A 57,671-nucleotide genomic window follows, 5' to 3' on the forward strand; every position below is an offset into this window, starting at 1 on the left:
CGGTATACCTCATCGGCGTGGACGCCGGTGGCGGGGAGACCACCGGTGAGAAAGGCGTAGCGCACACTCGAGCTCGCCTGAGAGAGGTACGCAGTGATGCAGAAGCCGCCGAAGGACTGCCCGAGCAGGTCCCACTGCTCAACGCCCAGGTGACGGCGCAGGGCCTCCGCGTCGGCGACGATGTCGCTAGCGCGCAGGTGCTTGAGGTGCTCCGCGGTCACCGGTTCGCCGAATCGATCGATCCTGCCTGATCTGCCAGTTCCGCGCTGGTCAAGGAGGACAACCCGATGTGTCTGCAGTGCCTTGTTCAACCAGCCGTCGATGCTGACCGGGCGCGGGCTGGGAAAGCCGGGACCGCCCTGCAGGTAGAGCAGGAAGGGTAGCGAGTCATCCCGGGAGAGTTCGCGGGCGAAGATTTCCAGGGTTCCCAGCTGTGGGTTGTCCCGGTCCCAGTCGACAGTGATGCGGTGTTCGCGCGTAGTGATCCCAGTCATAAATCTCATGCTGCCAGTATCCTGAGCGTATGGACAACCACGGCTTGAAGTTCACCGACCACGGCGCCCACGTTCTCTCCGCAGAAACCAGCAAGGGGGACCTGTTCTACCTCTCTAGCGCGGCACGACTGGGCTCGGCATCTCCGATTCGCGGCGGCGTTCCCATCATCGCCCCCTGGTTCGGCCCGTTCCTCAAGGGAGACCCCAAGCACGGCTGGGCGCGCACCTCGCAATGGAATACCACGCTTACCGACGCCGGGTTTGCCGCCGAACTCGAGCAGGACGGCCTGGTACTCGGCTACCAGGCCTCCCTCGAGGACGACGTGCTCACTCTGCGATTGACCATGCAAAACACCACCGACGAGTCCCGCATGGTGCAGTTTGCCTTGCACCCCTACTTCGCTGTCAGCGACGTCCGCGACATCAAGGTCAGCGGCTGCGCCGGCGAATCCGTCCTCGACCGTGTCGACGGTAAGCGAGAGACTGCTGGGGAAGCTTTTACTTTTGACGGCGAGCTGCTGGACTCGATCGTCGAAGAAGGGGTAGCCGAGGTGACCATCGAGGACGCCGAGCGCACCCTCAGCTTGCGGATGCGTGGACACGACTCGATCGTGGTGTGGAACCCCGGTGAGCGCGAGGCAGACAAGCTTGAGGATGTCGGGCCAAAGGAATGGTCCGCCTTCGTGTGTGTGGAGCCAGCAGTTCTGGGTGCCGAGCAGCAAGGCACCCAGCTTTCTCCGGGAGAGATCAACGAGCTCACCCTGGAGGTATCCGTGCAGTAAGCGCTTGGGCTGTGGGCGCAGGGGCGTACAGTATCGAATCGTCATATGAAAGGAGCCCCCTCGCCCATGTCCGAAGCCTTGCCCACTCGCCCCAACGCCTGGCAGCTACTCGTCGCGTTCAACTCGAGCGCGCCACGCTGGCCGGGAGCGCTCAGGGCAGCGCTGGCGATATTCCTTCCCGGAGCAATCGCGCTAGCGCTCGGACACACCACGGAGATGTTTTTGATCGCCGCCGGCGGATGCGCGGTCATCTACGGCGAGGGACACCCGTACCGCTCCCGCTGGCGCATCATGAGCATCGCCGGTGTGCTCATCGCGCTCGGCGCAACCATCGGCGCGTTCGTCGGCTCCATCGTTTTTGCCAACATCAACGCAGGTGGAAGCCACTATTGGTTCCTGCTCACCGTCATCTTCTGCACGGTCATGGCCGCCCTGGGCGCATTCATCCAAAACGCCCTGCGTCTGCGCGCCCCGGGCTCCTTCTTCGTCGTCATGGTTGCTGGTGGTTCGACGATGACCGCCCGCCTGGGACTCGATCCGCTCGAGGTCGGGTTCTGGGCTCTGGTCGGAGCCGCCTCTGGCGTCGTGCTCGGTGTACTGCCTGCGCTTCTCGACGCCCATGGCCCCGAGCGGCGCAGCGTCGACGCGTTGGAACACGCTCTCCGCGCCTTCGAGGAATCCGACGATCCCACCCTCGGTCAGCGCCACGACTGCCAAACGGCGTTGGCGGCCGCGTGGGCCGCGCTCGGTGATGCCCGCGTGGTGCATGCCGGAGCGATCGTCAAGCCCAGCCAAGCAGATCTGGTTCGCCGCGTGCAGGACTGCCAGCAGCGCCTCGTGCGCCGCTCGCGCCTGCTAGGGCTGAATCTCACAGATGCCGAAGTAGTCAGCGACACCAGCCAGCTGTCCGATCCAACGCGAGCCGCCATCCCGCACACCCGCCCCACAAACGCCTATCGCATCTACCGCTCGCTGGACCTCAACTCGCACGCCAGCGTGACGGCGCAGAAGGTCGCGCTCGCGTCTCTCGGTGCGGGAATCAGCGGCATTGCCCTCGGGTTCGACCGTCCTGACTGGGCCATCGTCTCTGCTCTGCTCATGTTGCAGTGGGGACCAGACCGCACCAACGGCCAGATCCGCGGTCTGCACCGCCTGATCGGCTCGCTCATCGGCCTCGGCCTGTTCGTCGCTTTCCATGCCGTGGAACTGCGCGGATGGGGTCTGCTTATCGCCCTGGCACTGTGCCAATTCGGCGCAGAGATCTTTGTGGTGAAGAACTACGCCTTCTGCGTCATCTTCACTACCCCGCTCGCGCTCCTGCTTGGCAATGCAGTCACTGACCCGCTGGGCGAGGTCGTCTTTGCCCGCACCGTAGAGATTTTCCTGTCGATCCTCTTCGGCTCCCTAGCCTTGTGGTTCTGGGCACCTGGCGCACCTGCGCGCGAACACATGCGCATTAGCTCTCGAGCCAAGGAGCTCACCGGAACCGTCCTGGGAGCTTTTGCCCTTTCCGGGCGTGCTGGTGGCCTGCCCCAACGCCGCGATTTGCAGTACGAGCTGCTCAGCGAGCGCCGCGCGATCGTGTTCCTGGCAGAGTCCCGGCCCGAGCTGGCACGCGCCCGCTGGGACGAGCACCTGGCCATTCAGCGCGCTGGGTATCACTTGCTCGATTTTGCCAACGCTTATCACGGCCAGCCCGTGAGTGATTCGGCCGTAGCCCAGGTGACGGCAACAGTCAGGCAATTGCAACAACAACCCTAAACCGGCCACATTGGCCTTTCACTTTGCACTACGACTCGTGCCAGCCGCTGTGCTTAGCGTTTAGCACCATGGATTCACTCAACCGGTATCTCTTCACCGGCCTCACCGGCTACCTGCTGCTGGTAGTTGGTATTGCGCTCACGCAGGCGTTACCGACTCCCCTCCTCACCGGTGCTGGCGCCACACTGCTGCTGGCCGGCCTGGGGATTCACTCCGCTTCTCGACGTCTGTGTGCCCACCACATCAGCCCAGAGCGCACCCGCGATCTCCAGCTGTGCGGCGTGGTTCTTTTGCTCGTCCTCTCGACGATGCTGGCTGTCTCATCCAAAGCGGGCCTGAGCGTGGGCGCAGCCGCGATGGCCGGAGGTTTGGCCACCGGCATTGTGATGACGCACGCGCGCACCTCCCGCCAGCCAGGCATGGTGATCTTCACGCTGTTGGTCGGCGCAGCCAGCGGGCTGGCCGCGGTACAGGGCCTGGGAATGCATGCCTTATCCCTGGCCACGCTGGTAATCACCATCGTGGCCATCGCCGCCGTGAGCTGGCATGCGGCCAAGGACCCGGAGGTCAGTGTCGCGGCTTAAGCCTCGTCCGTAGACAGGGCGGCGACGAAGGCCTCCTGCGGAACCTCGACAGATCCGATGTTCTTCATGCGCTTCTTACCGGCCTTCTGCTTCTCCAGCAGCTTGCGCTTACGCGAGATGTCGCCGCCGTAGCACTTGGCCAGAACGTCCTTACGCAGGGCGCGAATGTTCTCGCGGGCGATGATCTTTGAGCCGATCGCCGCCTGGACGGGGACCTCGAACTGTTGGCGCGGGATGAGCTCGCGCAGCTTCTTGGTCATCTTGAGGCCGTAGTGGCGGGCGTCGTCGCGGTGCACGATCGCACTGAAGGCGTCCACGGGTTCACCCTGCAACAGGATGTCCACCTTCACCAGGTCGGCCTCCTGTTCCCCGGCTTCCTCGTAGTTCAGCGAGGCGTAGCCTCGGGTGCGCGACTTCAGCATGTCGAAGAAGTCGAAGATGATCTCACCCAGCGGCATGATGTAGCGCAGCTCGACGCGGTCCTCGGACAGGTAGTCCATGTTTTTCATCTGGCCGCGCTTGGACTGGCACAGCTCCATCGTCGGGCCCACGAACTCGCTGGGCACGATGATGGTCATGTTCACGATCGGCTCATAAACCGCATCGTTCTTACCCTCCGGCCACTCAGAGGGGTTGTGCACGACCTTCTCCGTGCCCGACTCATTGATCACGCGGTAGGACACGCTCGGCGCTGTGGAGATGAGGTCTAGTCCGAATTCGCGCTCGAGTCGGTCACGGGTGATCTCCATGTGCAGCAGACCGAGGAATCCGCAGCGGAAACCAAAACCAAGCGCCACGGAAGTCTCCGGCTCGTAGGTGAGCGAGGCGTCGTTCAGCTGCAACTTCTCCAAGGCGTCGCGCAAGTCGGGGAAGTCCGCCTGGGAGATCGGGAAGAGTCCCGAGTACACCATGGGGTTCGGGTCCGCATAGCCCTCTAGCGGCTTGTCCGCACCCTTGGCTGCCCAGGTGATCGTGTCGCCGACCTTGGTTTCGCGCACGTCCTTCACACCGGTGATGACGTAGCCCACTTCACCCGGTCCCAGCCCCTTACAAGGCTTGGCCGTGGGCGAAACCACGCCGATCTCCAGGATCTCGTGGGTGGCGCCGGTGGCCATCATGGAAATCTTCTGGCGCGGGGTGAGCTTGCCGTCCACCATGCGGATGTAGGTGACCACGCCTCGGTAGGTGTCGTACACCGAGTCGAAAACCAGGGCGCGAGCAGGCGCCTCGGCATCAAACTCGGAGGTGGGAGGTGGCACGAGCTCGCTGAGGCGATCCAGGAGCTCGGGCACGCCTTGTCCGGTCTTGCCTGAAACGCGCAAGACATCATCCGGTTCGCAGCCGATGATGTTGGCGATCTCGAGGGCGTACTTCTCCGGGTCGGCGGCGGGAAGGTCGATCTTGTTCAGGACTGGAATGATCTCCAGGTCTTTGTCCATAGCCAGGTAGAGGTTGGCCAGGGTCTGGGCCTCAATGCCCTGAGCAGCGTCGACAAGCAAAATCGCGCCTTCACAGGCCTCGAGCGCGCGCGAGACCTCGTACGTGAAGTCGACGTGACCGGGGGTGTCGATCATCTGCAGCACAAGCTGCTCACCCTCGTGCTCACCCGAGCGCGGAACCCATGGCAACCGCACATTCTGAGCCTTGATGGTGATACCGCGCTCGCGCTCGATATCCATGTTGTCGAGGTACTGATCGCGCATGTCGCGCTCTGCGACGACGGCAGAGAGCTGCAGGATGCGATCGGCAAGCGTCGACTTGCCGTGGTCGATGTGCGCAATGATGCAGAAGTTACGGATCTTGGCCGGATCCGTGAATGTCTGCTCGGCGAAATTGTTGCTCATAACCCTCCGTGTTCAATCTCCCCATACTCTACTGTGCTCTCGGCGCACGCCAGAACCGCGGTAACACCCAAAAGTGATGGGGCGATAATCACACAAAGAACGTGACGCAGCGTACAGTCGTAGGAAAGTTTTCCCCATGGACAAGCAAAGCGGGATTGGTTCCATGTTTTTTAGGTCCTTGCGCCCCAAGCGCCGGCCAGCTCAGCCCGAGGACGGGCTGCGCACTCTGCGCGGGCGCCTCGGCTTGGCGGAATGCGAGGATACGCCTGCGGCCCATCACCCTCCAGCCCCTCTCCGCGTCCATGAAACCACCAATTGCGCCCGCACGATCGTCTACGCTCCCGACATTGACGGTCACGCAGAAGCCGGCGAAGTGGTGTGGCTGTGGGCCCCGGTCAATGGACCGTCGAAGCCTCCGAGTGAGCGCCCCATGCTGGTCGTAGGTCGGACCCGCTTCCAGCAGCTGCTGGGCCTGCTGATCTCCGCAGATCCGCAACACGATGAGGACCCGACCTGGATGGGAATAGGGACAGGCCTGTGGGAGACCTCCGGAACACCGTGCTGGATGCGCATGGACAAGGTCATCGAGGTCCCCGAATACGCCGTGCGCCGCGAGGGAGCCCTCTTCCCCGAGCGCAGATTCGAGCGCATCGCACACACGCTACGCACGCGTTTCGGCTGGGTGTAGTCGCATCTGCTAAAGTTTTCCAGGTTGTTCATCGCACACGATCATGAGCCGCGGCGGGCAGGACCTTGGGTTCGCCAGAATGCTCATGCAGCGTCTCGTCACTGCGGTGAGTTGCACAAGACACTGTCAACATAAACGTCAAGAGGTATTGCATCATGGCAAACATCAAGTCGCAGAAGAAGCGCGTTATCACCAACGAGAAGCGCCGTCAGCGCAACCAGGCCATCCGCTCGGCCGTGCGCACCGACATCCGCAAGTTCCGCGAGGCTGTCGAGGCTGGCTCCAAGGAGAACGCTGGCGAGCTGCTGCGCGTCGCTTCCCGCTCCCTGGACAAGGCTGTGACCAAGGGCGTCTTCCACCGCAACAACGCGGCTAACAAGAAGTCCCGCATGGCTGCTGCCTTCAACAAGATGAGCTAAGCAGTTTTACTGCCACTAATCCCCCTCCCCGGATCCCAGATCACGGGAGGGGGATTTTGCGTATCAGCCGAGTCCGCCGTGGATGATGAGGACCAGGCCGGCGATGACAAAGAAGGTGCCTGCCAGGACGTCGATAAGCCAACTCGAACGCAGCAGAGCCTGCCGCACACGCCTGGTAGAGACGAGCGTGCTCATCGTGAGAAATAACAGGAGCGAGCTGAACACAAGGCTGGCGATGACGAGCAGTGCGGTGCCAACGCTGGGCTCGGGAGGCAGCGCTGGGGCGACGAGTGCGGCCAGGAAGATGACGATCTTGGGGTTCGACAGGTTGGTGGCCAGCCCTCGCCTAAAACTGCGCCACGGACTCCCCAGCTGCGCCTCGAGTTCGGCAAGATCCTTCGGGGGATATTTGCGGGTCATCAGCCCGCCGCGCACCGTCGATTGGCCCATGATCATCAGCCACGCGCCGCCGACCACCTGAATGATGCCCAGCGCTTGTGGAAAGGTCGTCAGGATGGCAGCGGCGCCAAAAACGGTCAGCGAGACCCAGACCGTTGCGCCCACGTGTGTGCCGATGGAGGTGGCGATGGCATGGCGTCGCGAACGAGTCGCCATCCGCGTCACCAGCACCACGTCCGGCCCCGGAGAAGCTGCTCCGACGAGGTTGAGCATCACGATGGCAAAGAGGCTGGCCAGACTCATGCCAACGCCTCGAGATCAACTCCGAACATCTCTGCGGTGGCATTTGCCGAGGGGTGCCCGGCGTCCGCGTCCGCACCTGCAGCTAGCAGCGCGCGGATGACGGCAGGCTCCTTCTTAAACACCGCTCCGGCGAGCGGGGATTGTCCGCGGTTATTGAGCTTATCGACGTCCGCGCCTACCGCAGCCAACTGCGACACCAACTCTGCATGGCCGTTATAGGCGGCCAGCATGATAAACGTGTTGCCGTCCTCGTTCATCAGGTTGGGATCAACCCCGGCGCGGATGTAATCAACGAGTGCCAGCTGCCCCTGGCGGGCCATGGAGAAAAGACGAATGACCAGGTCTTGTACGTCGCTGTCAAGGGGCTGAGATGTCATTTCCATGAGTCTAACCGGCCAACTGACTAATGCGGCGCACGGCGTCCTCAAGCGCGAACTCGGGGTCGCCACCAGCTCCTTTCACGCGGGCATCGAGATCCGCTACGAGGATGACCGCCTGGCTTACCGATTGCGACGACCACCGCCGCGCAATGGGCATCGTCTTCTCGATGACAAAGGGGTGCATGCCTAGCTGGCCAGCTAGTTGGCGCGCATTTCCCCCGCGCGTGGTGTACAGACGAGCAATTGCCCCGACCTTGTTACCCAAGGCCGCGGTCAAAGCCACGGGGCTTTCTCCGAGTTGGAGTGCCCGTCGCACCGACGCCACAGCGCGGGCGGTCTGGCCGCTCACAGCCAGGTCGGCGATGTCGAATCCGGAGACCTCGGCGACGCCGACGTAGTAGGCCCTAACATCACGCTCGGTGACTTCCCCATCCGTGTCAGCAACCAACTGGGAAACCGCGGACGCCAGCTCGCGCAGATCGGAGCCAACGCCTTCCAGGAGCGAATGCACCACGTCCGGGGTGGGGCGGACCTCGTGACGTCGAAATTCCGCGGTCACCCAAGACTGCAGCTCATTCTTTTTCACCTTGTCCACCCGGTGAACGGTGGCGACCTTCTCGAACTTCTTCACCATCGCCTTGTTGCGGCCACCGCCGGTGTGATGGATAACCAGCGTGATACCCGGCGCTGGATCCACGGCAGCCTGCAGCAAGACATCCAGGGGGTCTTTGCCGGCGACCTCGGCGTGAGTGATCACGATGAGTCGATCATCCCCGAACAGCGACGGGCTGGTCAGTTCAATGATCTCCGAAGTGGTCAGCTCGCTGGCGCGCACCAGGCTCAGCTCCGCCTGTGGTGAGGCTTGCGCAATGATCTTCTTTCTCGCCCGCTCGGCCAGGAATTCTTCCTCGCCCACGATGAGGTGCACGCTCGACATGGCAACCACCTTAACCCGCACTCAAGCCCACGGACGCACAACCAGGCACCAGCCCACAATCACGACCACGCCGGTGGCGCGAGGCCAGCGCATAAGCCCCGCAAAGATCCAGCCGTAGATCAGGGCCACATGATGGGCCGGCGCCATGATCGTGACCAGCGAACGCTGTCCCGCCCAGAACGCGACGGAGTGGATCCACCAGGCCAACGGATTAATCACCAATACGGCAGGCTGCGCCAGGAGCGGATGAACGGCGGCCACAAGCGTGGCCACCACGCCCACGACAGTGATCGGTCCAGCCGCCGGGGCGACCAGCAAATTGGCGAAGGCAGAAACTAATGAAGCCTGCCCAGACATGGCAGCCACCACCGGCAGAGTCGCGGCATCCGCAGCTAGTGCCACTGCAATGGCGCGTGCCACCACATCGGGCATTCCCCGCTTGATCAAGGGCCGTGCCAGCACGGGGCTCACCGCCACGATCCCAACGGTGGCCACGACTGAGAGCAGGAATCCTAGGTCCACCGCCATCGACGGATAGATCGCCATTACCGAAATCACCGCGAGCCCTAGCGCGTGCAGTGGCTGCATGCGCGAGGATGCAACCACTGCGATTAGACCCACCACCCCGGTGATGCCGGCGCGGATGACAGAAGGTTCGGGCCCCACGATCACCACGAACCCCACCAGCACACTGAGACAGGATGCCGTCTGGATACGCGGTCCCAGCCCCAGCGCCCGGCAGATGAGCACAGCGCAGGTAGTCAAAACGGCTACGTTTGCCCCGGAAACTGCCGAAAGATGTGCCAGTCCGGTGAGGCGATACAGCTCCTGGGCCTGCTGGGTCTGCAGCGAGGTGTCTCCCAGCACCATTCCGGGGATCAGTCCTTTGTGCTCCCCGGCAATCGCCTGATCGACTGCGAGGTGGAGGTTATTGCGCAGGTGCTCTGACCACGCTGCCGTCCCCTGGGGCGGCCGGATCACTGCCAGATCGCCGCGGGCAATATGCCCGCCCAAGCTGGGGCGGTCTGACTCCACGAGTTTGCCCTCCACCGCCACCAGCGCCCCGGGAGCCCAACCAGCAGGCTCACCCTGCGCAAAGACTGCCAGTGGTTCGGGGTATCCCCGCACGTGCATGGTCACCAAGGTATTCCCCGTGTTTGTGGGGCGTGGAAGGGCGGCGATGCGCCCCGTCCACGCTCGCGCCGCATTCAGCCGCTCAGCTGCTCTATGCGCCAGACTCATACGCACCGAACTAGTAATCAGCGTGGTGCTAGCAATACCAGCCACCAACACGCACTGGCCCCACCAAGCTTTCAGGGCAATGATCGCAGCACTCATGGCGATGAACCCGGCGGCCCACCATACTGAGCCGGCCAAGATGAGTACGACGAGTCCGCCCCAGGTGACCACGGCCGCGGGGATGAGTCGGAGTTCCGCCATGGTTAGAGCGTGACTTCGTCTTTGATGGCCGCAAATTTCGCGGGGCCGATCCCCTTGACGTCGAGTAGCTGGTCAATCGATGTGAAGCCGCCGTGTTCCTCCCGGTAGGCAATGATCGCCGCTGCCGTAGCCTGCCCGACTCCGTCGAGTTCTTCGAGAGCCGCCGCATCTGCCGTGTTCAGTGAGGTGCCTGCGCCCGCATTTCCGCTAACACTCCCACCCGTACTGGTGCTGCTGGCAGCACCCACGGGAGGTGCGCCGGGAAGAGGGACGACGATTTGTTGCCCGTCTACCAGCAGCTGCGCCTGGTTCAATGCAGCCGGGTCGGCCTCCGGAAGTTGTCCCCCGGCGGCAGCGATGGCGTCTGCCACACGGTCCCCGGTGTTGAGCCTCACCAACCCGGGCTTGTGCACCGCGCCGACAACGGAGACCACAATCTCTGCGTCAGGCGCGGCCGAGGTGGTATTGCCGGCGATCGCGGGAGGAACCACTGGTGGAGGGGTGCGCACGTACCCAATGACAATGGCCACCACCGCGGCCACGGCAACCGCTGCGCAGGCCATGAGCGCGGTGCGTGGAGGCACCGTGAAGCGGGGCGATTCGGTGGGAAAATCTACCGAGAGTGAGGATTCTTCCCCGGTAGGTCGGGTCAGTTCGCTCAAGCGGGAAACCGTGGAGGGGCTCATGGCCCATGACCCTAAGCGCGCACTGCGCGGCGCTTAGAGGCCCGCTGTGGAAAACGGGCGACTAGTTGACGCGCCCAACAAAGTTATCCCCAGGAGCACTAAACACGGCCGATACGCCGACCGCGCCTGGGCCAGTATGGACAGAGAGCGCCTCAGTGAGCTCGACGGTAAGGAAACTGGATCCTTCTGCCAGCAGATCCTCAAGTAGCTCCCGGAGGTCCTCGGCGGCCTCGGGGGCCTGGTTGTGCTGGATGGCTACGAATGCCGGTTCTCCTTGAGCACGCTCAGCTACCAGCTCCACCAACTTGGTAAAGGCCTTGGTTTGTGTGCGCGTCTTGCCTGCCAGCTCAAGCTTGCCGCCGGTGACTTGCATGATGGGCCGGGTAGCCAGAAGTGCCGCCGAGAGCATAGCTGTGCCTGCGCTCAACCGGCCGGAGCGACGAATGTCATCGATCTTGTGCAGATATACCCAGGTGGCGGAACGCGCCAGAGTGTCACGGGCACTCTGCGCACACTCTTCTAGCGAGGCCCCGCGCTGCGCGCGCGTGGCTGCTGCCATCGCTGCCGCGCCGAGCGCCATACCCACGGTCTGCGAGTCAATCACTTCCACCGCCGAGTCAAAGACCGCCCCGGCGGCCACGGCCGCGGAGTAGGTGGAGGACAACTCACGCGAGAGATGAATGGCGACCACTCCCTCATCTCCGCCACGCTCAAGTTGGCGAGCGTAGGCGGCCACCAGCTCCAGGGTGGACAGTCCTGCCGTGGTGACGTCGGCCCCGGAGGAGTCGTGGACGTGCATGGGCACCACGGTGATGCCCAACTGCTCCACGATGTCGTCTGGCAGACCCGCAGATGAGTCGGTAACTACACGCACTGGCATTAGAGCTTCGGACCTCCCACATTCCAGCCCTCCAGATACCACTGCGCGGCTTCCGTGCCATGGAATCGGGCCTGCTCTGGCTCCTGCGCTGCATCGTCCATCGCGTCAAGCGAACCAGGCGTGAACTCTGGGCGTGCTTTGAGCACGGCGCAGTGAGTGTTCTTCAGGGTAACCAGCGTGGGGAACATGCTCTGGCGAAAGCCCAGCAGAGATCCAGTCAACGCGGAGATGGTTCCCCCGTGGGCCACGACCAAAACGCTCTTGCCTTCCCAGTCGGAAAAGTCGGCCATGAGCTCGTCGATAACCGGGCGGGCTCGACGCGCCACGTCCAACCGAGATTCCCCGCCGGGCGGGGTGTAAGCGGGGTCGTGGCGCCAGGCAGCGCGCGCCCCAGGGTGCTGCTCGTCGACTTCTGCTGAGCTCATCCCCTGCCACTGACCCAAGTGAGTTTCCCGCAGGCGAGAATCTAGCTCGACGGGGACGTCGATAAGCGCCCCCACGCAGGCGGCGGTATCGGCGGCACGTCGCAGATCCGAGCTGATGATGCGCGCGATGTTGTCGCTAGCCAGGAACTGAGCGATGTTGCGAGCCCCCTCCAAGCCCGCGGGCGCTAGATCAGTGTCCAGCTGCCCCTGCATACGCCGGGTTGCGTTGTAGTGGGTCTGCCCATGGCGGAGCAGGATCAGTCGACGTGACACTGGTGGAAGCTTCTAAACTTCGTCCTCGTCGAGCGGGGCCTCGCCCGCCAGCGGGATGTCGTCGATGCTTTCCACCGTGCGGGTGTTCACCTCATCGGCGTAATCGCCGGGGCGGTTGAAGGCCTCGATACCCTCGACCTCCAGCAGCGGGCAGTCGGCGTAGAGGCGATCGAGTCCGTAGAACTCGCGCTCCTGCGTGCGCTGGACGTGCACCACGAATTGTCCGTAGTCGAGCAGGACCCACCGGAACTCGCGGTTGCCTTCGCGGCGCAGCGGTTCCTGCCCCTCGGCGGTCAGCGCGTCCTCGATCTCGTCAACGATTGCGTGCACCTGGCGCTCAGAGGAGCCGGTGACCACCACGAAGATGTCAGAGATGGCCATGACGTCGGACACGTCGTACACGGCAATCTCGGTGCCCAGCTTCTCGTCTGCCGCGCGGGCAGCGATGCGGGCATAGCGGGCGGAGGTCTCAGAGGCAGTCAATGAGGTGCAGTCCTTTGCAAGTGAGGAAACGATGAATAAACGTTAATAAGTGTGTCACGAGTACACACGCCGTGGCTACTTTTTAGCCGCGTGCGTTACCGGTGTACAAGGCATTCTTGGCAATGTACTGCACAACGCCATCCGGTACCAGATACCACACGGGGCGCCCGTCGCGAGCGCGTTCGCGACAGTCCGTCGAAGAGATCGCCATGGCGGGAACGTCGATGAGCTCGACGCGTTGTTGCTTCTCCTCCGGCAACATGTCCTCACTCAGGACATAGCCTGGGCGAGTAACCCCGATGAAGGTTGCCTCGTCAAACATGGCTTCCCAGTTGTGCCACGACAAAATTGAGCCCAAGGCGTCCGCACCGGTGATGAAGAAGAGCTCGGCGTCCGGGTACTGCGCACGGATATCGCGCAGGGTATCGATGGTGTAGGTGGGCCCCTCACGGTCAATATCCACGCGGGAAACCTGAAAACGCGGGTTGGCAGCGGTGGCGATCACCGTCATCAGGTAGCGGTGCTCCGCCTCGGTGACCTGGGTATCCGCCTTCTGCCAGGGCTGGCCGGTGGGCACGAAGATCACCATATCCAGCTCGAACTGGTCAGTTACCTCACTGGCCGCGACGAGGTGGCCGTGGTGAACCGGATCGAAGGTGCCACCCATGATCCCGATGCGCGAAGGCGAAGTCATAGTTGAGTCATCCTACTGGGCAGGGTTAGTCGCGTGTGTGCCCGGTTCCTTCCAGGATCCACTTGGTCGAGGTCAGCTCCGGAAGCGCCATGGGGCCGCGCGCGTGCAACTTCTGGGTGGAAATTCCGATCTCGGCTCCCATTCCGTAGACCTCGCCGTCCGTGAACGCCGTGGACGCGTTGATCATCACGGTGGCAGAATCGACGCGGTCCGCAAACGTGCGGCATGTATAGGCGTTCAGCGAGGCGATGCCCTCGGTGTGCCCGGTGCTATATCGAGCGATGTGTTCGATTGCCCCCTCGACGCCGTCTACCAGCGCGATTGCGATGTCGAAGGAGAGGTACTCATCGGTCCAGTCCTCCTCCGTGGCCTCAACGATTCCCTCGACACCCAGGTGCGCGAGCTGCGCAGTATCACCGTGCAGGGTGACTCCCGCTTCCTGTAGGGCACGCGCGATGCGGGTTTGGGATTCGGTGGGCAGAGCGGCGTCGATAAGCACCGTCTCCGTCGCGTTGCACACCGAGCAGCGGCGAGTCTTGCCGTTGAGCAGCATGGCAATCGCGGACTCAAGCTCGGCGTCGCGGTCGATAAAGAAATGGCAATTGCCCGTTCCCGTCTCGATCGCCGGCACCGTAGCCCCCGTGACCACGGCCTCGATCAAACGCGCACCGCCTCGGGGAATGATCACGTCCACCAGGCCGCGCGCGGTGATCAGCTCGGTGACGGAGTCATGGGTCTCGCACGGCAGCAACTGCACGGTTTCGCGGGGTAGATCGAAGCGCGTGACGACGTCCTGCAGCACCGCCACCAAGGTGGCATTCGAGTTTTTCGCCGACTTCGATCCACGCAGCAGCGGCACATTGCCAGACTTTAAAGCGAGGCCGAAGGCATCCACCGTGACATTCGGGCGCGCCTCGTAGACCATGCCCATCACACCCAACGGCACGCGCACCTGCTTCATGGTCATGCCGTTGCCCATGTCGCGACCGGTTAGCACCTCACCCACCGGATCCGCCAGCGCGGCGACCTGGCGCAGGCCACCCGCAATACCGGCAATGCGTTCTGCATCCAAGCGCAGACGATCAACCAGGGAATCACTCATGCCCGCGGCCTTGCCGGCCTCGATGTCGAGTGCATTGGCGGCCAGGATCTCGTCGGTGCGGGCAACAAGTTCGGCGGCAGCAGCCTGGAGGATCTCGTTCTTGGTGCTCGTCGGTAAGATCGCCAGCTGGGGTGCTACGGCCTTGGCCGCCTTTGCCATGTCGCGAACGGATGCAGTCGGAGTCTCAGGTGCAATCATGCTGCCCGAGTTTAGTGATTAATACCCAGCTTGAGCGTCCACCTCGGTAGGCATGCGCTCTCCGCGTGCGCAGGCGTCAGCGTTGCTCACGATGACCGGGCCGATGAGCTCCTTGGCAATGTTCGCTGGCGCCGCGATGTGCGGACTGATGAGCACATTGTCCATGGCCCACAGGGGATGGCCCTGCGGCAAAGGCTCCGGGTCTGTCACATCCATGGCGGCACCGCCAATGCTGCCGGAGTTTAACGCCTGGACCAGGGCGTCGGTGTCCACCAGCGGGCCGCGCCCCACATTGACCAGCAGGCTGTCTTCCGGCATGAGCTCGAGTTCCTGGGTAGAGATCATGTGCCGCGTCTGCTCCGTCAGCGGCGTCGTCAGCACGACAACGTCTGCCTTGGGCAGCTCATCGTGCAGGTGCTCGATCGTGCGTACCTGGCCGGCGCCCTCGACTGGGTTTCCGGAGCGGTTGAGCACCGTGGTGGTGACGTCGAAGGGCTTCAGGAGCGTGATGAGCTCGCGCGCGATTCCGCCGCCACCGATTAGCAGCACGCGCTTGCCATTGAAGAGCCAGTTTTGGCGATGCGAAATTTCCCGGCGCGCAAAGTCGTCGTTACGCGCGGGAATCTTAAACAGGTGCATCTGCCCGATGATCAGACCGAGGGCGACCTCGGCGACCGGCTTGCCGTACACTCCGCCGGCGTTGGTCCAGCGAACAGAGTCATCCAGGACTCCGGCCTCGATCAGGTGCTCAACTCCTGCGAAGGTGTACTGGACGAACTCGATACCTTCAGGAAGGGTGCTTGGGAATTCATCCGGTCCACCGCTAAATACGAGGAATTCGGCGTCCTCGAGCGATTCTGTGTAGGAGTGTCCGCCGGCTTCCACTTCGGCGATGACCTTGGGCCAGGGCTTGGGCAGCATAGTGAACTTCATGCCTGCCCAGACTACCCACCTCGGCTACAGCCGGGAGGCCCAATTGGACAGGTAATCGGCGTGAATAACCGGTCGGCGCAGGTCCTCTGGCAGGTCGTCGGAACGCTTGCCCAGCATGGAGCGCAGGACGCGGGAGTCGTATCCCACCTCGCCGCGGCCAATGGACTCCCCATTGGGGCCGATGATCTCCACGATGTCGCCAGCATGGAATTCACCATCGACGTCCGTCACACCCACCGGCAGCAAGGACGACCCGCCGGAGGTCACCGCTGTCATCGCACCGAGGTCGATGCGCAACACGCCCTCGGCATCTGCGGCATAGAGGGCCCAAAACTTCCAGGCGCTTAAGCGCTTGTCCGGGCGCGGGTGGAAAACAGTTCCCACCGAGGCATCCTCTAGGGCACGTTCCACATTCTCTGAGGAGGTCAGCAGCACCGGCACTCCCCCGCGGGCTGCCAGGCGAGCGGCCGAGACCTTAGCGGCCATGCCACCCGTGCCCAGCGCTCCGCCTCCACCAGCGACCACGCCGTCGAGGTCATGGCCGGTGCGGACCTCGGAGATAAAACGTGCCGTGGGATCGGACGGATTGCGGTCGTAGAGCCCGTCCACGTCGGAGAGCAGGATGAGCGCATCCGCTGCGATGAGGTGCGCGACGATGGCGGCCAGGCGGTCGTTATCGCCGAAGCGCATCTCGCTGGTGGCCACCGTGTCATTCTCATTCACGATGGGCACAGCCTGCATGGAACGCAGACGCTCGATGGTGCGCTGAGCGTTGCGCGTGCGCTCGCGCGAACCAGCGTCCGAGGCGGTCAGCAGCAGCTGAGCGGTCGTGCGATCGAAGCGCCCAAAGGACTCGGCCCACTGCGCGGCCAGTTGTACCTGCCCCACCGCTGCCGAGGCCTGCTTGGCGGCCAACTCCTGTGGGCGTTGCCGAAACCCCAGGGATCCAAAGCCGGTGGCCACTGCTCCGGAAGAGACCACCGTGACGTCGCCTCCCCTGGCCATGCGCTTTTCCAGGGCCTCGACGTAGTGGTCGATGCGCACGCGGTCCACTCCCCCAGCAGGCTTGCTGACGGCTGAGGAACCGAACTTGACCACGATGCGCTTGGCATGGCGAATCTGCTTGCGCAGCTGGTCGTCGGAAAGAAAATCTTCCATCGCTTCCGGCTATCCCTGCCAGCGCTCCCGATCGGCCTGCTGGCCGTCGCCGTAGTCGTACTCGTCGATAAGTCCGCGGCGAGCCTGGGAGGCGCGCTTGCGCTCCGCGGCAGAGGCACGCGAGGTGCCACCCAGGCGGGCATCCTGACCGCGGCCGGCCAGCGTGGGGTCGCCGCCACCGCTCATTGGCTCCCACTCGAAGGAGATCTCGCCGATGGTCACGGTCGCGCCCTCGACGGCGCCGGCCTTGAACAGCTCGTCCTCCACGCCGAGGCGGTTAAGACGGTCTGCCAAAAAGCCCACGGCCTCATCGTTTTCAAAGTCGGTCTGCTTGATCCAGCGCTCCACCTTGCGGCCCTGCACAAGGAAGCCACCGGGGACCTCAAGGTCTGGCTGGACGGTGAAGTCGGGCTCCTTAGCGGCCTTCTTGGCTCCCACCGCTGCGGGTCGAATGACCTGGTGCTCCTGGTCCGCCTTCACCTTGGGAATCCGCTTGCGCGCCTGGGCCACCTTCTCCAGCAGCGCGTACTTAAGCGAATCTAGCCCCTGACGCGCCACGGTGGAGACGATGAAGACCGGCCAGCCGAAGGCCTCCTCCAGGTCAGCCTTCACAAACTCAGCAAGCTCGGCAGCCTCGGGCACATCCGCCTTGTTCAGGACGATGACGCGCGGGCGCTCCCGCAGGTCCCCCAGGCCGGTGTCACTCTCCAGGGCATCCTGGTAGGCAGCCAGCTCAGTCTCGAGGGCTTCAATGTCGCTCTGGGGATCGCGCCCCGGCTCGATGGTGGCCGTATCCACGATGTGTGCCAGCACCGCGGTGCGCTCGATGTGGCGCAGGAAGTCCAGGCCCAGACCCTTGCCCTGCGAGGCACCGGGGATGAGGCCCGGCACGTCAGCGATGGTGAAGGAGGTCTCACCCATATCCACCACACCCAGGTTGGGCTGCAGCGTGGTGAAGGGGTAGTCGGCGATCTTGGGTTTTGCTGCAGACAGCACCGAGATCAAGGACGACTTACCTGCGGAGGGAAAACCCAGCAGGCCAACGTCAGCCATGGATTTCAGCTCCAGGATGAGGTCGTGCGCCTGGCCTTCCTCGCCCTTGAGCGCGAAGCCGGGTGCCTTGCGCTTGGCAGAGGCCAGTGCAGCATTGCCCAGGCCGCCGAAGCCACCCTCGGCAGCCAGAAAGCGGGTGCCGGGGACGGTCAGGTCTGCCAGGGTTTCGCCCTTGGCATTGCGCACGACGGTGCCGACGGGCACCTCAAGCACCAGGTCCTCACCACGCGCACCGTGGCGGTTGTTGCCCTCGCCATTTCCACCTCGGCCCGCCTTCATGTGCGGCCGGTAGTGGAAGTCCAGCAGGGTGTGCACCTGGGGTGAGACCTCGAACAGGATGTCTCCACCGTGGCCACCGTTGCCGCCGTCGGGCCCACCGAGGGGCTTGAACTTTTCGCGGTGCACCGAGGCACAACCGTGCCCGCCGTCGCCTGCTTGCAGGTGCAGTACCGTGCGGTCAACGAATTGTGCCATGGCTACTCCCCCAAAATTGAGTTGGATTCTTACGTAGTCGAAAGACTATCAGCAGCCTTGGCCGCAGCCGCTTTCCTGCGTGCCCGACGCCGCCACTCCATCACCAGGATGACCAGTAGTGCCAGCACCAGCACGATAAGAATGCCCTTCATCCACCAGCTCAACGTAATTCCGCCGGCCATGTCGGTGTTCTCTGACGCAGTGGGCTCGACGCGCTCCAGGGTGACCAAAAGGCGATCGGTATTGATGCCATAGGGCGTACACGTCACCAGCGTCATCTTGTCTTTGCCCGGCTCGTAGGTAACCGACTCATAGTCGAACGGCCCCACGACCACCTTGCTGGTCATCTTGTACGTCAAGCGCTGACCCATCACGTCCACGATCGCGATGTCGCCGTTTTTCAGCTTGGGCAGCTCGTCGAACATCGAGGCATTCACCATGCCGGTGTGCGCGGAGATCACGGTATTAGTTCCCGGGCCTCCCACCGGCAGCGAGGAACCAAACATGTGGCCGGCGCCCTCATATAGGACCTCGGACCGGGTGGTGTGAAAGACCGGCAGGTCAACGTTGATCGCGGGGATGCTGATGCGCGCCATCACGCCTTTGGTCTCCGGGGCGTCGAGGGTCTTCATGTACTCCTCAAAGCCCGGTGTCGAAGGCTCCGGAGGGGCCGCGTGATGCCCGGTCTTTTGCAGCTGGTCGTTGTAGGCCCGCGCCTCCGCCAGGTACTGCTCTCGCAGGCCAGGCGGATCGATCGTGGCGACGGATTCCGCGTAGTACCGCGCCTGCTTCTCCAACTGGTGGTCGTTATAGATCGTGGCGACGATCGGGTACAGCAGCAGCAACGTGCCCGCCAGGATCAGCAGCCAGGGCTTCTTCTTGCGCCGCGGCGCCCGGCGTGGCGTTGCTACTGCATGACTCACTCGGATCTACTCCTCCTCTTGGATGTCCTCGTCAGTGTCCTCATCTCGACCACGGAGGTAGGACCACAAGCCCAGGCCCAAAGCGATCAGACCCAGCAGGATAACCCACACCAGTGTCTGCACGCCGGTGTCTGGCAGCATCCAGCCCAGGATTCCCGTGGGGCGGATAGCACCATACGTGTCCTCGGCCGTCAGCTGCGAGGTACCCGCAACCGCGGTGACACCCACCGTGCCCTTGTAGGAGTAGTGCTGGTCAGCCGGGACGTCGATAGGCACCGTGAACGTGCACTCGTGCGTTTCCTTCGGCTCGAGCTCCGGCACCTGGCACACCTTCGACGGGATCGTGCCCTGCGCATCCACGACAAACTCTTGTCCATTGGCCCGGATGGTCTTGCCCGCCAGCTCCTTCTCCGTGATGGCGACGTCCTTGGCAGACATCGCACCGGTGTTCTTGATGCGGTAGGTGAACTGCATCTCGGTGGCGTCGTCCGGCAACACGGCGGTGTCGGCGACGGCTCCGGTGATCGCGCTGATCGGCGCGCCCTTGATGTGCTTATCGACGCTGATACCCGGGTAGGAGTTCAGCAAGGTCACAGCCCACTTCGGGCCTTCGGTGGAGTTATCTGAGGCCTGCGCCACCGGCTTGACCGCCAGGTCGACGCTTTGCTCGGTAGAACCCGTCTGCTGATTCTTGACCGTGACATCCTGCAGAAGTTCACCGGTCTCAGCGACCGTCAACACTGGGTCTGCCTTATCGATTCCATCGGAGGTTTCGACGATGTTGCAATCCTGGTCGACAGGTATGCCGTCCATCTTGGCCGAGGTTCCCGCGCGCAGGGTCACTCCCTCCGGGGAGGCGAAGCACTCCGACGTGAAGTGGAACTCTCCGCCCTTGCCGGCTTCACCTGCTACTCGCTTGCCCAGGGTCAGCGTCACGGTGTCACGCAGGTGCGTGGCCTCAGAGCCGACCATGTATGCGGGTGCGATCTCTGCCGAGACCACGTCCACCGGCACGTTGAACGTGAACGTGTTGTTCTTCATGCCCGGGGTGACTTCGTTCGGGGCGTAGTCGGTGCCAGCTCGCTTCGGATTGCCTTCCACAGCGGTGCCTTCTCGCCACACACCAAATTGGACGAACGGAGAGCGGCTGCCACTGGTCCACTCGAGGACGGTGCGGGGGTCAAGCGCAGAACCGCTCAGCGTAACTTCACAGTCCACGCCGACGGGCAGCATGACTGTGCCTGCTCGGGTAGGTGCCGACTTGCTGGTGATATCCGAGGTCGTTGTACCGGCTGCTGCACTTACCGTCAGTTCGGCCTTGGTCTGGGCGCCGTCCTTACAGGTGAAGTTGTAAGTGTAATCACCGGTCAGCCCCTTGAGATAGCCATCTTGCATCGGGGCTACTGCTACCGCCACTTTGCGGTGATCGTAGACGTTGCGGAACTCCCACACATCCACGGCAGGACGCGGCTGCACCTTCTTGGTGACCTGCTTCTCAGGCTCAACCCGCCACGTCAGCTGCTTGGGCACCTGCGGTTCTTGTTCCGTGAACGTGCACTCGGTTCCCACAGGCATGTCCGCCAGCGGAGACTCGAAGCGGTACCGCTGCTTTCCGTCCTGCGTAGTGCCCTCCTTCTTGAACTGCGCCCACTGAAGGGTCTCGGGCAGGTAGGTCGGCTGCTTCGTCGTGTCGTTGGTGTAACCGACCTGCGCAGTCTGGAAGCCCACTGCACGGCAGGTGTAACCAAACTTGAATTGGTAGTCGTCTCCGAGGAGCTTGCTGTCCTTTTCGTCGATCACCACTTCCTTGGCCAACTGCACCGGAGCCAGGTCGTACTGGTAGTGGTTGGTCAGAGTCAGCGTGGTGGTCGGTTTTCCGTCACGCGAGGGCGTGGTCTGGAAAGTCTGCGACGTCGTCGAGCCGTCGGCAAGATCAGTGTCTTTAAACGTTGTGCCGTCGTTTCGAGTGACAACCCAGTCGATGTACTCAGGCCGAACCGTTGCTTCGACCCCACCATTGTTGAGGCTGAGCTTGAGCTCGCCGAATTTATCGCCGGTGATCTGGCAATCGGCGCCCACCGGAATCTTGGTGAAGGTTCCCTTGCCTGGGCCCGTGATCGTCGTGTTAAACGTTCCGATCTCTGAGCCCGGGGTGTTCGCATCCGTTTGCGGATCGCGGCACACCATGGAGAAGTTGTGCGTGTAGTACGGAATCTTCTGACCAGCGGCGGCGTAATCACCCTGAACGTTTGCCGGCAGAGACGCGACCTTGTCCACCACCACGTCCGTGAGCACGCGGGAGTAGGTGTTGGTGAAGGTCACCTTGGTGTTCTCGCCAGTGATAGTGAAGTCTTGCTTGCCGACGCTGGCAGCCTGATCGTTAACACCTACCTCTTGCTTGAGGGAGATTCCATCGTCGGTAGCGACGATGTCCTCGGAAGCAGTACAGCGAGCGCCAAGGCGAATGCTGTCACGCAAAACGATATGGCCGTCGTGCTTGACCACACCGGTTGCGGTGATCGGGGTGGACTCTCCCGGTGGTGTACAGATCAGCTTGACCGAGAAATCACGGCTCCGCTTGGCATCCTTACGGGCCTGCGAAATGTATTGCGCGGTCTCCGGGTCGAAGGCGACCTGCTTGGTTGCGGTGACCTTGCCGTAGACATAGTCGTAATTCGGCGAGATTGTGACCTGAGAGTTGTCTGAAATAGTGAATTTACTGGTCACCTTGTCGGACCCGTTGAACTCAGCGGCAGGACTCGAGCCATTATCCACTGTGACCTGGCGCTTAATGGGGAAACGTGTTCCCCCAGCCTCGCGGGTGAGCGGATCGGTGCTCGTCTCTGTCAATGTGCAGGAACTTCCCTTAGGCAGATCACTCGCAGGGATTTGGGTCGACTCACCCGGGGCAAGAGTGATCGTCTTGGTGTAGTTCATACCCGCCAGTTGGGCAGCCTGGTACGCCACGGGCTGCGCAGTATCGGTCGGCTGGTTGGTCTCGGTTGGCGTAGGAGTTGGCGATGGCTGTGTGCCACCGGTAGTTCCATCTGCAGCGCGCGGCGCGGTCTGCGGCATAGGGGCAGCAGGGGCAGGGGCCGTTGGGAGCGTGCACACTAGCGAATAAGTCATCGGCTGCGCGAGCGTAGGCATGTTCGTTGGGCGGTGATTAATGGTCAGCCCCTGCCCCAGCGGAACAAAGGTGTTAGTGATCGTCACCGGGGTGTTAGCCGCCGCGATTTTCAGCGACTTCGAACCGGCATCAGTAGACCACTGCACGCCCGCGGGAACATCCTTTGGCGTCGGTTCGCTGAACGTACAGGTGTTGCCATAGGGCACTCCCATGGCGCCGTTTTGGTCGTTAATCTGGTTGGCGTTGACCCCGGAGGGGGCGTTGGGGTCAGAGTAGGTCAGACGAATGGTCTGCCCGGTGGTGATCTGGGCAGTTCCTTTAAGCTGAACGGGAGTCACGACTCCGTTGACAACCACAGATCGTTGGCCACAGGTGAAGTTGACCGTAAAGGTTGAGGGAACGTTTTGAGCGGTTCCCGCAACGACCTTTGTCAGCGAGACTGTTCCCAGCTGAGTGGAATAGGAGTTACGGACAACTACGCGGTTCTGCCCCGGCAACGTGGCGTTGGAGACGGTCAGGACGGGTTTTGTCTTGGCGTCATTGTTTGGCAGAGCCGTCGTCGCACCAGTGCCGTTGGTGGCTGCCACGACGGTAGCGTCCAGCTTGAGCCCGGCGATGTCAGGTGCACTCTGCTCCCAAACTTTGCACTGAGCTCCCACCGGAACTGCCGGGATTTTTGCAATTTGCTTGCCCGAGGCTAGCGTGCTGATGTCCACCGTTCCGGTCTTGGGCGCGACTGCGGAATTGTTAGGAACCGCGCACTCGTACTGAGCACGGAACGTGGCATCGGACAGCAGTGGAGATCCAGCCGCTGGTCCAGCTAACTCCTTGACGACCTCCACGTCGCGAGCCTGGTAAGAGTAGGAGGCTTCAATGTTAATTGTGGCCTGGGTTGTCCGGTCCGCGATGGAGAACTTGTACGTGTTAACGGGGCTTGCCTGCTCCGCAATTGGCGCGCCCTGCAAGGTGACTTTGCGGCCATCGAAGGTGTACTTATCGGATTCTGCGTTGCTCAGACCAGTCTTGGGCGTCAACACACAGTCCGTAGCCACGGGGACGCCCTTGAGCACGTTGCTGCCCGAGGCTGTCGTGGTGCCATTGAGTGTGAGAGTCACCTCGCGCACGTAGTTCGCTCCCGTGCAACGGACTTCGAACACATAGTCTCGAGGCTTGGTCATCGCGGCCACGGGTGGACCAAGAATGGTTTTATTAATCGTCAGATCGGCCGTTCGTTGGTCGTACTTGTTGGTAGCTCCGACGACGTTTGAGCCATTGTTGAGGCGCAACGTCGTCGAGCGCACGCCGTTTTGATCTGGCTGAGACATGGTTCCGGAGCTCCACTGGACGTCGAGCGCATTGCCGGGCTGCGCAGGCGGGACCTGCTTGCCGGTGTTATCGGTAAAGCCCTCAGTCACGGTGCACTCGGCGCCGGCCGGGAGATTATTGATCGTTTGCGTTCCGCCAGCAGCCAGGCGAGCAGTTCCAGAGAGCTTGACCTGTGGGTACGCAGCGGCAAAGGTGCTGGGGTCCTTGCACACATAGTTCAGATCGAACTGACGGAGACGAAGCTCCTGCGAGTTCTGTGCCGAGCCGGTGACCTGCTTGTTCAGGGTTAGTGAGGCAGGGGTGAACTTCGCTCGCCAGCTAACGTCACAATCGGCGATCAGGTTATCCGGATTGGTTACACCGAGCACCGATTCACCACTGGTGGTGTGGTCTGACAGAGTGAAGCCAGCCGGGACATTTCCGGGCTCGATGGTGGTAGTGGTGCTGCCGATCGTGCACTGCCAGCGGGGCTGGTAGCGCCCGCCGATAACCTGCGGAGACAGAGAGCCGTTGGAGGCCTTAGACCTGAACAGCTGCGTATCTGTCGCCTTCATATCACGATTGACCTGGCGAACCACGGGAGTGTAGTTGTTGTTCTGATACGGCAGGTTGGTCACCGCATCGCCAGACTTCAGGGCCATGGAAAAGTTGAACTGTGTAGCACTGCCGGTCACATTGCGCTCGAACGTGGTGTCGGGCTGGGTAACGCTTCCGGTCATGCGGCCCATGGGGATGCCGATGGCGAAGGCCTGGCGGCCCTTGGAAGACCAGGTGGTGGTCTGGAAGCGCGTCGGCGACGGGCTGGATACTAGGTACGTACCAACGTTTCCCGACGTACGTCCGCCGCCAGAGACTTGGTCCGGAGTATTTTTCCCGTATACCCAACAAATGAAGTCTTTCGCAGCTGGTGGCTGAGGTGAATACGATCCCCACTGCTCTTGTCCTGGACCCATTCCGCGCTCACACGTGCGGTAACCGCTCGGAATGACTGGGGTGTCGATGTCAACATTGCCAGGTGAGGCGTCGAACTGCAGGCGCTCACCGTAGTCCTCGTAGCCATCGGTGCTCTCGGCATCGGCTCCAGCAATGCGGTAGTCAGTGACCGGGTTGCCATTAGGGTCGGTGATCTTGATGTCCGTCATGGTGAACTCGTAGCCACGACGATCCAGATTGGAGTGGTCGGTTTCCACGACGGTCTGCATGGAGCTAGCAGCGTTCTTGACCCACACATCCATGCCATTGGCAATGCGACCGAAGACACCCGCGCTGGCGTTGGTTGCCGCGTTGGCGCCGACGACCAGGCCGCCAGTGTTGTTGCGGCCACCATAAGTATTGAGCTTCAATGTGTACGTCAACGTGTAGGGCCCCAGGCGGTGGGTGCGCGTGCGCAGCGAGTAATCCAGCGACGTTGTGCCGAGGAACCCGGAAGTGGTGGGCACGAAATCTTCCATCGACAACCAGCAGATCTGACCCATATCTCCAGGAGCCTGGCGGAATTCACATCCAGTGTTGTTCCAGTCGTTGCCCATGAGGAAGCTTCCGTTAGAAGCTTGCGCTTGCGCGGTGGGAGCAGTCTGCCAAGGAACAGCCACCGGCATGAGATGGGCAACGATGACCACCAGCATGGTCAGAGCAATGGCGAGAGCCCGGCGCGCCATGGTCCGTGGGTGAAGCTGGTGAGTCATTGCTATTCCTTTTCGGGGGTACTGCTTGGAAAGACGGTGGAGCTTATTCACTGGTCATCCTCCGAGGATCTTTTGGAGCGAAGGAGAATGAGCCCCAGAACTATGGCTAGGAATCCGATGCCGAGAATCCAGAGCACGCTGGCGCCGGTGGAAGCCAACGTTCCAGGAGGCATTGGGAACCAGGACGAGCCCTGGGGGCTCTGGCTTGCGGGGTTGCCTTCGCTTCCGTTGGCGCCCGGACCCGCTCCGCCACCGGCGGGTGGGGTGCCAGAGGACTCATCGGTGATCCAGATAGAGGTGGGTGCCTTCAATGACTCGTTTGCGCGGCCGTCGATAAGCACCTGGGCCGTGTTGTCGATCTTCTTTCCCACTGCTCCCCCGGTGACCTCGGTGACCAGGGTCAGGCGGACCCGAGCGTTGGGGTGGGTCTGGCGGTGCTGTGCGAGTGTGGAAAGACCATGGTCGGTGAAGGTGAGTGCGACGCGGGAAGGAGTGGTCTCCAAGGTGTAGTCGCGTGCGGCATCCAACGCGCCGTCGGGCGAGAGGGTTGGTTGCTGCGCCTCCACCAGTTTCAAGCGTGGGTCGAGGTCATCGGAGATGACAAACCGGTGCAGTCGACCTAGAGAATCTGGGTGAGGAATGCCAGCGTCGATGGTGTAGGTAACACGCTGACCTATCCGTGCCGAAGAGACGTCAGCGGACTTGGTCACGGTGACTGGCTCTGCCTTCAGGCTCATCCGCACAGTATCGCCACCGCGCAGTAACACGAGCACGGGCGAGGCGATCTCTGCAAGGATGTCGCCCTGCCACTGCGGCACCTCACGTACCAGGTACACGCCCTCGGACAAACCGCTAAACAGCGCAGTCGAGCTGCTACCGGTAGACATCGTGGAACTTGCGCCGTGATCCGGGTGGGCGGAAAGAGTCAACAGCGCGGGATTCTGCTGTGCCTGATCTGCAAGCTCCTGCTGGCTGCTTGCTTTGATCTCGGGCAGCGCAGTGACCTCGATGAGAGAGTTCTCTCGTCCCTCGTCGCTGGAAGAGCTCAGGGGTGTCACCTGCAGGCTCGCCAACCCCTGGGCATGCACAACTGGGCTCAGCAGAGTGAGCAGCAAGGACGCCACGCAGGCCACGATCAGTCTTGTCATTGTGTTACTTCATTCTCTTGAACTACCTGCTGCGCTTTTCGACGTTGCATAAGCCACCACAACAGGTAGAGCAGCGCCAGCACCGAGATCACCACAGCGGCGATCATCCAGGGCTGCCACGGAGAGGTATAGGTGCGATCGATGTGCCCCTGCGGAACCGGAACGCGCTGCCCGCGCACAAGCAGGCGGTGCGAGTTAATTCCGTACGGCGTGCAGGTGATCAGGGTCAGGTAGTCCTTGCCCTCCTCCGGGCGGATGTTCTCCACCTCGGTGGGAAGGACTGTGGTGATCTGATCGACTTGGTACGCCAGGGTCTCCCCCATGACCTCGACGGTGAACACGTCACCGGTCTTGATGTGCGTGAGGTTGTCGAACATCGTCATCGACGCCAAACCCGTGTGCCCGGTCAAGACCGCATGAGTGCCGGGCCCGCCTATGGGCAGGGCCGTCCCGTAGAGATGCCCGATTCCGTGGGCGAGAGTGGCGTTGCTCGTGCCGTGGTAGACCGGGAGATCGATTCCCACGCTGGGAACCCGTAGGCGCGCCAAGGTGGAATCCACCGCTAACTGCTTTTGGTAATCCGCGTACGCCGGCGAGGAGGTGTCCGCGCCGTGGACCCACGGGTCCACCGCACCGAATTCTGGCAAGCGGGTGTTGTACTCCCGCGCGGCGTTGAGCGCTTCATCGCGCTGCCCCTGAGGGATCTTGGCTACCGACGCCGAGTACTGCTCGGCGATACGGTGCTGCTCGACGTTTTTGTAGTGCGTCAACACCACCGGGGAGAGAAACACCAGGATCGCCAGGACGATGTAGATGACCGACCTGGGGTTCTTCTTACGCGCAGACAAAGAGGAGGTCCGTCCAGGCTTTACTTGTTTAGCCATAGGGACGTCCTCCTCTCCCCTTCAGTTGTGCGACGGACGACGCGCCGCCCGATCGTGCTTAGGCGCTAGCGCGGGAATCGCGGTAGCTGGTGTAGATGCCGCGAGCCAGCAGAGCTGCACCGATAAGGAAGACGATCAGGATGCCGAAGGCACCAGTTGCCGGCAGCTGGTTGATCAGCGAGTTGCGCTGGTTCTGGACCTCGACTGTGAACTGGCCAGCGGCTCCCTCTGCCTGCGCGAAGTTCACCGGCTGCGGCTCCGGGTTACGGATGTAGCCCTCAGGTGCCTTGATCTCCAGGACGCAGTAGTCATAGGTCTGGGTACCGGTTGCTGCAGCGAAGGAAGTACGCGGCAGGGAGTAAGCCCTGGCGGTCGACTGAGTGTTGTCGCCACCGCCGGTGATGATCTTGTCCTTCGGGTCACCGTTCTCGGTGGTGGCAACTGTCAGCTTTTCACCGAGCAAGTTGTACTTGTTTTTGTTCTGCTCGTCGGGAGCACACCGGTACACCTCAAATTCGGCTCCATTGAGCTCTGGACGATCTGCATCCTGGTTCGGAGTCTTCTTGGTGACCGTCAGCGGAGCAAAGGTGGCGCTGGTGGGATCCGGTATCTTGTCGCCATCAACGTCCGGTGCATCGGTGTTGATCTTTGCGCCGTTCGGCAGCTCGATCGTCGCGGTGTTGGTGAGCTGGCCGTTGGGCAGAGGCTTGGTGATTTTCGCGTCGAAGTCAACGGTCACGGTCAGAGACGCGTCGTTCTTACGCAGGTCGTTGAGCTTCTTCAACCCTGCTGGAGTGAACTCGACGCGAAGAACATTGTTGTCCGGGGTGAGGTTGTAGTCCGCACCCGCAGCCAAAGCGACATCGTTGCCGGACTTCCCATCAGCGGAAACGGCCTTAACCACCGGAGCCGGATCGGTAACTAGGGAAAGCCCGTCGATCAGCTTATCCTCGATGTTGAAACGCGGGGATGCACCAGCGATCGGCTGGTCTTTGGCGTCGAGCTGTGCCACGTTGGCCGGCACCGGCGCATTGATGACGAAACCAACGTTGGAACCGATCGTCGCGTTTGTCACATCGATCTGCTTGGAAGCAGTCAAGTTCTGGTTCTTCGGGAAAACCGTCTGCGAGTAATTCCACTGACCATTGTCGGTCGTACCAGGCAGGGTGATGTAGAACGGCGGAGCCACCGAGTAGCCACCGAACTGCTGCTCGGTGACGCGGTAGAGACCGACCTTGAAGTTTTGGTTTGTGCCGGTTGAGATCGTCGCAACACCCTGAGCGTCGGTCTCAATGGTGCCAAAATCCTCGAGAACAGTCGGCTGCTGCTTTCCAGCAGCGACGGCAGAAACAGTATCCCAGCCAGCGGCGGTCGTCAGATCAACACCGTCAACACGCTGGATTTTAAACTGCGCGCCTTGCAGGGGCTTAAGGCCCGCAGCCTCCGGAGTCGTCCCTGCAGCAACCGGATCACCCAGGTACTTCTTGATGATCAGCTCGACAGTGTGATTCGGGTCAATCTGATCGGCCTTCTCTGAGGCAGCCGGAGCAGCCGGCGCGCCAACAGCCGGCTGGTTCACATCCTGCGCCAGCGCAGCCGGACCGGACAGGGTGGTCAGTGCGAGTCCGCCAGAGAAAAGGGCCGCAGCGATACGGGTGGTCAAGTGGTTAGTCATTTAGGGGCAATCCTTAAAGCTTGTGAGCACCAAACGCTCCCACCACCGATCCACAGGCCCACCACAATTGGTGGAGCAAAACTCGCGGGAGGAGACTTCAACGGTGTTGACACTATTGCAGCCCACAGTGAGTGTCAATCAATCACTTAACAAATCCCCAGTTTTCTGCTACTAGGCGTCATCCAGAAAAATCCCAGAGCATAGGCGTTACGGCTGGCTAAGAGACGTCGCTAAGCAACTGCCCACAGACCACCGGCGACCACCAGACACAGCAGAACATTCAGCCCGAATCCAGATAGCACCCGCCGGATCCCGTACTGCACCACGTCGTTGACAAAAATCGCCGGCAACACCATGAACACGAGGTTTTCCGAGCCATTTAAGGATTGACCCGTCGCGAGATAAAGCATGTGCTGCAGACACGCGAACGTCACCACGGAGGAGAGAATCATCAGCACAAAGCGGTCTTTGCCAAAGAGCGGGACTCGTTTGAGAAAGTTGCCCACTACCAGCCAAAGAATAAAAGCGGTCAGAATGGGCAGGACAAGGTAGCGCCAATCATCCAAGGCCGAGACAAAAATGCCCGCGGTCACATATCCGCCGGTGCGCAGCTGGAGGCGAGACAGCGGCCCATCCAGGATGAGAATCGCACCCACGACAGAAACCGCACCCAGCACAAAGAGCTGCCACGCGTCTGCCTCACCGGGAGCAAACATTTCCTGCCCCGTCGCACCCTCAAACTTGTTGCCCACCCAGGTCAACGCCAATGAGATGACCGCGGTCAGCGGGACCATCCATGCAATGGGCAGCAAGGTCTTCATCACTCCCTGCTTGTTCAGGGAATTGCAGATCATGCCCGGGATCACGATGCCCACCAGGCTCAATCCAGCAAAGAGGTCAGTCCGGTTGTTCAGCCACACGTGCTGCACAATGAGCCAGATCAGCCCCATGGACACACCGGTCATGAGGCCGATGGAGAAGATCATGCGCGGCCGAGGCAGCCAGATCTTCAGAATGACGAAGCGAATGAGGCAGAACGCCACTGCCGAAATCGCCAGGGTGGCCACCACGTTAAGCGGATAGAACATGGCCGCCGCCAGGTATCCCACCGCCAGGCTTCCTCCGGCAGAAACGTGGGTGCGCCGGAAGTAGACGAAGCTCACCAGCAAACCCAGCACAAAGGCAACGTGGGTGTAGTCGAGGAAGAAGTCGTAGCCTTCCACAGTGTTGAGGTCATAACCCGAGAGCGTCATCTATCTCTTCCTTTTTGTAGCTCTGAGAAAACTCAAGCCGCACGTCTAGCTCGCCACCGACTGAAGTTCCCGGTGCAGCTCAGTGTTTTCCAAAGCATCGGGGCACCGGCTCTCAGCCAACGAGTCCACGTGGCTGCGCATCGAGGTCACAGCTTCGGTGTGAATGTTGGCCAGGCCGAAAATGGCAACGCTCTGCTGATCCGCCGGCAGCCCCTCTACGGCGGCGGACAGCAACTGGGCGCCATCCGTCTGATCCATCTCGTCCGTGGCAACGACCACGGACTCCTCCACGCCCTTTTCCACCAGCGCCTTGCGCACTGCAGCCTGCAGGTCGCCGTACAGGGCGACGCGGTCGCAATCACCGATGAGGTCTTGCGCGATGAGGTCGTTGTACATGGTCGCGCGATCAGTACGATCAGCACGGTTGTTTACCGCCAACACCTTCGCGCACTCAGGCGGCAGCTTCTTTGCGGAAAGCTCGCGGAAAACGTTGACCGTGGACTCCCAGTCGTTGACGGCAAACATCGGCACCCAGTAAATGGTGCGCCCGGACGGGTGCGCAATCGTGGTGATCTTGGTGGTGCCCGGATCTGGCTCCGCCGCCAACAGCCCCTTGATGGCCTGGTTCATGTTCAGCCCCAGGTGCTCGGCAACCGCCAGACACACGGCCACGTTTTCCTCGAACTGAATGTAGGAAAACTGCTCGGGCAGAGACTCAGACAGCGTCGTCTTCTCCGCAACGATCAGGCGCGCATCGCGAGCAGCAGTCTCCCGCTCTAGCACCTCGAGCACATCCGGATTGCGCTCAGCCGTAATCAGCGTGCCGCCTTGAGGCACGGTGTTACACAGGCTGGCAGCGATCTCCTCCAGTGTGTCCCCCATCTCCTCTTGGTGGTCCAGGCGCACGTTGGTCAGCACGGTGACAGGCGAACGCAAAATGGTGTGCTGGCAGATGTTCTGGTACTTCGGGCGCACGACCATGCACTCCACCACCAGCCCATTGACCTCCGGGGTCAGCCACTGCGCGAGGAACTTGTACTGCTCATTAATGTTGGCTGGTCCCTTGCGCTGGATGGGGTGTTCCCCCGCCTCGGTGTCGATCACGCAGGCATACGTTCCGGTGGTCTTGGAAATCGTCTGCACACCACACTCGCGCAGCATCTGCCCCAGCATGCGGGTAACGGTCGACTTTCCGCGAATGCCGTTGACGTGGATGTTGTAGTCCAATGAGGACATCCGTCCCCGGTGCTTCTGTTCCTTCTTCCAGAACAGCGCGGCGCCGGTTCCCGAGGCGGCTAGTGAGAGTCCAAGTGCGGCGAACATGAGTGTCTCCTTAGTTGATGTGAATGTAGTTAGAACGCGAATTGTTGAGCGGTTGGTGAGGTGAGAACCAGGCCGTGCCTGCGAGGATCAGCCGCGGCTTGCTCACCAGAAATCACACCGAGGCCGGAATTGAATGTGCCCCTGTCGATGTGGTGTCCCCAGCCCTGGAGCAGATCGTCAGCTTTGGACAGTTCCTTTTCGGTTTCCGGGAAAGCGTCGTAAAGCGGCCCCTCCTCCAGGAACATCCCGTCTTTGTTGGTGGCACCCACGTTGGGCATCAAGACGGCTTGGCTGGGACTTAACCTCCAGTCGATGAGTGCGACCAGCGTTTTGAGCACATACGCAGGGATGAAGCTGCCTCCGGGAGACCCCAGCGCAGCGGTGACCTCGCCCTCGGGGTTCTTCACAATCACCGGGGCCATGGTTGTGCGGGGGTGTGCACCGGGGACCCGGGCATTGAAGTCTCCCTTGTGCTCTGAAGAGGAAAAATTGTTCAGCGAATCGTTGAGGAAGAACCCGTGAGCCACTACCCCGGAACCGAAGTGATGCCCCAATGTGGTGGTCATGCTGGCGGTGTTGCCATAACGATCCCGCACCGTGATCTGTGAGGTTCCCTCTTCTACCCGTGGGTCGTAGGCGGAGCTGTGACCTTTGAGCTTGTGCGGTTCAAGATCTTTTTCCACCTTCTTGTCCTCGATCTCGCGCGCGGAATCCGCGAGCAGTTTCTCGTTGGTGACAATCTGGTCCACATATGCCCGCGCTCCGTCTGGGTGGGTGGCGGGGTCCGTGCGATAAGCATGAGCGTCGGCAAAAGACTGCTTCTGCGCCTCAGCCAGCCGGTGCGCAGCAGTTGCCCGCATGACGGGGGCAGGAGACTCCGGCGCATACGGTTCGAGAGACCCCAGATCCAGGTGTCGAGCAATACCCAGCGTCTCCGCCACGACCATCATCCCGTTGGCGGTATTGGGCGAACCGCACACCTCATGCTCGTGATAGTCCACGCACAGAGGCTCCACCGGCTTGATGCTCTGGGATTGCGTCTCCTGCCACCCGGCAAGAACAGCGTCCAACTGAGTCTGGGAGGACACTTGCTGCTGCAGGCTCCGGGCCTCGTTTCCCTCTGCAACGTCCCAGGTCTTGCGCTTATCGACGCCCTTGGCAACCGATTCGACGTAATCAGCGTAGGCGGGGTTACGCAACGTATCCCCTACTGTGGCCAACTTGCCTTCTTCGGTGGTTACCAGCTGCGTGGCTGCGGCGGTGGGGCTCTGAAAGAGCGCCGAGTATTGCTCGATGCTTTCGGCCAAGCGGGGGGTAACTTCAAACCCATCCCGAGCAAGCCGAGCAGCCGGGGCAACGAGGTCCTGATAGTTAAGAGAACCTGAACCGTGCTCGGCCTTCAGATCGCGGAGCAGCACATCGGTCTGCGGAACCCCTACGCTGCGAATGATGGAGGGGTCCTTGCGAGCTCCGTCGTCACCGAGCGGGGCATACGCAGTTGCGTCCCAGCTCTCGACCTTTCCGGTGCGGTCGGCGTACATGACCAAAGCCCCTCCCCCTGGGCCGGAGGCATAGGGTTCGACGAGCCCCAAGGCATATTGGCTGGCTACCAGCGCATCGGCGGCGGTTCCGCCTTCATTGAGCACCTCGCATCCCACGGCCGAAGCCACTGGATTGGGAGTACTGATTGCAGCACCGGTGTCAGATGCAGAAATGAGAGAGAAATAGTTTTGCGGGTCATCAGCAAAAACTTTCTCGTTGTAAGACGGGTCATATCCGCAATTCAACTCGTCATAAATGGCCCCTAGTGACTTCACCAGGACAGCGCTCACCAAAACCACGGCCACCACCAGTGGAATGACCAGGTAGCCAAGCTTTCGCGTCCAGGCTGGGGAGAAACGCAACATATTGAGACACCGTCAGTGAGATTCTTCGATTTACAACAGGCGAAAATTGCCTGCATAAACTATGAATCACTGTCCAGGAGCCAACAACGTACTTTCGTCTCCCCTTGCAGCGTGTTTGCCTGGAATCAACCTGGACTTTTTGTCCAAGCCGGGAACGAAAGTAGCCAATTGAATGATGCTTTGACCACAGTGCTAACACTTTGGGATGCCGGTCATATATACATCGTTCTCGCGAGGAAATCCGCGCACGCAAAAACTCCGCCTCCCCTTTAAGTAGGGAAGGCGGAGTTCTCTGTTTTTAGTTCTTCAGCAGAACTAGGCGGTCGCAGCCTCGGCCTGCTCAGCAGCCGGCACGATGCTGACGATGCGGCGCTTGCGCTTGATGCCGAACTCGACGGAGCCAGCCTCGAGAGCGAAGAGCGTGTCGTCGCCACCGCGGCCGACGTTCTCGCCCGGGTGGAACTTGGTGCCGCGCTGACGGATCAGGATCTCGCCAGCCTTGACCTTCTGGCCACCGAAACGCTTAACGCCGAGACGCTTGGACTCGGAATCGCGGCCGTTGTTGGAGCTCGATGCACCCTTCTTGTGTGCCATGTCGTAGTCCCTCCTTCTCTAAAGGTTCTTACTTGATGCCGTTGATCTTCAGAACCGTCAGAGGCTGGCGGTGGCCCTGGCGCTTCTTGTAACCGGTCTTGTTCTTGTACTTCAGGATGTTGATCTTCGGGCCCTTGGTGTGCTCGACGATCTCAGCGTCGACGCTCACGGAGGCGAGATCAGATGCGGACTTCACATCAGCACCGTCAACGAGCAGAACGGGGGTGAGAGCCACGGACGAACCCGGCTCACCCTCGATCTTCTCGACCTTGACGAGGTCACCTTCGGCAACCTTGTACTGCTTTCCGCCGGTCTTGACGATCGCGTACATAGGAGGGTTACCCCTTTTTCTATACTCGGCCCAGCCCCCTGTGTAGCTATGACAGTCACGTCAACCGGGGCCCGAAGCCTGAATGGACAGTTACTTCATTTCCGCTTTAAGGCTGTAGCGCCTGCTTCCGTTCGGCCAGCGAGAGCAGCCGGACAGGCGGCGCGATAGCGCTCAAAACAGTGACTGACAAAGACTACCCCGCTACCCGCCCGGATTCCAAACCGCTTTGCTAGCGACGGGGAGAGCGCCGGGTAGCCCGACGGCGACGTCCCCCGCTAGCACTTGCCGATGGCTTCTCCGCAGACTCCCTAGCCTTGCTGGACTGCGCATGCTGCTTAACCGCCTTGTTCTTGGAAGTGGCAGCACGACGCACAGCTCGGCGACGCCCGCGGGTACGCGAGCTGGACCGAGCCTCGTCCTTTGCAGAGTCTTCCGCAACCTCCTCTACCGCAGGCTCGGCGGCCTGAGGCTGCATCACAAAGTCTTCGCGGCGGGGCCTGCGATCCGACACCGAGTTACCCCGCGTGCGGCGCTTGCGGCGAGGGGATGCCTCGAACTCAGCGACTGCAGCCTGGAAGGCTTGCTCGTCACCCACGTAGTCCGCATCCGAAGGCTCCTCGGGGTCAAGGCGCGTCGCGGTATCCACTGCGGCCGCGGCGATCTGCTCTACCTCGCTGAGCGTGTCAGCGCCCTCGGCATGCTCCTCGTGCTGAGCATCCCGACGATTCCGAGCGCCCCGCCCACGGTTGCCACCACGACGTCCCCGGCGGCGACTCGAACGTCGAGAAGCGTTCTCCTCCTCGGAGTCCTCCTCTGCGTCTACCGACAGGACCGAGTCGGCCAGGCGCTCCAGATCCTCGTTCGAGGATGCGCGCTTGCGCGGCGCCTCGTGCTCGCGCGGCGCATGGTGGGCGGCACGCTCGTTGTCGTGCTCGCGTTCACCGGCGTGTGGGTCCACTGGCTCGTCGTGGACGATGAGGCCGCGACCAACGCAGTTCTCGCAGGTGCTGGCGAAGGTCTCCAAGAGGCCGGTTCCCAGTCGCTTGCGGGTCATCTGCACCAAGCCGAGCGAAGTCACCTCACTGACCTGGTGGCGGGTGCGGTCCCGGCCAAGGGCCTCCTTCAGGCGGCGCAGCACCAGGTCCTGGTTCTCGGGCAGGACCATATCGATGAAGTCGACCACGATCATTCCGCCAAGATCACGCAGGCGCATCTGACGCACGATCTCCTCGGCCGCCTCGAGGTTATTGCGGGTGACAGTCTCTTCCAGGTTGCCTCCGGAGCCGGTGAAGCGGCCGGTGTTGACGTCAATGACCACCATCGCCTCGGTGTGGTCGATGACCAGATGGCCACCAGAGGGCAGCCAGACCTTACGCGCCAGGGCCTTTTGCAGCTGTTCGTCGACGCGGTACTCCTCAAAAGAGGAACGGTCGCCGTGCTGCTCAGCGTGGTAGCGCTCCAGGCGCCCCTTGAGGTCGGGTGCGACGGAACCGACGTAGGAGCTGACCTTGTTCCATACACGATCGCCTTCCACGATCAGAGCAGAGAAGTCCTCGTTGAACACGTCCCGGATGACCTTGATCAGGGTCTCCGGCTCCTCGTACAGGGTGGCCGGCTTGGCGCCCTTCTTGGCCTTGAGCTTCTCAGCGCGCTCGGTGATGTTCTCCCACGCCGTGTGCAGACGCTTCACATCGGTGGCGATGGCCTCCTCGGAGGTGTTCTCCGCAGCCGTCCGGATGATCGCTCCCCCCTTACCGGGGATGACACGACCCAGGATCTCCTTGAGGCGCTTGCGCTCCGGTGCCGGCAGCTTGCGCGAGATTCCCGCGCTGCGCCCGCCGGGCACGTACACCAGGAAGCGGCCGGCCAAAGATACCTGGGTAGTCAGCCGCGGACCCTTATGCCCCAAAGGATCCTTGGACACCTGAACCAGAATCTGATCCCCAGACTTTAGGGCCTGCTCAATGGAGCGGGTGCGCTGGCCGAGCGCCTTGAAGTCGATGTCCGAGGCATAAAGCACGCCATTGCGCCCAGTTCCGATGTCAATGAAGGCAGCCTCCATTGAAGGCAACACGTTCTGCACACGCCCCAGGTAGATGTTGCCGATCATGGAGGTTTGCTCATCGGAGGTGACAAAGTGCTCGACGAGCATGCCGTCTTCCAGCACTCCGATCTGGGTCAGTGCCCCAGCCCGATCGGTGCGCTCACGCTCGCGCACCACCATCGTGCGGTTCACCGATTCCCGGCGCGCCAGGAATTCCGCCTGCGAGACGATGTGTTTGCGCGACTTACCAGCCTCGCGCATCTCAGAGCGGCGACGGCGCTGAGCCTCCAGACGGGTAGAACCCTTGATCGCCACCGGCTCGGTGGTCGCGGGCTCCTCCGTCTCAGTCTCCTCGGTTTCAGGTTCCTCGACGTGCACCTGCTCCTTAGCCTTGCGCTGGGAGGCGGGCTTCCGACGCGCGGAGCGACGCCGTCCCCGGCGCCCCTTGCCAGACTCGCTTTCTTCCTCAGCGCCGTCCTTCTCATCGCTGGGTGCAGCGCCGTCAGCGGGCGCGACAAAAACCGGCGCGAACTCGTCGGCTTCTGAGTCGTCGTCCTGCGGTGCCGGGGTGATCTCGGGCGCTACCTCCTCCAGATCCGACTCGCTGGCGTTAAGCAGCTCTGCGGCCACCTTTTCCTCGATCTGGTGGATCTCATTCTCGACGTTCTTGCGGACCCGCTCGCGCAGCTTCTCCTCGTCGACCTGCTCTTCCTTGGCCGGGGCGTCCTCCTGCTTCTTGGCGGGGGACGCCTTCTTGGCGGGCTTTTTGGTGGTGCGCTTGGTGGACCGTTTGGTGGTCTTCTTGGCAGTCTTCTCGGTCGACTCTTCGGCCTGAGGCTCCTCGTCCTGGGGCTCTTCAGCCTTCTTGGTGGACTTTGTGGTCGTCTTCTTCGTCGCCTTGGAGGCGGACTTGGTAGAGCGCTTACGTGCCGGCTTCTTCTTAGCCGGGGCCGCGTCCTCGCCGGCCTCGCCCGACACTTCCTTCTTCTCAGTTGCGCCCACGCGCTGGGTCGCGGTAGCAAACAAAGCGTCCACCACGTCCATGCTCAACGAGCTCTGGGCGACCTTGCGCTCCCCGTTTTCCGCCAGCGCGTTGGTCAGCTGGCGCGATGAGACTCCCAACTTCTTGGCCAGGACGTACACACGGATGGACGAGCCCAGCTCCGCGCGATCAATGGTGTTTGCTGCATGAGCGATCTGTTCCCACGCCTGGTGGGTATTTGAGTTATCTGCCACGGTACTTCTCCTTTTGAGGAACGTAACCGGCATGCCTCTCTAACCCGGGCGCTGGTCCACTACGTGTAACGAGGACCGCCGCCGCGCGGGCAGAAAAGATGCAGTTTCCTGATGAAAGAAATCGATGCGCCGAACGCTTACTTTGGTGGCGCTGCGACTATTGTCGCACACCCTGACATCCTTAGACGGGGTGACATACCTGCGCTAGCCTTGGCCCACATGTCGGCCATCGAGCGTTATCGCAAGGATTTGCACCCTCATCCGGCTGCAGTGTGGCCAACAGCGATCTCGTTCGGCGCGATCTTTGCCGGTTTGTCGCTGGAAAACCCCCTGATTTGCATCCCAGCGATCGTCATCCTCATCGCCTCCGGAATCTGGGCCTGGCGCTCGACCAAGGTGAACCCCCAGCTAGAGGTTGTGGAGTATCGCTCGGGTGACTATCCAACCCTCCTTTTGGTCGCCAAGCCCTTCATTCCCCTGATCGCCTCTTTTCCCGCCTCGTGGCTCGCCATCGATTCGCTGCAATCACCGCTGGCTGGTGCCCTCGCCGCCGGTACGGCCCACGCGCTCGGCTTAAGCGTGGTGTTGCGTTCTGGCTACCAGGTTCAACGCGTTGGCAACCGTCGGCTCAAGCGGCTGCTTCAAACTTCCTCGCTGGAAGGGGTAACCACCTCCGGTGTTAACGCCGCCGAAGCCCACGGTGATTTCCTGGCTGCGATGGTGGCGTGCGGCGCCGTCGACGGAGTCTTCGTCCGGGATGTCACTCTCAGTGCGCTTCTCGACGCCCCCGAAGCCGAGATTCGAGAAGACATGGACCTGCTGGATAAGGCGGAGTTAGTAAAGACCCGCTGGCAGTACGACTCCCACGGCAAGCGCCGCCCCGAGGCGAGCCTGACTCCCCTAGCCGTGAAAACGATATCAGCAGCCCGCTCTCGCTAGCGCGCTACCGCGTTAGCTCGACACCGGTTCGGTGCGCCGCGCAACCCCCATGGACAAAAGGTCCACCAAGGTGTCGTGGGTGTCTTGGTAGGTAGCTTGGGCATCCACACCCACTGCCCGGACGACGCACCCGTCCACCACGAGCACCACGATTGCGGGGTCGATATCCCTCTGGGCGGCCTGTAATGCTTGCCCAATATCTTCCAGCTGTTCGTTACGGATGGTAGACATGCATTCGCGCAGCGTCGCCGACTCACGCGTGCAGTCCATGGACACTCCCACCCAGCCGGTAAGCCAGAACTGCGGGTCGGGAATGATCAAATCCAGGATTGCGCTGGCGACGTGTTCATTGCTCGCACCGGCCAGGTACGCAAGGTCGTCGTTAAGCTCCGCCACATGCGCGGCACGGCGCTGCCCCATCGCGGTGACCGCGTGCACAAGCAGCTCATCTCGAGTGTGGAAGTAGTAACCGATCGACCCCACCGGGACAGCAGCGCGCGTGGCTACCTGCCGATGGGTCACCCCCTGCAAACCGAACTCAAACATGAGGTCGATGGCGGCATCGAGGATTGCCTGCTTTTTCAATTGCGAGCGGCGTTGCTGCACGCGTCCACCCATGGCTGTGAATGTCTCCTATCGACGGATGCGGTCAGCTCGGATTGATATGAGAGTACCCGATTCAGCCCACCAGACATAAGCGGATCTTATGGGTAGTGATTTCGCTTTTGCATAACCGGCGCAAACAACAAAAACGCCGTTCCAGCGAGGGAACGGCGGTTAGTTTCTCTGAACCTTAGAGGTTCGGGAACCAGATGTTGATCTCGCGCTCGGCGGACTCCGGAGAGTCGGAGCCGTGAACAACGTTCTCACCCACGGTCAGGGCGAAGTCGCCACGGATGGTGCCCGGGGTGGCCTTGGACACCGGGTCAGTTCCACCGGCCAGCTGACGCCATGCTTCGATGGCGCGCTCGCCCTCGACGATGCCGGCGACCAGCGGAGCGGAGGTGATAAAGTCCACCAGCTCGCCGAAGAACGGCTTATCCTTGTGCTCCGCGTAGTGCTTCTCGGCGGTCTCGCGGTCGGTCACGCGCAGATCCAGCGCAGCGAGCTTGAGGCCCTTGCGCTCGATGCGAGCGATGATCTCTCCAACATGGCCGTTGGCCACACCGTCCGGCTTGATCAGAATCAGCGTACGTTCAGTCATGACCCACAGCCTACCGGCCAACCTCCTGCCCGTGCTGTCCAACTCCCGTTAAGCAGTTAGACCTTTTGTTGAAGAGTCAACATTATTAGTATGGCACTATGACTGCCGTTGAAATCCTTAGCTCACGCGACGTCCCGTTAGGCGGGCCGCGGGCCATGACCGTCCGCAGAACGTTGCCCCAAAAGCAACGCTCTCTCATCGGCGCCTGGTGCTTTATCGACCACTACGGGCCCGACAATGTGTCTAAAAGCGGCGGCATGGACGTCGCACCCCATCCACACACCGGATTACAAACGGTGAGCTGGCTGTTTAGCGGAAACGTCATGCACCATGACTCCGGCGATCACCACGCCGTCGTCGTCCCGGGGGAGGTCAACCTCATGACCGCCGGGGCAGGCATCTGCCACTCGGAGGTCTCCACGCAGTCCACCACCGTGCTGCACGGAGTACAGCTGTGGACCGCCCTGCCCGATTCCGCTCGCCACGGCCAGCGTCGCTTCGATCACTTCCGCCCGCCGCGCACGCTTCTCGACGGCGGCCATGCCCTGGTATTCATCGGTGAATTGGCCGGGGCCCGCTCTCCTATTCCCACGTTTACTCCTCTGGTGGGCGCCGAGATCACCGTCGAGCCCCACAGCGAGGTGGTTCTCGGGCTCAATCCCGACTTCGAACACGGAGTGCTGGTCGATTCTGGAGACATCACTGTCGGCTCCACCCACGTCGAGGTCAGCGCGTTGGCCTATACAGGGGTCGGAGAGACGTCGATAAGCATTGCGAATGCCTCCGACCACCCGGCGCGCCTCATCCTGATCGGAGGCGAGCCGTTTCGCGAGCAGATCGTGATGTGGTGGAACTTCCTCGGTCGCAGTCACGAGGAGATCGAGCAGTTCCGCCAACAGTGGGAACACCACGACGAGCGCTTCGGGCACACGCGTGGATATATTTCCCATGACCGTGAAGGCGTAGACCGATTGCCCGCGCCGCCGCTACCGAACACCCGGTTAAGACCGCGAGTTAATCCAGCCCCGGTAGCTCGTACCTAACCCTTGAGAGGAACCAATGACTCCTAACCACGGGCCTTACCTGGACAAGATTTTCCCCGACCTGTATTCCGCGCTGGGCAAGGTCAACGGGCAGGTAAAGAGGTTGATAAAGGAGGTTGACCTCGACCCGGCCCTGGTAGAGCTTGCCCTCGTGCGAGCCAGCCAAATCAATGGTTGCGCAGCATGCCTGTCTATTCATGTGCCGCGGGCGCGTCGTCTGGGAGTTGCCGAGACCAAGCTCGACATCCTGCCTTCCTGGCGGGAAACCGACGTCTTTAACCTCGAGGAGCGAACGGCCCTCGAGCTAGCTGAGCACATCACACTCATGCCCGCAGGCGTGCGCAAGGCCGACGCTGCGGTCGACGCGCTACAGGTTTTCGCGGAGGAGCAGGTCGCCGTCTTGGAGTGGGCGATCGTGATGATCAACAGCTACAACCGGCTGTCCATCATGTCGGGGCATCCTCCGCTCAGCGGCGACTAGCGTCGCTCTTCCCCTGTGCCCAGGTGTTGTGTGGTCAGCAGGCCACGCTTCATGCGCTCGATCAGGTTGGCTCTGAGGAAGAGCATGTACCACCACACCAGGCCAAAGATCACCATGATGGCGGTTACTGACCAGTGGACCAGGATGCCGCCAATGATTCCTACGAATTGCAGGGCAATAGCAGCCTTCATGCCCCAGGAGAATCGCTGCAGGAACGCTAGGACGACGTGCGCGAAGCCCAGCGCCACGATGAAGGCGATGTTGAACGGCGTCCACAGCGCACCCGAATCCACCTTGAGCACCACGGTCAGCGCCAGGAAGATCGTAATGGCCTCGAGGATGAGCATGCCGGAGACCACCCCGCGCAGACCCTTGAGGGGATCCTTGATGGGGACGCTTCCTGGACCCAGCGGGCCGACCTCAACACGCTGGTCACGGGAACGAGCACTCATTTACTGTGGGTCCTTTCCAAACATGGCGCGGGCCTGACCAGCAGTGACCACGGAGCCGGTAATGACGATGCCCGATCCTGACTGAATGTCCGCGTCCTCGGCGAGCTCGACGGCAAGCGCGTACGCGCCGGCGAGGTTGTCCATGACGTGGACGCGCTCCTCCCCGAATACGTCCCGGGCGGTCTCTGCAAGCTCGTAGGCATCCGTGGCGCGAGGCGAGATCGGCTGGGTAATGACGACCTCGCTAAGGCAGCTCTCCAGCTCGGTGAGGATGCCGCGGGCATCCTTTTCGCCCAGGATTCCGACGACGCCGATAAGCCGGGAGAAGTCGAAATCGCGCTCGATGGCCTGCGCCAGGGCACGCGCACCATGGGGGTTGTGAGCGGCGTCGATAAGCGTCGCCGGAGTGGAGCGCACCCGCTCCAAGCGCCCCGGAGAGACGCACTGCGCGAATCCCTTGCGGACGGTGTCGATGTCTAGCGGACGCCCGGTTCCCGCGCCGAAGAAAGCCTCTACTGCTGCCAGGGCAATCGCCGCGTTGCGGGCCTGGTGCTCTCCCGCCAGGGGCAGGAAGATCTCGGTGTAGTCCCCACCGAGACCGCGCAGGGTGAGCATCTGGCCGCCCACCGCGAGCGTGGATTCCACCACTCCGAACTCACTTCCGGCGCGAGCGACCGAGGCATCCACCGAGATAGCGCGTTCCAAAACGACCTTTAGTGCTTCTGGTTCTTGCTCGGCGACGATCGCCACGTTGTCGGGAGGGGTGAGCAGGTCGTCCTTATCCCAGCGGGACTTGATGATCCCCGCCTTCTCCCCCGCGATCTCCTCCAAGGTCTCGCCAAGGTAATCCGTGTGATCGAGGCCAATGGGCATGACCACGGCGACGTCCGAGCTGATCACGTTGGTGGCATCCCAAGTGCCACCCAGTCCCACCTCGACCACGGCCACATCAACCGGGGCGTCGGCGAAGGCACTGTAGGCGATGGCGATGAGCACCTCGAACATGCTCATCGGATGCTCGCTGCGCTCGTCGACCATGCGCACGAACGGCAGGATCTCCTCGTAGATGCGCACGAAGTCCGCCGGGTGGATCGGCTCGCCGTCGATGCCTATGCGCTCGGTGATGGACTGCAGGTGCGGACTCGTAGTCCGGCCCGTGCGCCGGTGGAAGGCGCGCAGCAAAGACTCCACCATGCGCGCGGTCGAGGACTTGCCGTTGGTGCCCGCAATGTGGATCGAGGCAAAGGTCTTCTCGGGCGAACCCAGGAAGTCCATAAGCAGGCGGATGCGATCCAACGAAGGGTCGATCTTGGTTTCGGGCCATCGCGCCAGGAGCTCCTGCTCGACCTCCGCCAGGCGCACGCGATCAGCCTCGGTGATTTCGCGGGAGACCACCTCGGGGTTTTCCTGATGAGACTCCCCCAAGTTCAGGCTCAGCCCGTGATCCTCCACGCTGATGCGCCCGAACTCGGTGTCCAGAACGTCGTGCTCCTCCTCTGGGGACTCAGCGTGGGCCTGCTCCAGGGCCTGACGCAGCTGCTCCAGGTCGGGCCCGGTAGAGGGCTCGTCGTGTGCTCCCACTACTTCAGCCCCTCTAGACGAGCGGTAATGCGCTCGACCTCTTCCTGCGCCAGGGCCTGGCGAGCGCGGATCTTGTCCACCACCTCAGCCGGGGCCTTGGCCAGGAAGTTCTCGTTGCCGAGCTTCTTGCCCGTGGTCTCCAACTCCTTGGTGGCCGCAGCCAGGTCCTTGTTCAGGCGTGCTCGCTCGGCTTCCTTGTCCACCGCGGAGGAGGTGTCCAGGCCCACGTTCACCGTGGAGGAGCTCAGGCGCACCTCTAGGCTGGCGGACTCGGAGAACTGATCACCCGGTGCGTCGACACGAGCGACAGAACGAATGAGCTCTTCCTGCTCAGCAAGGTCCACGGAAGCGAAGTCGATGAGTGCGGGAACGCGCTGGGAAGGCTTAACGCCTTGGTCTGCACGGAAGCGGCGCAGCTCGGTAATCAGAGCAATGGCGTCGCTCATGCGTGTGGCCGCGCGCTCATCCGGCTCCACACCACCGTTGGTGTCCTCGGCCGTGGGCCAAGTAGCAACCACCACAGAATTCTGCCCAGTCAGCGTGGTCCAGAGCTTCTCCGTCACAAACGGCATGGTCGGGTGCAGCAGGCGCAGGATGACGTCGAGCACACGTCCTAGGACAATCTGCGTGTTTCGCCCCTGCTCGCTGGTGCCCTCGCGGGGGATCTGGGTCTTGGCGATCTCCACGTACCAGTCGCAGAACTCGTTCCAGGTGAACTGGTAGAGCTCCTCGTTGGCCTTAGCAAACTGGTAGCGATCCAAGTAGTCGTCGACCTTGGCGCGGGTCTGCTCCAGGCGATCCAGGATCCAGCGGTCGGCATCGGTTAGCGCCGCGCGCTCGGGCAGGGCATCTACTGCCGCGCCGTTCATGAGGGCGAACTTGGTGGCGTTGTAGATCTTGGTGGCAAAGTTGCGAGAGCTCTGCGCGTGATCATCGCCCACCGGCAGATCCACGCCCGGGTTAGCACCGCGCGCCAGGGTGAAGCGCAGCGCGTCCGCGCCGAATCGCTCGACCCAGTCCATCGGGTCGATGCCGTTGCCCAGCGACTTGGACATCTTGCGTCCCTGCTCGTCGCGGACCAGGCCGTGCAGGTAGACGTCCGTGAACGGAACCTGCGGGCGACCGGACTCACCAGCCGGAATCACGTCCGGGGTGACCTTTGAGGCGAAGGTGGCAAACATCATCATGCGCGCCACCCAGAAGAAGATGATGTCGTACCCAGTGACCAACACCGAGGTGGGATAGAAGCGCGACAGGTCCTCGGTCTTGTCGGGCCAGCCCAACGTGGAGAAGGGCCACAGGCCAGAGGAGAACCAGGTGTCCAGCACGTCCGGATCCTGCTCGTAACCGGCGGGGGCCTCCTCATCCGGCCCGACGCATACGACGTCCCCGTCGGGGCCGTAGAAGATCGGGATGCGGTGGCCCCACCACAGCTGTCGGGAGATGCACCAGTCGTGCATGTCATCGACCCAGTCGAAGTAGCGAGCTTCCAGCGACTGCGGGTGGATGGTCGTATCGCCCTCGCGCACGGCGTCACCGGCCATCTTGGCCAGCTCCTTGACCTTGACAAACCACTGCAGGCTCAGGCGCGGCTCGATGGCTTCGCCGGAACGCTCGGAGTGGCCAACAGAGTGCACGTAGGGGCGGATCTCCTTAACGATGCGCCCCTGCTCACGCAGCGCCTCGTTGAGCTGGACGCGGGCCTCTTCGCGGCTCAGGCCGTCAAAGCGCGTGCCGGTATTGGCAATGTGCCCGGTGGTGTCCATGATCGTGGGCATGTCCAGGTTGTGGCGCACGCCCATGGCGTAGTCGTTCGGGTCGTGGGCCGGGGTGATCTTCACCGCGCCCGTGCCGAACTCGGGGTCGACATAGTCGTCGGCGATGACCTTCAGGGTGAGGTCGTCGCGGAAGGGGTGAGCGAGCTCCTGGCCCACCAGGTGGGTGTAGCGCTCGTCGTCCGGGTGGACCGCGATGGCGACGTCGCCCAGCATCGTCTCAATGCGGGTTGTGGCCACGACCAGGTGCGGCTCGTCGTCGTTAAGCGAACCGTAACGGAAGGACACGAGCTCACCCTCGACGTCCTTGTACACCACTTCCTGATCGCTGACGGCCGTCTCCAGGATCGGCGACCAGTTGACCAGGCGGTTAGCGCGGTAGATGAGGTCGCGGTCGTACAGCTCCTTGAAGATGGTCTGCACGGCGCGCGCCAGGTTCTCATCCAGGGTAAATCGCTCGCGGGACCAGTCGACGGAATCGCCGATGGCGCGCATCTGGCCGGCGATGGTGCCGCCGTACTTGTTCTTCCAGTCCCAGACCTTGGCTACGAACTCGTCGCGCTCGTAATCCCAGCGACGCTTGCCCTCGGTCTCCTTGAGCGAGGCCTCGACCTTGGACTGGGTAGCGATGCCGGCGTGGTCCATGCCAGGCAGCCACAGGACCTCATAGCCCTGCATGCGCTTGCGACGCGCCAGGCAGTCCATAAGCGTGTGGTCGAGCGCGTGGCCCATGTGCAGCTGGCCGGTGACGTTCGGCGGCGGCAGGACAATAGAGAACGGAGGCTTAGAACTGGAGGCATCCGCGGTGAAGAATCCGCTGGATACCCAGTGCTCGTACAACCCTGCTTCGTGTTCGCTGGGCTCCCACGATTTGGGCAGGCTGTCGGCGCGGTTGGTGCCTAGGATCTCATTTCGCTCAGTCACGCGCTCCATCATATCGGGAGTGCAAAATTTGCCCTGCACCCCAGCCGTCTGCGCGCTACTTCAACAGGTGAGACACGGCCTCGCGCTCGGCGCGCAGTTCCTTCACAGAAGCCTCGATGCGCTCGCGCTGGAAGTCGCTGAGCTCCAGGTCCGGAACGATCGAATAGGCACCGTCCTTGGCAACGGTTGGGAATCCCGAAATCAGCCCCTCATCCACTCCGTAGGAGCCGTCCGAAATCACCGCGGCGGTGACCCACCCTGCGGAGCCGTGCACCCAGTCCCGCATGTGATCCGCGGCAGCTGAGGCAGCGGAAGCCGCCGAGGAGCTTCCACGCACGTCAATGATCTCTGCGCCACGCTTGGCCACGCGCGGAATGAACTCGTCGGTGTACCAGGCCTGGTCGACCTCCACGGGCTTGCCCCCAGACAGCGCGTAGGTCAGGTCGGGGAACTGCGTGGCAGAGTGGTTGCCCCACACTGCGACCTTTTCCAGGTCAGTCGTGGATACCTCCAGGCGTTGAGCGAGCTGGCTCAGCGCACGGTTGTGGTCCAAGCGCATGAGGGCGTGGAAGCGATCAGCTGGCACATCCTGTGCATTGCGCTGGGTGATCAGCGCGTTGGTGTTCGCCGGGTTTCCCACCACCAGCACGCGCACATCGTCGGCGGCGTGATCGTTGATCGCGGCCCCCTGAACGGTAAAGATCTCACCGTTGGCCGTAAGCAGGTCCGAGCGCTCCATGCCCTTGGTGCGCGGGCGAGCGCCCACCAGGAAGCAGGCGTTTGCCCCGTCGAAGGCCACCGCGGGATCGTCGGTGACGGTGATGTCGCTGACCAAGGGGAAAGCGGAATCCGCCAGCTCCATCTGCACCCCTTCCGCGGCTCGTGCGGCCTGCGGAATCTCGAGCAGCCGGAGATCCACCGGAGTGTTAGGCCCGAAGACATCGCCAGAGGCAATGCGCCACAAGAGGGAGTAGGCAATGTTTCCTGCTGCACCGGTGACGGTGACTCGAATCGGGGTGGCGTTCATGTTCGCTCCTTGTCGCAGAATCGTACGTCCTGCACCCCCATAATTGGTGTCTGCCGACCGCAATCGCGGAATCTCCAGACACGACCGGGGTACAGTTTCGATCGTAGCGAGCTCGGGTTGACGAGTTGGCTACTTTTCATAGTGACATCGATGACCACACGCCGAGAGGTGAAGAGAGCATGGACAACGCAACTGATGAGGCCACCACAACGTCGGTAAGCCCTGACCATGTTCTCTCCGTTGCCGTGACCATGTTCTCCGAGAGCGGGTACAAAAACACCAAGCTCGAGGCGATCGCCAAGGCATCGGGAATGACCAAGCGCATGATTCACTACCACTTCGGCGACAAGCGTGGGCTCTATGCGCGCGCGGTGACGGCAGCGATTGAACGCCTCCACGTCCCGGAGCAGGACTTGGACTTTGAGTCAACGGTTCCGGTGGATGGGGTTCGTTCGCTTATCGACGCCCTGTTCAACACCTTTGAAGCGCACCCCGAGTCGGTGCGCCTGCTGCTGTGGGAAAGCCTGGCTGGCCCGACTCGCGCCACGGAGCAACTACCGTTCAGCGACGAGTCCAACATGACCCTGTACCTGGACCGCCTGCTCCTGCTCGGGCAGGAGGCTGGAGCCTTCCGGCCCGGTATCTCCGCGCTCGACGTGTACAGCATTTTCACGTCGCTGATGTTCTACCGCATCTCCAACAGCAAGCTCATCGTCAACCTGTATGGCATTGACCTGCAGGATGAGGCGAACACGGTGGGAATGCGTCGCCTGATTACCGACGCCGTGCTGTCCTTCCTGACGTCGAACATGGCCAATACGGGAGAGACGAGCTACATCACCCGCCCGGCAGGCAATAGCGAATCCGCCGACGCCAGCGATTCTCTCTACGGCGACGGCGGATCGAACTTGAGCGATTCCGTCATTTTTATTGACGAATAAGGCTTAGAGCCTTTGCGGCCCTAGGCCGTTTTCTCGTCGACGTCCTCATCCATCACCAAGCGCGGTGACTGCTCTCCACGCACGGCCTCCTTGGTGACCACGACCTCGCGCAGGTTCTCCTGATCCGGCACATCGAACATGACGGGGACCAAAATGTCTTCCATGATTGCGCGCAGTCCGCGCGCACCTGTCCCCCGGTCAAGGGCCTTCTCCGCGATGGCCTCGAGCGCGTCGGGCTCAAAGCGCAGATGCGCGTCATCCATGGCAAACAGCCGCTCGTACTGCTTGACCAGGGAATTCTTTGGCTCGGTGAGCACGCGAACCAGCGAGTCCTTGTCCAGATCTTCCACCGTCGCCACGACGGGGAGTCGCCCGATGAACTCGGGGATGAGACCAAACTTCACCAGGTCCTCAGGCATGACCTTGCTGAAGAGATCGTGCTCCTGGCGATCAGCCGCTGCGTCCAGCTCCGCGCCGAACCCCAGGCCCTTCTTGCCCACACGCTCCCCGACGACCTTTTCCAATCCAGCGAAAGCCCCGGCCACGATAAAGAGCACGTTGGAGGTATCCAGCTGGATGAATTCCTGGTTTGGGTGCTTGCGCCCGCCCTGCGGAGGGATGGAGGCAACAGTGCCCTCCAAGATCTTCAGCAGTGCCTGCTGCACGCCCTCGCCCGAGACATCGCGCGTGATGGAGGGGTTGTCGGCTTTCCGGGAAATCTTATCGACCTCATCCACGTAGATGATGCCGCGCTGCGCCCGCTCGACGTCGAAGTCAGCCGCCTGCAGCAGCTTGAGCAGGATGTTCTCCACATCCTCGCCCACGTACCCCGCCTCGGTCAGGCTGGTGGCATCCGCGATGGCGAAGGGCACGTCGAGCATGCGCGCCAGAGTTTGCGCCAAGTAGGTCTTGCCAGAACCGGTCGGGCCCAGCATCAGGATGTTCGACTTGGCAATCTCCACGTCCTCGTCGGACTTCTTGCGCCTGCCTGCAACGGACTCCGCCCGCACGCGCTTGTAGTGGTTGTACACCGCCACCGAGAGCGTGCGCTTGGCGGCCGTCTGCCCAATGACGTACTGGTCGAGGAAGGCGGAGATCTCGGAGGGGCGGGGCAGCTTCTTTTCCCCACCTGCGGATTCGGTGGTGGGCTGGCCGAGCTCCTCTTCGATGATCTCGTTACACAGCTCGATGCACTCGTCGCAGATGTACACGCCGCCACCGGCGATCAACTTCTTCACCTGCTTCTGGCTCTTTCCACAGAAGGAGCACTTCAACAGCTCGGCGCTTTCTTGCATGTGTGCCATGTGGAGGTGTGTTACTCGCTTCCCAATTGGTGGCCTCTAGGAGTAGATCGCCCCCACTTTAGTACTTGCGCAGGCTCAGGTTAAGGGCGGCTCGCTCATGCCCCTTTGCCCTGCTCGAAACGCCAGGCCCTAGGCGGGAAGCTCAACCGCGAAAGGGGCCTGCGTCACCTTGCGCACCGACTCCTCAGTCTCTCCTTCGGCCAGATCAATCAAGGTCAACCCCTGCGTGGGATCGACCCGGAAGACGGCGTGATCGGTCACGATGAGATCCACGCACTTTGCTCCGGTCAGCGGCAACGTGCAGGCCTCCAAGACCTTCGAGTCACCATTCTTGGTGGTGTGGCTCATCATGAGGATGATCTGCTTGGCTCCGTGCACCAGGTCCATGGCTCCGCCCATGCCCTTGACCATTTTTCCGGGGATCATCCAGTTGGCCAGGTCGCCGTATTGCGAGACCTCCATGGCCCCCAGAACCGCAACGTCGACAGCACGGGAGCGGATCATGCCAAAGGATGCGGAAGAGGAGAAAAACGAGGCGCCATCAGCCGCTGTGATCGTTTCCTTACCGGCGTTGATCATCTCTGGGTCCAGCTCATCTTCCGTGGGGTAGCGCCCGACCCCGAGGATGCCGTTCTCGGAGTGGAGAATCACCTCCTTGTCGGCTGGCAGGTACCCGGGGATAAGCGTCGGCATACCGATTCCCAGGTTGACATATTGGCCGTCGACAAGCTCCTGCGCGACGCGTTGAGCCATCTGCTGCTTGGTCCAGGTCATGCTAAGCCTCCTGCTCGGTAAGGGTACGGTTTTCGATCCCGGTTTCCTGCTCACCTACGACCACGATGCGATCGACGTAGATCCCGGGGACGTGGACATCGTCGGGGTCGATTGCGTCGACAAGGTGCTCGACCTGAGCAATGGTCACGCGCCCGCTCATGGCTACGTCCGGGTTGAAGTTGCGGGCCGTCTTGCGGAAAACGAGGTTGCCATAGCGATCCGCCTTGTGCGCATGGACCAGCGCAAAATCGGCTTGGATTGCCTCCTCTAACACGAAGAGCTCGCCGCCAAACTCGCGCGTCTCCTTCGGGCGGGAGAACTCCGCGACGCTGCCGTCAGAGTTGTAGCGAGCGGGTAGGCCGCCTTCGGAGAGCTGGGTGCCCACCCCGGCCTTGGTGTAGAAGGCAGGGATCCCTGCTCCCCCGGCGCGTAAACGCTCTGCCAGGGTGCCCTGCGGAGTGAACTCGACGGTCAGCTCTCCGGCCAGGTATTGGCGGGCGTATTCCTTGTTGGACCCGATGTAGGAACCGATGGAGCGAGCGATGCGCTTGTCTTCCAGCAGCAAACCTAGGCCGAAGCCGTCTGTTCCCAGGTTGTTGGAGATGACGGTGAGCTCGCTGGCTCCTTGCTTGCGAAGAGCGTCGATAAGCCGAGCCGGGATACCGACGAGCCCAAAGCCGCCGACTGCAATGGAGGCGCCATCGGGGATATCGGAAACGGCTGCCGTGGGGGAATCAATCGTTTTGTCCAGCATGCTGCCCCAACATAGCCGTTGACCACTCTGCGCACAAGGGTTCACAATGCGAACACTTTCGGCTAGGGTGCGTTGTATCGCTTAGACCCCATCGACGCGAAGGAGGCTCGTTTTGGGCGCTCAACCTGAAGCCCCGGGCGCTACGGGACCCTCTGCAGAGGCGCACCCCAGCGTGCAATCCCTCGTCCGAGGCTTGAACGTCATCCGTTCTTTTAATGCACGTCACCCGCGCCAAAGCCTGGCGCAGGTCGCCGACCGCACCGACCTTGCCCGCGCGACTGCCCGGCGCTTCCTGCTCACCCTGGTCAATGAGGGTTACGCCGATACCGACGGGTCGGAGTTTTGGCTCACACCGCGGGTTCTAGAGCTGGGGTATTCCTACATGTCGGGACTCGGCCTGCCTTCGATTGCACAACCGCGCTTGGAACAGCTCTCCCGGCAAGTCGGCGAGTCGGCCTCGATGTCAGTGCTCGACGAGGACGAGATTGTCTATGTCAACCGCGTTCCCGTTCGCCGCATCATGACGGTGTCCATCACCATTGGCACGCGCTTTCCCGCGCTGACCACGTCGATGGGCCGTGTCCTCCTGGCTTTCCACGATGCCGCACGCATCTCGCAGCTCTTAAAGGATGCCGAGCTCACTCCCCTAACCCCGCACACAAAGACCACGCCTCAGGCCCTGCGCGCCGAACTCGAACAGGTACGCAGCCAGGGTTTTTCCATCGTGGATCAAGAACTCGAGGCCGGCCTGCGCTCGGTGGCAGCTCCGGTGTACTCCCCTACCGGAGAGGTCATCGCGGCCATCAACGTCTCCACCCAGTCGTCCCAGTACGACCTCACTGAGCTGCACGACCGCATTCTCACCCCGCTCCTGCAGACCGCGCGCGACATCAGCGCCGATCTCTCCGCCGCCCAGTTGCACTAAAGAAAAGGACCTCAACACCCATGAACACGCCGCACACCCCAAACGACGTTGTCATCTGCCAGCCCCTGCGCACCCCAGTGGGCCGCTACGGAGGAGTTTTCCGCGAGATCCCCGTGCAGGAACTAGCAAGCACCGTGGTCAAGGCCGTGGTGGAGCGCTCCGGCATTTCACCGTCAGAGATCGACGACCTCATCCTCGGCCAGGCCGCTCCTAGCGGTGCTGCTCCCGCACTCGGCCGAATCGTCGCCCTGGATTCCGGGCTGGGCGATGCTGTCCCCGGAATGCAACTCGATCGCCGTTGCGGTTCCGGACTGCAAGCGATTGCCACCGCAGCTGCTCACATCCAATCCGGGGCCGCCGAGCTCATCATCGCTGGTGGCGCAGAATCTATGTCTCAGACCGAATACACCGTGGACGCAGACGTGCGATGGGGCAAGAAGGGCGGCAACATGGTGTTTCGCGATCGCCTCCAGCAGGCGCGCGAGACCGCAGGCGGAAAGAACCACCCGATTCCCGGAGGCATGATCGAGACGGCAGAAAACCTTCGCGAGCACTACGGCCTCGGCCGCGCAGAACAAGACGCACTCGCCGCTGAGTCGCATCGGCGCGCCGTTGCTGCACAAGAGAACGGGCTTTTCGACGCCGAAATCGTCCCGGTCACAGTTCCCCAGCGCAAAGGTGACGCCTTGATAGTTACCCAGGATGAGCACCCGCGGCCAGGAACCACAGTGGACAAGCTGGCCAAGCTCAAACCAGTCATGAAGGTCGACGGGGCCACCGTCACTGCCGGCAATGCCTCCGGCCAGAACGACGGAGCGGCCGCCATGATCGTCACCACCAGGGCGAAGGCACAGAAACTGGGACTGCGCCCGATTGCTAGCCTGCGCGGCTGGGCCCTGGCGGGAGTTGCGCCGGAGACGATGGGGATTGGGCCGGTCAAGGCCGTCGAAAAGCTCTTTTCTCGCCTGGGCATGTCATTCGAGGACATCGACCTCATCGAGTTGAACGAGGCTTTCGCCGCCCAGGCCCTTGCTTGCCTGCAGGAATGGGGTATTTCTGCGGAGGATGAGCGGCTGAACGTTACCGGTTCCGGAATCTCCATGGGGCATCCGGTGGGTGCCACTGGAGCGCGCATGGTGGTCACCGCAGCTCATGCGCTCGCACGTTCTGCCGATAAGTCCACGGCCTTGGTCACCATGTGCATCGGCGGCGGACAAGGCCTTGCTGCTGTGATTGCAAAGGAGGATTAAATGCTGTTGCACTCTGTCTCTTATGGCGATGGCGATGTCCCCGTCGTTTTCCTCGGCTCCATCGCTTCCACGACCGACATGTGGCTGCCTCAGCTCGATGCGCTGAGTGGCACCCGACGCGTTATCGCGCTCGACCACCGCGGGCATGGGAATTCTCCCGACCCTGCGCATACACCCGGTCAGACAACGTTTGAGGACCTCGTTGCTGACGTCCACGAAACCCTCGATGACCTGGGGGTTGGGGACTACGACGTGGTTGGCTTATCCCTCGGAGGGGCTTTAGCGCAGCATCTGGCTGCCACGGATCCCCGGGTCCGCCGAGCCGCGTTCCTGTGCACCGCCACCAGTTTTGGCGGCGAGAAGAAGTGGCGTGACCGCGCGGAGCTCACCCGCACGCAGGGAATGACCCCCATGGTGGATGCAGTGGTCGGACTGTGGGTGAGCACGGAGTTCTCGCAGACTCACCCAGCGACGACCGACTTCTACCGCCGCATGGTCGCCTCCACCCGAGGCTCCGGCTACGCCGAATGTGCGGAAGGGCTGGCCCGTTTTGATTCCACTCCGTTGCTGGGTGAGATCACCTGCCCCGTGCTGACGATTGCCGGTGATCAGGACGAGTCCACACCCCCGGCGGCGCTGGAGCAGATTGCCCGAGGCGTAGGCGGAGATTCACAGCAGGTCGTTGTCCAAGGCGGTCACGTGCCCACAGTGGAATCGGCTGACGCCGTGAATTCTGCCTTGAAGGAGTTCCTGACCAATTAGCTGAGTTGCGCGGTAAAGATTACCCCTTCACTGCGGGTATCCAGCTAGGGTTACTGAGGTCAATAACGAGATGACCACCGCAAATGATCACATTATTGCTATTTTTTCGGCGGTGGCCCTAGTACAAGGAGACGCCCCTCATGCCGAGCGCCTCAACTCTTAATGCCCGCGAACAACGACGCGTCGTCGCCGGCACCACCATCGGTACCGCCATTGAGTGGTACGACTACTTCCTTTATGCTGCCGTGGCCGGGCTGGTGTTCAAGCAGGTCATGTTCAGCCCCGAGATGTCACCTGGGCTGGCCACCATCGTCAGCTTTGCCTCGGTAGGCATCTCCTTCCTCTTCCGCCCCCTCGGCGCCTTTCTGGCCGGTTACTGCGCTGACCGATTCGGGCGCCGCGCAGTCCTGGTTGCCACGCTGCTCACCATGGGCATCGCCACGGTGATCATCGGCGTCCTGCCTACCTACGCCACCGCCGGCGCCGCTGCCCCGATCATGCTGATCATCCTGCGCATCCTGCAGGGAATTTCGGCTGGTGGAGAGTGGGGCGCGGCCGCGCTGCTCTCCGTCGAGCACGCCCCCGCCGGCAAGCGAGGCCTCTACGGTTCCGGCCCGCAGTTGGGCGCTCCTTTGGGCCTGCTGCTCTCCTCCGTGGTGTTGGCTCTGGTTAGCGCATTCACCACCGAAGAGACCTTTATGAGCTACGGGTGGCGCATCCCCTTCCTGCTGTCTGCAGTCTTGATCGTGGTCGGATTGTTCATCCGCCACAGCGTGGAGGAGTCTCCGGTCTACTCCACGATGGTCGAGCGCCCGGACACGGCTCCGGCAACCAACCCCATGGGCACCCTGTTGCGGCGGTTCCCCCTGGTGGTGCTCATCGCCTCGCTCGTGCTCGCGGCCAACACGGCTTCCGGCTATATGACCACCGGCGGCTTCATCCAGTCCTACGCTACGTCGAGCGCCGGGCTGGATCGAGGCGTGGTGTTGAGCGCTGTCGCCGCCTCCGCAGTGGGCTGGTCACTGTCCACCGTGGCTGCGGGCGTCATCTCGGACCGCATTGGACGCAAGAACACCTTCATCGTCGGGTTCATCGTCCAGCTCTTGGGCAACCTCGCCCTGTTCCCGCTCGTCAACACGGGCAACGCTGCGGCTTTCACTGCGGGACTCGTCATCATGTCTTTGGGCATCGGCCTGACCTACGGGCAGATCGCGGCCTACTACGCGGAGCTCTATCCCGCGCCCGTGCGCGCCAGCGGCGCTTCGATCACCTACGCACTGGCCTCGATCTTGGGCGGCGCCTTTGCCCCGACCATCGCTGCAGCGCTTACCCAATCCACGGGCGGAACCGCTGCAGTGACGGCGTACTTGGTGGCGATGACACTGATCGGCCTCGTGGCCACGCTGTGCCTGCGTGATCGCACCAACGTGGATCTGAGCCCCGACGCGGCTCAGGATCGTTCCATCCTTGCCTGGCACCACTAGGGCCAATCTCCTAGCCGTCGGGCTTGAATCAAATTGACCAAGCCCAACGCATTACACCCCTAAAGTGGTGAACTACTGCAGCGCAGAGAGCCCTCACCGGCTGCAGGGCATTGTACTGTCCGCTTCTCTGCGCTGCCGTCACGTATTTGTGGTGCTGCTTGAGCTCGCAGGGACCCGAACACGTGAAAGGTTCACCAAGGTATTCACCGTGGATATCCGCCGATTAATAGATACGACTCGCATGTCCGCGTACCAGTGGCTCATCATCGCCCTAGCCTGCTTTGTTAACGCCCTCGACGGCTACGACCTCGTCGCTATGGCGTTTACCTCCACCGCAGTGAGCGCAGAGCTTGGCCTTTCCGGCTCGCAGCTGGGCTGGCTATTTTCCTCGGCCCTGATTGGTATTGGTCTCGGCTCGATTTTCCTCGCCCCGCTTGCCGATCAGTTCGGGCGCAAGCAGCTCATCGTGGCCTCCTTGATCATCAATCTCGTGGGGCTCTCCCTAACCGTCGCGACGCCAAGCTTCTCCCTCCTGTTGCTGTTTCGCATCATCACCGGGATCGGTGTGGGCGGGATCCTCGCCTGCGTGACGGTTCTCACCAGCGAATTCTCCAACCTTCGCTACCGTGGACTGGCCATGAGCATCTACGCCTCCGGATACGGTCTGGGAGCCACTCTGTGTGGTGTGCTGTCCGCGCAGCTCATCCCCACGCAAGGGTGGCGCTCAATCTTTGTCGTAGGTGCGGCACTGACGCTCCTAGCGCTCGTTCTCACCCTGGCCATCATTCCGGAATCTCCGGAGACTTTGGCCAAGCGAGGTCAGCACGACCGCCTGACTCGACTTGTCCACCGCCTAGGCAAGGGTGAGGAACTTGCGGGCAGAACCCCCACCGTCCGCAGTCTCGCCGAGCAACCACGCGCCCGAGCCCGCGACGTGCTGCATTCCGATTTTGCGCGCGTCACCCTCGCGCTGTGGGCCGCATTCGGACTAATCACATTTGGGTTTAACTACGCGAACCAGTGGACTCCCAAGTTATTAACCGAGGCTGGTCTATCCGCGCAGCAAGGCATCGTCGGCGGCATCATGCTGTCCTTCGGTGGCACGCTCGGCTCCCTTTTGTACGGTGCGCTAACGACGCGTTTCGACGCCCGTCGCACCCTGATCACGTTCAGCCTCGGTTCGGCAGCCGTTCTGGTGGCCTTCATTTCCTCCACCCACATTCCACCGCTCATGCTCGCTCTCGGGGTTGCTGTGGGAATGCTTCTCAACGGCTGCATTACCGGGATGTACACGATCACGCCGCAGGCTTACCCCTTTGCGCTGCGCGCTACCGGCGTGGGCACAGCGATCGGCATTTCCCGGGTGGGTGCGGTGCTCGGGCCGCTGATCGTGGGATACCTGGTGGACGCAGGTTGGAACCCGCAGTCGCTGTATGTCGGAGCCGGCGTGGTTATGCTGGCCGCTGCGGCTGCGGTATGTGTGGCGCGCGCACCGCGGTAACCTCGGTTCGCGCATACGCTGCCACCGGACGAGAATTCAGCAGGGCATGTAACGCTTCGGCGTCGGGGGCGTCGATAAGCGCAAACTCGATGTTCGCCCCCACCGCATGCGTGAGCGTCCACCCCGCCGTATAGGCGCGGTCGCGTTCGAGCAGATCGGCGCGTACTTCCGGGTCAAGCGGCGGAAGGTCGACCTCGGTGCGGATGTGGAAGAACACTATTTCTCCTGCAAAACGTGAGCGAGTCGAGCAAGCTCGGCACGCAAACGGTCCCCGGAGTGCGTGCCTAGGCCCAGGACGATACCGGCGCGATTCGCCGACGACCAATACTGTCCCAGCCCTTGCACCCCAAAACCGTGCTTCCGTGCGCTATCGACGGCGCGTTGTTCCTCCGTGACATCAACGACGGCATGCAAACCCCCATCCATGGGGATTCCCTGTGGGAACAGTTCGTAAAAGACGGCGCGTCGACGCCCGTACTCTCGCCGCATACGGGCGGTGTGCCGACGCAACCCGTCCTCCCGAATGAAATGTGTGAGGGCATCCTGCACGATCCCGCTGACCGGGAGCAGGCGCTGACTGGCGCGCTGGAGCACGCTGGACGGGAGAATAAGATAGCCCACCCCCAAAGCGGGCGAGAGCGTCTTAGCAAACGATCCGATCATGGCCACCTGGCCGGAGGGATCGAGTGCCACCAGAGCAG

Annotated in this window: 51 protein-coding genes (2 of these 51 cut by a window edge); 14 read left to right on the forward strand and 37 right to left on the reverse strand. The window is 62.1% G+C overall.

All coding sequences use genetic code 11. The features are described from left to right. Positions 1-494, reverse strand: the 5' end (the start) of a protein-coding gene (locus tag FHE74_RS07930) for an alpha/beta fold hydrolase (protein WP_342773744.1). Its footprint begins 763 nt before the window's first position; the window shows 494 of its 1,257 coding nt (coding positions 1-494); it begins with the start codon at positions 492-494; its stop codon lies beyond the left edge, outside the window. Between the two features lie 29 nt (positions 495-523). Here FHE74_RS07930 and FHE74_RS07935 point away from each other — a divergent pair, with 29 nt between their 5' ends. The 3 genes from FHE74_RS07935 (at position 524) to FHE74_RS07945 (ending at position 3,621) form a co-directional block, all read left to right on the forward strand. Next, positions 524-1,276, forward strand: a complete 753-nt coding sequence (locus FHE74_RS07935) for an aldose epimerase family protein (protein ID WP_139465972.1) — start codon at positions 524-526, stop codon at positions 1,274-1,276. Between the two features lie 66 nt (positions 1,277-1,342). Next, the gene (locus FHE74_RS07940; RefSeq protein ID WP_246049233.1) at positions 1,343-3,037 is read left to right on the forward strand and encodes an FUSC family protein; all 1,695 of its coding nucleotides are present in this window, start codon (positions 1,343-1,345) and stop codon (positions 3,035-3,037) included. Positions 3,038-3,105: 68 nt separating this feature from the next. Next, the gene (locus FHE74_RS07945; protein WP_139465974.1) at positions 3,106-3,621 is read left to right on the forward strand and encodes a hypothetical protein; all 516 of its coding nucleotides are present in this window, start codon (positions 3,106-3,108) and stop codon (positions 3,619-3,621) included. On the opposite strand, the gene lepA is transcribed toward FHE74_RS07945, so the two are convergent. Further along, positions 3,618-5,465, reverse strand: coding sequence for a translation elongation factor 4 (lepA, locus tag FHE74_RS07950; protein ID WP_139465975.1), 1,848 nt, complete (start codon positions 5,463-5,465; stop codon positions 3,618-3,620). The genes FHE74_RS07945 and lepA overlap by 4 nt on opposite strands. A gap of 136 nt (positions 5,466-5,601) precedes the next feature. Between lepA and FHE74_RS07955 the strand changes: the two genes are divergently transcribed. Both FHE74_RS07955 and rpsT read left to right on the forward strand, forming a co-directional pair. Then, positions 5,602-6,153: a type II toxin-antitoxin system PemK/MazF family toxin gene (locus FHE74_RS07955; RefSeq protein ID WP_246049234.1), complete on the forward strand. Its 552-nt coding sequence runs from the start codon at positions 5,602-5,604 to the stop codon at positions 6,151-6,153. A gap of 155 nt (positions 6,154-6,308) precedes the next feature. Next, positions 6,309-6,572, forward strand: a complete 264-nt coding sequence (rpsT, locus tag FHE74_RS07960) for a 30S ribosomal protein S20 (RefSeq protein ID WP_139465976.1) — start codon at positions 6,309-6,311, stop codon at positions 6,570-6,572. A gap of 63 nt (positions 6,573-6,635) precedes the next feature. On the opposite strand, the gene FHE74_RS07965 is transcribed toward rpsT, so the two are convergent. The 24 genes from FHE74_RS07965 to FHE74_RS08080 form a co-directional block, all read right to left on the reverse strand. Further along, positions 6,636-7,274 carry a LysE family translocator gene (locus tag FHE74_RS07965; protein ID WP_139465977.1) on the reverse strand — a complete coding sequence of 213 codons (639 nt, stop codon included), beginning with the start codon at positions 7,272-7,274 and terminating at the stop codon, positions 6,636-6,638. Further along, complete coding sequence (locus FHE74_RS07970) at positions 7,271-7,651, reverse strand: ankyrin repeat domain-containing protein (RefSeq protein ID WP_139465978.1); 381 nt, start codon at positions 7,649-7,651, stop codon at positions 7,271-7,273. The genes FHE74_RS07965 and FHE74_RS07970 overlap by 4 nt, the downstream gene beginning before the upstream one ends. Positions 7,652-7,661: 10 nt before the next feature. Next, the gene (holA, locus tag FHE74_RS07975; protein WP_139465979.1) at positions 7,662-8,591 is read right to left on the reverse strand and encodes a DNA polymerase III subunit delta; all 930 of its coding nucleotides are present in this window, start codon (positions 8,589-8,591) and stop codon (positions 7,662-7,664) included. 21 nt (positions 8,592-8,612) lie between these two features. Further along, a complete protein-coding gene (locus FHE74_RS07980) occupies positions 8,613-10,031 on the reverse strand; it encodes a ComEC/Rec2 family competence protein (RefSeq protein ID WP_139465980.1) in 1,419 nt (472 codons plus the stop codon). Between the two features lie 2 nt (positions 10,032-10,033). Further along, entirely contained in the window at positions 10,034-10,717 is a 684-nt protein-coding gene (locus tag FHE74_RS07985; protein ID WP_139465981.1) for a ComEA family DNA-binding protein, read from the reverse strand. A 61-nt stretch (positions 10,718-10,778) separates the two neighbouring features. Next, a complete protein-coding gene (locus FHE74_RS07990) occupies positions 10,779-11,597 on the reverse strand; it encodes a DegV family protein (protein ID WP_139465982.1) in 819 nt (272 codons plus the stop codon). Beyond that, a complete protein-coding gene (locus FHE74_RS07995) occupies positions 11,597-12,295 on the reverse strand; it encodes a histidine phosphatase family protein (protein ID WP_139465983.1) in 699 nt (232 codons plus the stop codon). Before FHE74_RS07995 ends, FHE74_RS07990 begins: the two co-directional genes overlap by 1 nt. A 12-nt stretch (positions 12,296-12,307) precedes the next feature. Then, positions 12,308-12,778, reverse strand: coding sequence for a ribosome silencing factor (gene rsfS / locus FHE74_RS08000; protein WP_139465984.1), 471 nt, complete (start codon positions 12,776-12,778; stop codon positions 12,308-12,310). A gap of 82 nt (positions 12,779-12,860) precedes the next feature. Next, on the reverse strand, positions 12,861-13,472 hold the full coding sequence (gene nadD, locus FHE74_RS08005; protein ID WP_139465985.1) for a nicotinate-nucleotide adenylyltransferase: 612 nt from the start codon (positions 13,470-13,472) through the stop codon (positions 12,861-12,863). A gap of 25 nt (positions 13,473-13,497) precedes the next feature. Next, positions 13,498-14,772, reverse strand: coding sequence for a glutamate-5-semialdehyde dehydrogenase (locus FHE74_RS08010; RefSeq protein WP_139465986.1), 1,275 nt, complete (start codon positions 14,770-14,772; stop codon positions 13,498-13,500). 18 nt (positions 14,773-14,790) lie between these two features. Further along, on the reverse strand, positions 14,791-15,705 hold the full coding sequence (locus tag FHE74_RS08015; RefSeq protein WP_139465987.1) for a D-isomer specific 2-hydroxyacid dehydrogenase family protein: 915 nt from the start codon (positions 15,703-15,705) through the stop codon (positions 14,791-14,793). A gap of 24 nt (positions 15,706-15,729) precedes the next feature. After that, the gene (gene proB / locus FHE74_RS08020) at positions 15,730-16,863 is read right to left on the reverse strand and encodes a glutamate 5-kinase (RefSeq protein ID WP_139465988.1); all 1,134 of its coding nucleotides are present in this window, start codon (positions 16,861-16,863) and stop codon (positions 15,730-15,732) included. Positions 16,864-16,872: 9 nt separating this feature from the next. Then, complete coding sequence (obgE, locus tag FHE74_RS08025) at positions 16,873-18,390, reverse strand: GTPase ObgE (RefSeq protein WP_139465989.1); 1,518 nt, start codon at positions 18,388-18,390, stop codon at positions 16,873-16,875. A gap of 29 nt (positions 18,391-18,419) precedes the next feature. Continuing rightward, on the reverse strand, positions 18,420-19,313 hold the full coding sequence (locus tag FHE74_RS08030; protein ID WP_246049235.1) for a class C sortase: 894 nt from the start codon (positions 19,311-19,313) through the stop codon (positions 18,420-18,422). 6 nt (positions 19,314-19,319) lie between these two features. Beyond that, the gene (locus FHE74_RS08035) at positions 19,320-25,454 is read right to left on the reverse strand and encodes a DUF5979 domain-containing protein (RefSeq protein WP_139465991.1); all 6,135 of its coding nucleotides are present in this window, start codon (positions 25,452-25,454) and stop codon (positions 19,320-19,322) included. Between the two features lie 47 nt (positions 25,455-25,501). Beyond that, a complete protein-coding gene (locus FHE74_RS08040; RefSeq protein WP_139465992.1) occupies positions 25,502-26,602 on the reverse strand; it encodes an isopeptide-forming domain-containing fimbrial protein in 1,101 nt (366 codons plus the stop codon). After that, the gene (locus FHE74_RS08045) at positions 26,599-27,486 is read right to left on the reverse strand and encodes a class C sortase (protein ID WP_139465993.1); all 888 of its coding nucleotides are present in this window, start codon (positions 27,484-27,486) and stop codon (positions 26,599-26,601) included. The genes FHE74_RS08040 and FHE74_RS08045 overlap by 4 nt, the downstream gene beginning before the upstream one ends. A 58-nt stretch (positions 27,487-27,544) precedes the next feature. Continuing rightward, complete coding sequence (locus FHE74_RS08050) at positions 27,545-29,161, reverse strand: SpaH/EbpB family LPXTG-anchored major pilin (protein ID WP_139465994.1); 1,617 nt, start codon at positions 29,159-29,161, stop codon at positions 27,545-27,547. A gap of 230 nt (positions 29,162-29,391) precedes the next feature. Beyond that, positions 29,392-30,414, reverse strand: a complete 1,023-nt coding sequence (locus FHE74_RS08055) for a poly-gamma-glutamate biosynthesis protein PgsC/CapC (RefSeq protein WP_139465995.1) — start codon at positions 30,412-30,414, stop codon at positions 29,392-29,394. A gap of 45 nt (positions 30,415-30,459) precedes the next feature. Continuing rightward, positions 30,460-31,737: a poly-gamma-glutamate synthase PgsB gene (gene pgsB / locus FHE74_RS08060; protein ID WP_139465996.1), complete on the reverse strand. Its 1,278-nt coding sequence runs from the start codon at positions 31,735-31,737 to the stop codon at positions 30,460-30,462. 29 nt (positions 31,738-31,766) lie between these two features. Continuing rightward, the gene (locus FHE74_RS08065; RefSeq protein ID WP_139465997.1) at positions 31,767-33,644 is read right to left on the reverse strand and encodes a gamma-glutamyltransferase; all 1,878 of its coding nucleotides are present in this window, start codon (positions 33,642-33,644) and stop codon (positions 31,767-31,769) included. 315 nt (positions 33,645-33,959) lie between these two features. Continuing rightward, positions 33,960-34,238, reverse strand: coding sequence for a 50S ribosomal protein L27 (gene rpmA, locus FHE74_RS08070; protein ID WP_139465998.1), 279 nt, complete (start codon positions 34,236-34,238; stop codon positions 33,960-33,962). 28 nt (positions 34,239-34,266) lie between these two features. Then, the gene (gene rplU / locus FHE74_RS08075) at positions 34,267-34,569 is read right to left on the reverse strand and encodes a 50S ribosomal protein L21 (protein ID WP_139465999.1); all 303 of its coding nucleotides are present in this window, start codon (positions 34,567-34,569) and stop codon (positions 34,267-34,269) included. 229 nt (positions 34,570-34,798) lie between these two features. Then, complete coding sequence (locus FHE74_RS08080) at positions 34,799-37,657, reverse strand: Rne/Rng family ribonuclease (protein WP_425456339.1); 2,859 nt, start codon at positions 37,655-37,657, stop codon at positions 34,799-34,801. 411 nt (positions 37,658-38,068) lie between these two features. Between FHE74_RS08080 and FHE74_RS08085 the strand changes: the two genes are divergently transcribed. After that, complete coding sequence (locus tag FHE74_RS08085) at positions 38,069-38,788, forward strand: hypothetical protein (protein ID WP_139466001.1); 720 nt, start codon at positions 38,069-38,071, stop codon at positions 38,786-38,788. A 12-nt stretch (positions 38,789-38,800) separates the two neighbouring features. Here the strand turns inward: FHE74_RS08085 and FHE74_RS08090 are convergent, their stop codons facing one another. Both FHE74_RS08090 and ndk read right to left on the reverse strand, forming a co-directional pair. Then, positions 38,801-39,406: a TetR/AcrR family transcriptional regulator gene (locus FHE74_RS08090; RefSeq protein WP_139466002.1), complete on the reverse strand. Its 606-nt coding sequence runs from the start codon at positions 39,404-39,406 to the stop codon at positions 38,801-38,803. A 175-nt stretch (positions 39,407-39,581) separates the two neighbouring features. Continuing rightward, positions 39,582-39,992: a nucleoside-diphosphate kinase gene (gene ndk / locus FHE74_RS08095; protein ID WP_139466003.1), complete on the reverse strand. Its 411-nt coding sequence runs from the start codon at positions 39,990-39,992 to the stop codon at positions 39,582-39,584. Positions 39,993-40,090: 98 nt separating this feature from the next. Here ndk and FHE74_RS08100 point away from each other — a divergent pair, with 98 nt between their 5' ends. Together FHE74_RS08100 and FHE74_RS08105 are read left to right on the forward strand one after the other, a co-directional pair. Next, the gene (locus FHE74_RS08100; RefSeq protein ID WP_139466004.1) at positions 40,091-41,035 is read left to right on the forward strand and encodes a pirin family protein; all 945 of its coding nucleotides are present in this window, start codon (positions 40,091-40,093) and stop codon (positions 41,033-41,035) included. Positions 41,036-41,051: 16 nt separating this feature from the next. Then, on the forward strand, positions 41,052-41,516 hold the full coding sequence (locus tag FHE74_RS08105) for a carboxymuconolactone decarboxylase family protein (RefSeq protein ID WP_139466005.1): 465 nt from the start codon (positions 41,052-41,054) through the stop codon (positions 41,514-41,516). Here the strand turns inward: FHE74_RS08105 and FHE74_RS08110 are convergent. Genes FHE74_RS08110 through FHE74_RS08125 form a run of 4 tightly spaced genes read right to left on the reverse strand, consistent with a single transcriptional unit; the run spans position 41,513 to position 47,275 of the window. Further along, a complete protein-coding gene (locus FHE74_RS08110) occupies positions 41,513-41,968 on the reverse strand; it encodes a DUF4233 domain-containing protein (RefSeq protein WP_139466006.1) in 456 nt (151 codons plus the stop codon). The genes FHE74_RS08105 and FHE74_RS08110 overlap by 4 nt on opposite strands. Beyond that, positions 41,969-43,549: a bifunctional tetrahydrofolate synthase/dihydrofolate synthase gene (folC, locus tag FHE74_RS08115; RefSeq protein ID WP_425456338.1), complete on the reverse strand. Its 1,581-nt coding sequence runs from the start codon at positions 43,547-43,549 to the stop codon at positions 41,969-41,971. Then, a complete protein-coding gene (locus tag FHE74_RS08120) occupies positions 43,549-46,257 on the reverse strand; it encodes a valine--tRNA ligase (RefSeq protein ID WP_218973322.1) in 2,709 nt (902 codons plus the stop codon). The genes folC and FHE74_RS08120 overlap by 1 nt, the downstream gene beginning before the upstream one ends. A 46-nt stretch (positions 46,258-46,303) precedes the next feature. Next, positions 46,304-47,275, reverse strand: a complete 972-nt coding sequence (locus tag FHE74_RS08125; RefSeq protein WP_139466008.1) for a malate dehydrogenase — start codon at positions 47,273-47,275, stop codon at positions 46,304-46,306. Between the two features lie 179 nt (positions 47,276-47,454). Here FHE74_RS08125 and FHE74_RS08130 point away from each other — a divergent pair, with 179 nt between their 5' ends. After that, entirely contained in the window at positions 47,455-48,216 is a 762-nt protein-coding gene (locus FHE74_RS08130) for a TetR/AcrR family transcriptional regulator (RefSeq protein ID WP_139466009.1), read from the forward strand. Between the two features lie 20 nt (positions 48,217-48,236). On the opposite strand, the gene clpX is transcribed toward FHE74_RS08130, so the two are convergent. The 3 genes from clpX to FHE74_RS08145 form a co-directional block, all read right to left on the reverse strand. Beyond that, positions 48,237-49,520 carry an ATP-dependent Clp protease ATP-binding subunit ClpX gene (gene clpX, locus FHE74_RS08135; protein ID WP_139466010.1) on the reverse strand — a complete coding sequence of 428 codons (1,284 nt, stop codon included), beginning with the start codon at positions 49,518-49,520 and terminating at the stop codon, positions 48,237-48,239. A gap of 129 nt (positions 49,521-49,649) precedes the next feature. Beyond that, a complete protein-coding gene (locus tag FHE74_RS08140; RefSeq protein ID WP_139466011.1) occupies positions 49,650-50,294 on the reverse strand; it encodes a 3-oxoacid CoA-transferase subunit B in 645 nt (214 codons plus the stop codon). A gap of 1 nt (position 50,295) precedes the next feature. Next, positions 50,296-51,048, reverse strand: coding sequence for a CoA transferase subunit A (locus tag FHE74_RS08145; protein WP_139466012.1), 753 nt, complete (start codon positions 51,046-51,048; stop codon positions 50,296-50,298). 172 nt (positions 51,049-51,220) lie between these two features. Between FHE74_RS08145 and FHE74_RS08150 the strand changes: the two genes are divergently transcribed. The 5 genes from FHE74_RS08150 to FHE74_RS08170 all read left to right on the forward strand — a co-directional run bounded on the left by FHE74_RS08150 (position 51,221) and on the right by FHE74_RS08170 (position 56,970). Further along, positions 51,221-51,973 (forward strand): IclR family transcriptional regulator domain-containing protein, encoded by a 753-nt coding sequence (locus tag FHE74_RS08150; RefSeq protein WP_139466013.1) that lies wholly within the window; start codon positions 51,221-51,223, stop codon positions 51,971-51,973. Positions 51,974-51,993: 20 nt separating this feature from the next. Continuing rightward, positions 51,994-53,223, forward strand: a complete 1,230-nt coding sequence (locus tag FHE74_RS08155) for an acetyl-CoA C-acetyltransferase (protein WP_139466014.1) — start codon at positions 51,994-51,996, stop codon at positions 53,221-53,223. Then, positions 53,224-53,985, forward strand: coding sequence for an alpha/beta fold hydrolase (locus FHE74_RS08160; protein ID WP_139466015.1), 762 nt, complete (start codon positions 53,224-53,226; stop codon positions 53,983-53,985). It begins immediately after the preceding gene. A gap of 140 nt (positions 53,986-54,125) precedes the next feature. Continuing rightward, positions 54,126-55,469 (forward strand): MFS transporter, encoded by a 1,344-nt coding sequence (locus tag FHE74_RS08165; protein WP_139466016.1) that lies wholly within the window; start codon positions 54,126-54,128, stop codon positions 55,467-55,469. Positions 55,470-55,710: 241 nt separating this feature from the next. After that, a complete protein-coding gene (locus tag FHE74_RS08170) occupies positions 55,711-56,970 on the forward strand; it encodes an MFS transporter (protein WP_246049237.1) in 1,260 nt (419 codons plus the stop codon). Here FHE74_RS08170 and FHE74_RS08175 read toward each other — a convergent pair. Both FHE74_RS08175 and pdxR read right to left on the reverse strand, forming a co-directional pair. Continuing rightward, a complete protein-coding gene (locus tag FHE74_RS08175; protein ID WP_139466018.1) occupies positions 56,921-57,187 on the reverse strand; it encodes a muconolactone Delta-isomerase family protein in 267 nt (88 codons plus the stop codon). The genes FHE74_RS08170 and FHE74_RS08175 overlap by 50 nt on opposite strands. After that, on the reverse strand, positions 57,187-57,671 hold the final stretch of the coding sequence (gene pdxR / locus FHE74_RS08180) for a MocR-like pyridoxine biosynthesis transcription factor PdxR (protein WP_139466019.1). The gene runs 787 nt beyond the window's last position; the window shows 485 of its 1,272 coding nt (coding positions 788-1,272); its start codon lies beyond the right edge, outside the window; its stop codon occupies positions 57,187-57,189. The genes FHE74_RS08175 and pdxR overlap by 1 nt, the downstream gene beginning before the upstream one ends.

It is taken from the genome of Corynebacterium tapiri (assembly GCF_006334925.1).
GTDB lineage: Bacteria > Actinomycetota > Actinomycetes > Mycobacteriales > Mycobacteriaceae > Corynebacterium > Corynebacterium tapiri.

Coding starts and splice junctions, on each gene's coding strand:
- FHE74_RS07985 (WP_139465981.1), bottom strand. CDS start 10,717: ATGAGCCCCTCCACGGTTTCCCGCTTGAGCGAACTGACCCGACCTACC.
- FHE74_RS08100 (WP_139466004.1), top strand. CDS start 40,091: ATGACTGCCGTTGAAATCCTTAGCTCACGCGACGTCCCGTTAGGCGGG.
- pgsB (WP_139465996.1), bottom strand. CDS start 31,737: ATGTTCGCCGCACTTGGACTCTCACTAGCCGCCTCGGGAACCGGCGCC.
- FHE74_RS07965 (WP_139465977.1), bottom strand. CDS start 7,274: ATGAGTCTGGCCAGCCTCTTTGCCATCGTGATGCTCAACCTCGTCGGA.
- FHE74_RS07970 (WP_139465978.1), bottom strand. CDS start 7,651: ATGACATCTCAGCCCCTTGACAGCGACGTACAAGACCTGGTCATTCGT.
- FHE74_RS08035 (WP_139465991.1), bottom strand. CDS start 25,454: ATGACTCACCAGCTTCACCCACGGACCATGGCGCGCCGGGCTCTCGCC.
- FHE74_RS08065 (WP_139465997.1), bottom strand. CDS start 33,644: ATGTTGCGTTTCTCCCCAGCCTGGACGCGAAAGCTTGGCTACCTGGTC.
- FHE74_RS08170 (WP_246049237.1), top strand. CDS start 55,711: ATGTCCGCGTACCAGTGGCTCATCATCGCCCTAGCCTGCTTTGTTAAC.
- nadD (WP_139465985.1), bottom strand. CDS start 13,472: ATGACTTCGCCTTCGCGCATCGGGATCATGGGTGGCACCTTCGATCCG.
- lepA (WP_139465975.1), bottom strand. CDS start 5,465: ATGAGCAACAATTTCGCCGAGCAGACATTCACGGATCCGGCCAAGATC.
- FHE74_RS08040 (WP_139465992.1), bottom strand. CDS start 26,602: ATGACAAGACTGATCGTGGCCTGCGTGGCGTCCTTGCTGCTCACTCTG.
- FHE74_RS08090 (WP_139466002.1), bottom strand. CDS start 39,406: ATGGGTGGACGCGTGCAGCAACGCCGCTCGCAATTGAAAAAGCAGGCA.
- FHE74_RS08145 (WP_139466012.1), bottom strand. CDS start 51,048: ATGCTGGACAAAACGATTGATTCCCCCACGGCAGCCGTTTCCGATATC.
- FHE74_RS08160 (WP_139466015.1), top strand. CDS start 53,224: ATGCTGTTGCACTCTGTCTCTTATGGCGATGGCGATGTCCCCGTCGTT.
- holA (WP_139465979.1), bottom strand. CDS start 8,591: ATGTCGAGCGTGCACCTCATCGTGGGCGAGGAAGAATTCCTGGCCGAG.
- FHE74_RS07955 (WP_246049234.1), top strand. CDS start 5,602: ATGGACAAGCAAAGCGGGATTGGTTCCATGTTTTTTAGGTCCTTGCGC.
- FHE74_RS08110 (WP_139466006.1), bottom strand. CDS start 41,968: ATGAGTGCTCGTTCCCGTGACCAGCGTGTTGAGGTCGGCCCGCTGGGT.
- FHE74_RS08055 (WP_139465995.1), bottom strand. CDS start 30,414: ATGACGCTCTCGGGTTATGACCTCAACACTGTGGAAGGCTACGACTTC.
- FHE74_RS08015 (WP_139465987.1), bottom strand. CDS start 15,705: ATGAAGTTCACTATGCTGCCCAAGCCCTGGCCCAAGGTCATCGCCGAA.
- FHE74_RS08085 (WP_139466001.1), top strand. CDS start 38,069: ATGTCGGCCATCGAGCGTTATCGCAAGGATTTGCACCCTCATCCGGCT.
- FHE74_RS08080 (WP_425456339.1), bottom strand. CDS start 37,657: ATGGACGTGGTGGACGCTTTGTTTGCTACCGCGACCCAGCGCGTGGGC.
- FHE74_RS07940 (WP_246049233.1), top strand. CDS start 1,343: ATGTCCGAAGCCTTGCCCACTCGCCCCAACGCCTGGCAGCTACTCGTC.
- FHE74_RS08155 (WP_139466014.1), top strand. CDS start 51,994: ATGAACACGCCGCACACCCCAAACGACGTTGTCATCTGCCAGCCCCTG.
- FHE74_RS08130 (WP_139466009.1), top strand. CDS start 47,455: ATGGACAACGCAACTGATGAGGCCACCACAACGTCGGTAAGCCCTGAC.
- FHE74_RS07990 (WP_139465982.1), bottom strand. CDS start 11,597: ATGCCAGTGCGTGTAGTTACCGACTCATCTGCGGGTCTGCCAGACGAC.
- FHE74_RS08010 (WP_139465986.1), bottom strand. CDS start 14,772: ATGATTGCACCTGAGACTCCGACTGCATCCGTTCGCGACATGGCAAAG.
- FHE74_RS07945 (WP_139465974.1), top strand. CDS start 3,106: ATGGATTCACTCAACCGGTATCTCTTCACCGGCCTCACCGGCTACCTG.
- FHE74_RS08050 (WP_139465994.1), bottom strand. CDS start 29,161: ATGACTAACCACTTGACCACCCGTATCGCTGCGGCCCTTTTCTCTGGC.
- FHE74_RS08125 (WP_139466008.1), bottom strand. CDS start 47,275: ATGAACGCCACCCCGATTCGAGTCACCGTCACCGGTGCAGCAGGAAAC.
- proB (WP_139465988.1), bottom strand. CDS start 16,863: ATGGAAGATTTTCTTTCCGACGACCAGCTGCGCAAGCAGATTCGCCAT.
- rpmA (WP_139465998.1), bottom strand. CDS start 34,238: ATGGCACACAAGAAGGGTGCATCGAGCTCCAACAACGGCCGCGATTCC.
- FHE74_RS08105 (WP_139466005.1), top strand. CDS start 41,052: ATGACTCCTAACCACGGGCCTTACCTGGACAAGATTTTCCCCGACCTG.
- rpsT (WP_139465976.1), top strand. CDS start 6,309: ATGGCAAACATCAAGTCGCAGAAGAAGCGCGTTATCACCAACGAGAAG.
- FHE74_RS08140 (WP_139466011.1), bottom strand. CDS start 50,294: ATGACCTGGACCAAGCAGCAGATGGCTCAACGCGTCGCGCAGGAGCTT.
- clpX (WP_139466010.1), bottom strand. CDS start 49,520: ATGGCACACATGCAAGAAAGCGCCGAGCTGTTGAAGTGCTCCTTCTGT.
- FHE74_RS07980 (WP_139465980.1), bottom strand. CDS start 10,031: ATGGCGGAACTCCGACTCATCCCCGCGGCCGTGGTCACCTGGGGCGGA.
- FHE74_RS08165 (WP_139466016.1), top strand. CDS start 54,126: ATGCCGAGCGCCTCAACTCTTAATGCCCGCGAACAACGACGCGTCGTC.
- FHE74_RS07935 (WP_139465972.1), top strand. CDS start 524: ATGGACAACCACGGCTTGAAGTTCACCGACCACGGCGCCCACGTTCTC.
- FHE74_RS08120 (WP_218973322.1), bottom strand. CDS start 46,257: ATGGAGCGCGTGACTGAGCGAAATGAGATCCTAGGCACCAACCGCGCC.
- ndk (WP_139466003.1), bottom strand. CDS start 39,992: ATGACTGAACGTACGCTGATTCTGATCAAGCCGGACGGTGTGGCCAAC.
- FHE74_RS08045 (WP_139465993.1), bottom strand. CDS start 27,486: ATGGCTAAACAAGTAAAGCCTGGACGGACCTCCTCTTTGTCTGCGCGT.
- obgE (WP_139465989.1), bottom strand. CDS start 18,390: ATGGCACAATTCGTTGACCGCACGGTACTGCACCTGCAAGCAGGCGAC.
- rplU (WP_139465999.1), bottom strand. CDS start 34,569: ATGTACGCGATCGTCAAGACCGGCGGAAAGCAGTACAAGGTTGCCGAA.